This is a genomic window from Paraburkholderia sp. BCC1884, from assembly GCF_900996225.1.
GTDB lineage: Bacteria > Pseudomonadota > Gammaproteobacteria > Burkholderiales > Burkholderiaceae > Paraburkholderia.
On the sequence record NZ_CAAJGL010000068.1, the window covers coordinates 1489279 to 1546502 of the forward strand.

Below are 57224 nucleotides of genomic sequence, written 5' to 3' on the forward strand. Positions count from 1 at the left end.
TGAAGCAGGGCTATGGACGCATCGTCAATATCGCGTCGGTGGCCGGCAAGGAAGGCAATCCGAACGCCTCGCATTACAGCGCTTCCAAGGCAGGGCTGATCGGCTTGACCAAATCGCTCGGCAAGGAACTCGCTACCAAAAACATCCTCGTCAACGCGGTCACGCCCGCCGCCGCCAAAACCGAAATCTTCGATTCGATGTCGCAAGAGCACATCGACTACATGCTCGCGAAGATCCCGATGAACCGTTTCCTCCTGCCGGAAGAAGCCGCCTCGCTGATTCTCTGGCTGTCGTCCGAGGATTGTGCATTCAGCACCGGCTCGGTATTCGATCTGTCCGGCGGTCGCGCGACTTACTGAGTCCGAGCCGCCGTCGCACCGATAGGCATCACCCCAAGGCGTCATCGCAACGCAGGGGTGACGAACTGTACGCAAGACAAAAGACGCAGCGCCCAAAACGCCATGCCGCGACCCGCGAGCTGGCTGAAGGAGACGACATGAATCCGCAAGCGCCGGTTTCGGTGGAGGCGATCAACAGCAAGGTCATGCGCCGGCTATTGCCGTTTCTGCTGCTGATGTACGTGCTGGCGTTTCTCGATCGCGCCAATATCGGTTTCGCGCAAAAGGCGTTGCAGCACGATACCGGGTTGTCGAACGCGGCGTTCGCGTTCGGCGCGGGCGTGTTCTTTATCGGCTATGCGCTATTCGAAGTGCCGAGCAATCTGCTGATGCATCGGGTCGGCGCACGTGCCTGGATGTGCCGGATCATGGTGACATGGGGACTCGTGTCGGCGGCGATGTGCCTCGCGCATACCGCTACCGCATTCTACGTATTGCGCTTTCTGCTCGGCGTCGCCGAGGCCGGCTTCTTTCCCGGCGTGATCTACTACCTGACGAACTGGTTTCCACAAGCCGCGCGTGCACGCGCCATCGGCGTGTTTTATTTCGGCGCGCCGCTGGCCTTCATTGTCGGCAGTCCTTTGTCGGGCTCGCTGCTCGAATTGCATGGGGCGTTGGGGTTCGCCGGATGGCAGTGGCTCTTTCTCGTGGAAGGAACCCTTGCTTCCATCGTGGGTGTCTGGGCCTTCTGGTATCTCGACAATCGTCCCGAGGACGCGCAGTGGCTCAGCCCGCAAGAACGAACCGGTCTGCGTGCCGTGCTCGACGACGATGCGCGTGCCGCTGCCGCGCACGGGCCGCATCGCATTCTCGCCGCTCTGGTAGACCGTCGCGTATTGCTGCTATCGGCGATCTATCTGCTGATCCAGATGAGCGTCTACGGTGTGATTTTCTATCTGCCGCAACAGGTCGCGGCCTTGCTCGGCACGACGGTTGGATTGCGCGTGGGTCTGGTCGCCGCCTTGCCCTGGCTGTGCGCACTGGCCGTCACGTGGTATGTGCCGCGTCGCGCTGACCGAACGGGCGGACATCGACGCTGGGCGGTGGCGCTACTGGTGATCGCCGGGCTCGGCATCGGCGTGTCGGGGCTCGTGCATGCACCCGTCGTCGGCCTGCTGGCGCTGTGTTGCGCGGCGAGCGGCTTCATTGCTGCACAGCCGCTGTTCTGGACTTTCCCCACCCGTCTTTTGACGGGCGCGGCTGCCGCTGGCGGCATCGCGCTCATCAATTCACTCGGCGGGCTGGGCGGCTTCATTGCGCCGAGCTTGCGCACGGCGGCCGAGCACGCGTTTTCGTCGACATCGGCTGGGCTGGTGGTGCTGGGCTTCTCGAGCCTGCTGGCCGCGCTGATGATCGGCACGCTCCTGCGCCGCGACGGCGCGCAAGCGGATGGTTCTTTCCAAACCTTTCTGCACCGCGCCCGTTAGGCGCGTTGCCGGCTACACGTTCGACGCATTCATCACGGAGCCCCTCTCATGGCCATGCCTACTATCCGGCACGTGCGTGCCTTCACCGTCCGCGGCGGCGGTGCGGATTATCACGACCAACCCGGTGGACACTGGATCGACGATCACATCTCCACGCCGATGGCGCGCTATCCCGAGTATCGCGAGAGCCGCCAGTCGTTCGGCATCAACGTGCTCGGCACGCTGGTGGTGGAGATCGAGGCGAGCGACGGCACCGTCGGCTTTGCCGTTACGACGGGTGGCGAAATCGGTGCATTCATCGTCGAGAAACATCTCGCGCGTTTTCTCGAAGGACAACTGGTGACCGACATCGAGAAGATGTGGGATCAGATGTACTACTCGACGCTCTACTACGGTCGCAAAGGGGTGGTGCTGAACACGATCTCGGGCGTCGATCTGGCTTTGTGGGATCTGCTCGCGAAGGTGCGCAAGGAGCCGGTGTACCAGTTATTGGGCGGCCCCGTGCGCGACGAACTCGTGTTTTACGCGACCGGTGCGCGACCCGATCTCGCCAAGGAGATGGGTTTCATCGGCGGCAAATTGCCTTTGCAGCATGGTCCGGCGGAAGGCGAAGCGGGTCTCAGGAAGAACCTGGACAAACTCGCGGAAATGCGCAACCGCGTCGGCGATGACTTCTGGCTGATGTACGACTGCTGGATGAGTCTCGACGTGCCGTATGCCACGCGACTCGCGCAGGCTGCGCACGAATACGGCCTGAAATGGCTCGAAGAGTGTCTGCCGCCCGACGACTACTGGGGTTACGCCGAACTGCGCCGCAACGTGCCGCGCGGCATGATGGTGACCACGGGCGAACACGAGGCGACACGCTGGGGCTTTCGCATGCTGCTGGAGATGCAATGCTGCGATCTGATTCAGCCGGATGTCGGCTGGTGCGGCGGCATCACCGAATTGATCAAGATCTCCGCACTTGCCGATGCCCACAATGTGATGGTGGTGCCGCATGGCTCGTCGGTGTACAGCTATCACTTCGTGGTCACGCGTCACAACTCGCCGTTCGCCGAGTTTCTGATGATGGCGCCCAAAGCCGACGAAGTCGTGCCGATGTTCACGCCGCTGCTGCTCGACGAGCCGGTGCCCGTGAACGGCCGCATGAAGGTGCCGGACACGCCGGGCTTCGGCGTGCGGCTCAATCCGGAATGCGCGCTGGTGCGGCCGTATCCGCGTTGAACTTGCATCGCCACTAACGGGCGATGTACGCGATACTCGATCGCGTGAACGATGACCAAAGGAGATTGACGTGCTGCTCAAGGACAAGGTCGTGATCGTCACCGGGGGCTCACGCGGCATTGGCCGCGCGATAGCCGTTGCGTGTGCGGGCGAAGGCGCGGACGTCGCGATCAACTACTGGGGCGATAACGACGCATCGTATGGACGGCGTTCCGCCGTCGCGGAAGTCGTGAGCGAAATCGAAGCGCTGGGGCGCCGCGTGATCGCGATCGAAGGCAATGTCGCCGCGCGCGAAACGGGACAGCAGTTGGTGCGCCAGACGGTCGAAGCCTTCGGCAAAGTCGACGTGCTCGCCAGCAACGCCGGCATCTGTCCGTTCCATGCGTTTCTCGACATGCCGCCTGAGGTGTTGGAGTCGACCGTCGCGGTCAATCTGAACGGCGCGTTCTATGTCACGCAAGCGGCCGCGCAACAGATGAAAGCGCAGGGTACGGGCGGCGCGATCGTGGCGACGAGCTCGATCAGCGCGTTGGTGGGCGGCGGCATGCAGACGCATTACACGCCGACCAAAGCGGGCGTGCACTCGCTGATGCAATCGTGTGCAGTCGCATTGGGACCGTACGGCATTCGCTGCAATTCGGTGATGCCGGGCACCATCGCGACCGATCTCAACGCCGAAGACCTCGCCGACGAAGCGAAGAAAGCCTACTTCGAAAAGCGTATTCCGCTGGGCCGATTGGGCCGTCCCGAAGATGTCGCCGATTGCGTCGTGTTCCTCGCCTCGGATCGTGCGCGCTACGTGACCGGCGCGGCGTTGCTGGTGGACGGCGGCCTGTTCGTCAACCTGCAATAACGCGCGATGCCGATATCAATGCACCGGAACCGAGGCGCGCAACGTGTCCGGCTCGGTCACGACCGTTTCGTCGCGAGTGAGCTTGCGGGAAAAACCGCGCAACAGATCGATGAAACGCAGGGCGGGTTCCGCGAGGGTTTCTTCCTTGCGCGTGAGGATACCGAAGCCGGCCAGGCTCTTGCCGATTTCGAGCGGCAACGCGACCAGCAACTTGCCGCGCACATGATCGCGCACCACCGACTCCGGCAGCATCGCCACCGCATCGTAGTTTTCGAGCAGTTGCAGCGTGGCGAAGATCGACGCGCATTCGGTCAGATTCACCGGCGTGGCGAGTCCCGCGCGCGCCAGTTCTTCTTCGAACAGCACGCGCGCCGGACTGGTGACGGGTTGCGCGACCCACGGCCAGTCGATCAGTTCGCGCAGCGTGATGCGCGTGCGCTGGGCGAGCGGATGCACCGAACGCACCACCAGCAGCAAAGTCTCGCGGGCGAGCGGCTCGAAACTGAAGTCGTTATGCTGCAGCGGACTGGTAAGACGCCCGAGTGCCAGGTCGACTTCGCGGCGATGCAGCAATTGCACCACCTGGTCGCTGGTTTCGCCGAGTATGCGTACGTTGAGCAGCGGGCTTTCGGTTTTGAGCGCGGCGACCGACATGGCCAGCAGATCCGGCGCGGCGCCCATGATCGCGCCCACGGTCAGTTGCCCATGGCCGCCACGGCGTTTGACGTCGAGGTCGTCGGCGAAACGGGTCAACTCGGCGAGTGCGCGCCGGGCGTAAGCGAGGGTGACGACGCCGAGCGGAGTGGGCGTCATGCCGCGCGCGTTGCGCTCGAACAGCAGAAAGCCAAATGCTTCTTCGATGTCGCCGAGCATGCGGCTCGCGCTCGGCTGGGCCACGTTGATGGCCTCGGCGGCCTGATGGAGATTGCGGGCGTCGTCGAGCGCGACGAGCAGTGCGAGGTGTTTGAACTTGAGCCGGTTGACGAGTGCGACGGCGGCTGAGTGTTGGCTCATGGTTCCCGGTGCGATTCGGTTTGTGGATCGCCCAATCCCGTAATCGGATTGAGATGCTATCGACGCAGGAATTATAGTCGTTCCAGACGCTTCACCACGAAAGCGCCCGGAAAACGATGGGAGACAAGCCGCAATGGAAACAATCGCTTTCCGGATGGTGCTCAACCCCGGCATGCGCGAGGAATACGAGCGACGTCACGCGCAGATCTGGCCCGAACTGGTTGATGCATTGCACAACGCGGGCGTGCGCGACTATCGGATTTTCTTCGATCCGGACTCGCAGCATCTCTTTGCGATCCTCACGCGGACCAGTCAGCACACCATGGACCAACTGCCGCAACTCGACGTGATGCGCAAATGGTGGGACTACATGGCCGACATCATGCAGACCGCTCCCGATCACACGCCGCTCCAGCAAGCGCTGGAACCGGTGTTTCATCTGAACTCGCTGAGCTGATCGCTTTTCACGTTATCTGACTCGAAGCCGGAGGGTGTCGCATGCAGGTTGTCGATTCACATATCCATCTGTGGGATCTGAAAACGCATCGTTATCCGTGGCTTGAAAACCCGGGGGTGTCGTTCGTGGGTGACGCACGCGATCTGAAGCACGATTATCTGCTGGACGATCTGCTGCGCGAAGCCGGCGATATCGAGGTGCTCAAACTGGTGCACGTCGAGGCGAATTACGATCCGGCCGATCCGGTGGGCGAGACGCGCTGGCTGCAAGCCGTCGCCGATCGCAAGGCGTCGCGCGGCATGCCGAACGCGATTGTCGCGGGCGTGGATCTGTCCGCGTCGAATGCGCCCGCTGTGCTGGAAGCGCACGCGGCATTCGCCAACACGCGCGGCATCCGCCAGATTCTGAATGTGCACGAGGACAAACTGTTCGATTACGTCGGCCGTCATTTCATGCGCGAGCCGCAATGGCGAGAACATTTCGCCTTGCTGCGCCGTTACGACATGTCGTTCGATTTGCAGCTCTACCCGTCGCAGATGGAAGAGGCGGCGGCGCTCGCCCGCGCGCATAGCGAGACGCTGCTGATCGTCAATCATGCGGGCATGTTCGTCGACCGCAGCAGCGTGGCCGGTTATCGCGCCTGGCGTGAAGGCATGCGCCTGCTTGCGGGCTGCCGCAATGTCGTCGTCAAGATCAGCGGACTCGCGATGTTCGATCACCGATGGACGGTGGAAAGCCTGCGGCCTTACGTGCTCGAAACGATCGATACGTTCGGTGTCGAACGCGCGATGTTCGCTTCGAACTTTCCGGTCGACCGGCAGTTCGGCTCTTACACGAACTTATGGCATGCGTATGCGGCGATTGTCGACGGGGCCAGCGTCGACGAGAAAGCGGCGCTGTTTCGCGGCAACGCGGAACGCTATTACCGTATCTGACGGATTCTGATTCGGATAAGCAGGAAAAGAAGGAGACACGCAAGTGCAACAACCCACATCCGCTGTGCCGAGGCTCGAACTGCGGCACGCGAGCAAATCGTTCGGCCGGGTCCGTGCGCTGTCCGACGGCGATCTCGCGCTATGGCCCGGCGAAGTGCATGCCTTGCTTGGCGAAAACGGCGCAGGCAAATCCACGCTCGTAAAAATTCTCGCGGGTGTGCATCAGCCGGATAGCGGCGAGTTGCTGGTGGACGGTACGGCGCGCCGCTTCGCCACACCGGCTGAAGCGCGTGACGGCGGACTCGCGGTGATCTATCAGGAACCGACGCTGTTCTTCGATCTGTCGATCGCGGAAAACATCTTCATGGGGCGGCAACCGGTGGACCGGATCGGCCGCATTCAGTACGACGCGATGCGGCGCGAAGTGGACGGCCTGCTGGCCTCGCTCGGTGTCGATCTGCGCGCGGATCAACTGGTGCGCGGTTTGTCGATTGCCGATCAGCAGGTGATCGAAATTGCCAAGGCGCTCTCGCTGAACGCGAACGTGCTCATCATGGACGAACCGACGGCGGCTTTGTCGTTGCCGGAAGTGGAGCGGCTCTTTGCCATCGTGCGCAAGCTGCGTGAACGCGACGTCGCGATTCTGTTCATCACCCACCGGCTCGACGAAGTATTCGCCCTGACACAACGCGTCACGATCATGCGCGACGGCGCCAAAGTGTTCGACGGCATGACCGCCGATCTCACCACCGAGTCGATCGTCGCGAAGATGGTCGGGCGGGATCTGGAAACGTTCTATCCGAAGGCCGATCGGCCGCCGGGCGAAGTGCGCCTCTCGGTGCGCGGACTCACGCGCGTGGGCGTATTCAAGGATATTTCCTTCGACGTGCGCGCCGGCGAGATCGTCGCGCTGGCGGGCCTCGTGGGTGCGGGGCGCAGCGAAGTGGCGCGGGCCATTTTCGGCATCGATCCGCTCGACTCCGGCGAAATCTGGATCGCGGGCGAGCGTCTTGCCGCAGGCCGTCCCGCCGCCGCGGTGCACGCCGGCCTCGCGCTGGTGCCGGAAGATCGACGTCAGCAAGGACTCGCGCTGGAGTTGAGCATCGCGCGCAACGCGTCGATGACGGTGCTCGGACGGCTCGTCAAACATGGCTTGATCTCCACGCGCAGCGAGACGCAACTCGCCAATCAATGGGGCACGCGTCTGCGTCTCAAGGCCGGTGACCCGAACGCGCCGGTGGGCACCTTGTCGGGCGGCAACCAGCAGAAAGTGGTGCTCGGCAAGTGGCTTGCCACCAACCCGAAAGTGCTGATCATCGACGAACCCACGCGCGGTATCGACGTCGGCGCCAAGGCCGAGGTGTATAGCGCGCTCGCCGAACTGGTGCGCGACGGCATGGCCGTGCTGATGATTTCGAGCGAATTGCCGGAAGTGCTGGGCATGGCCGATCGCGTGCTGGTGATGCACGAGGGACGTATCAGCGCCGATATCGCGCGCGCCGAGGCCGACGAAGAGCGCATCATGGGCGCCGCGCTCGGTCAGCCGATTGCTCCTTTGGGACACGCAGCATGATGCGCCATTCTTCGACCCATCCCGCGCCGGTGCAGCCGCCGCTCGCGCAGCGCGCGAATAGCTCGCCCGGCGGCTTCGTCGCCGGCCTGGCGAAGAGCCGCGAGACCACGCTGTTCGTCGTGCTGATTCTGCTGATCGTGGGTACGGGCCTAGCCAGGCCTCAGTTCCTGAATCTGCAGAATCTGCGTGATGTGTTGCTCAACGTGTCGATCATCAGTCTGCTCACGGCGGGCATGACCGTCGTGATCCTGATGCGGCATATCGATCTCTCGGTGGGATCGACGGTCGGCATCAGCGCGTACGCGGTGGGTAGCCTGTATGTCGCGTTCCCGCATATGCCGGTGCTGGTCGCGCTGGCGGCGGGGCTCGTCATCGGGCTCGTGGCGGGCAGCATCAATGCGCTGCTGGTAGCGGTGGGGCGCGTGCCCTCGCTGGTGGCGACGCTCTCTACGCTGTACATCTTTCGCGGCGCCGACTATGCGTGGGTGCATGGCGGGCAGATCAACGCCACCAGCCTGCCGGACGCGTATTCGCATCTGGCCACCGGCACCTTGCTCGGCATCCCGACGCTCGCGCTGATCGCGGTCGTCGTGCTGATCGGCATCGGCGTGTATCTGAAGCAGTTTCGCGGTGGCCGCGAGCATTACGCGATTGGCTCGAATCCCGAGGCGGCGCGTCTCGCGGGCGTGAATGTCGAACGCCGCGTGATGGCCGGTTTTCTGCTCTCCGGCGCGATTGCCGGTTTCGCAGGCGCATTGTGGCTGGCGCGCTTCGGCACCGTCGACGCCAGCACCGCGAAGGGCATCGAATTGCAGGTGGTCGCCGCCGCGGTGGTCGGCAGTGTCGCGATCACAGGCGGCGTGGGCACGATACTCGGCGCGACCCTCGGCGCGCTCGTGCTCGGCGTCATCAGCATCGCGCTGGTGGTGTTGCACCTGTCGCCGTTCTGGGAGCAGGCCATCGAAGGGGCGCTGATCGTCGCCGCGATCACCGCCGATACCTTGCTCGCCCGCTCCGTCGCCAAACGCATGATGAGGAAACGCGATCATGGCTAAACCCGATTCCGCGCTGCTCACGCGCAAACGCGAAACACCGTTGCAATGGGAAGTGTTGCTGGTGATCGTTCTGATTCTGTCGCTCGTGCTCGGACGCGTGTTGTCGCCGGTGTTTCTAACCGGCGCGAACCTGAGCAACGTATTGGCCGATCTGACCGAGATCGCCTTGATGGCCTTGCCGATGACGCTGATCATCGTCGCCGCCGAAATCGATCTGTCGGTGGCCTCGGTGTTGGGCGCGTCCAGCGCGTTGATGGGCGTGCTATGGCATATGGGCTTGCCGATGCCGCTCGTCATCGTGCTGGTGGTGATTGCCGGTGGGTTAGCCGGGCTGCTGAACGGTCTCGTGATCGTGAAGCTCAATCTGCCGTCACTCGCAGTCACGATCGGTACGCTCGCACTGTTTCGCGGTCTGGCGTATGTGCTGCTCGGCGATCAGGCCGTAGCGGATTTCCCGCCGGCTTATACGGCGTTCGGCATGGACACGGTCGGCTCGAGTTTCATTCCGCTGCCGTTCGCCATCGTGATCGTCGGCGCGGTGGTGTTCACCGTGTTGTTGCAGTCCACCGCGTTTGGCCGCAGTCTCTACGCGATCGGCGCGAATCCGACCGCAGCGGCGTTTTCCGGCATCGAGGTCGCGAAGCTGCGGCTACGTCTCTTCGTCATGTCCGGCGCGATGAGCGCGCTGGCGGGTGTGGTCTACACGCTGCGCTTCACCAGCGCGCGGGGCGACAACGGCGAAGGCTTCGAGTTGTCGGTGATCGCCGCAGTGCTGTTCGGCGGCGTGAGTATTTTCGGTGGACGCGGCTCGATGATCGGCGTGCTGTTGTCGCTGCTGATCATCGGCGTGCTGAAAAATGCACTGACGCTCGACGACGTCTCCAGCGAAACGCTCACCATCGTCACCGGCATGCTGTTGCTCGCCTCGGTGCTGATCCCGAATCTGGTGGCCCGCTGGCGGGCGGCGCGCGACCGCCGCTTTATCGCAAAGTCCGCTTCGTCTTCCCTATAACGTGTTTATCTCTGTGTGCATCTGCGTCTGTGTCTGTGAAACGAAAGTCGAATAACCGATAACCCGGACAACACCACGTCCAACAACAAGGCAGGAGACACTTTCATGTTCAAACCTCTACGTCACACCGGCACGGCTGCGCTGTGCGTCGCGTTGATCGCGATCAGTTGCGCGGCCTCCGCCGCAGGGCTGAAAAGCGGCCTGAAAATCGCGTTCGTGCCGAAGCAGATCAACAACCCTTATGAAGTGATCGCCGACAACGGCGGCATGACCGCGATCAAGGAATTCGGCGGCGTCGGCAAGGCGGTCGGGCCGTCGGATGCGGGCGCGTCGTCGCAGGTCCAATACATCAATACCTTGATCACGCAACGGCAGGACGCGATCGTGATCGCCGCGAACGATGCCAATGCGGTGGTGCCGTATCTGAAGAAAGCGATGTCGCAAGGCATCAAGGTCGTGACCTTCGACTCGGACACGGCGCCCGACGGCCGGCAACTGTTCGTCAATCAGGCGAACGCGGAAGGCATCGGCCGTGGCCAGGTGCAACTGGTGGCGAAGCTGATGGGCGGCGAGGGCGAGTTCGCGGTGCTGTCGGCCACGCCCAACGCGACCAATCAGAACACATGGATCAAGTGGATGCAGGAGGAGCTGAAAAAGCCCGAGTATTCGAAGATCAAGCTCGTGAAGATCGCCTATGGTAACGACGACGATCAGAAGTCCTTTACCGAAACGCAAGGCTTGTTGCAGGCGTATCCGAACCTGAAGGCGATCGTTTCGCCGACCACGGTCGGCATTGCGGCGGCCGCGCGTTATATCTCGACTTCGTCGAGCAAGGGCAAGGTTGCGGTGACCGGTCTGGGCACGCCGAACCAGATGCGCGCGTTCGTGAAGAATGGCACCGTCAAGGCATTCCAGTTGTGGGACCCGGGTCAACTTGGCTACCTCGCGGCGTATGCGGCGGCAGCGCTGGCGTCGGGCACGATCACGGGTAAGGAAGGCGAGTCGTTCGACGCCGGCAAGCTCGGCAAGCGCACGATCGGGCCGCAAGGCGAAATCATTCTTGGACCGCCGACCACGTTCGACGCGAGCAACATCGACAACTTCAACTTCTAATCCATGCTGAAGCAGCGGCGCGCGCGCGCGATGAAGTGCGCGCCGCTTCTGCTGCCGGACATCGACGGCGCGAGTCCGATCTAGCGGCGAATCCGGAAGCGCTGCGCATACCCTGCGGATGGCGTGCCGCTGCCCCACAGCTCGCCGTCGATTAGAACCTGTTCCACCTCTGCTTCCGGCACGGCCACGTTCACGCCGGCTGCCGCCTCGCGATACAACTGCGTCTGATTGATCCGGGCCGCGATCTGAGCATAGTCGCCACGCGGGTCGATCATGCCCCAGCGCTCGAACTGCGTGAGAAACCACGCGCCTTCGAACGCGCGCGGGTAGTTGACCGTACCGTTCTCGAAGAATCGCACGGGCAAGCCGTGTGTCGCGTCCGTTTCGATCCTGTTGCCCAGCCGCGCTGCGATAAACGCTTCATCGATATTGATGAAGTCAGGGCGCGCCAGCCAACGGGCGATTTCCTCGCGGTGTCCCGCGCCGTCCAGCCAGCGACATGCTTCGAGCATGGTTTGCACCAAAGCGCGCGCGGTGTTCGGATGCGCCGTCACGAAGTCTTGCCGGCATGCCAGCACTTTCTCGGGATGGTCCGGCCATACGTCGCTCGTCAAGGCCACGGTCTTGCCGACGCCTTGCGCTTCGGCCATCGCGTTCCAGGGTTCGCCCACGCAGAGGCCGTCGAGCTTGTCGTCGGCGAGCGCCGCGACCATTTGCGGCGGCGGAATCACCACGCTCTCGATATCGCGCAACGGATCGACGCCTTGCGACGCGAGCCAGTAATACAGCCACATCGCGTGCGTGCCGGTCGGGAAGGTCTGCGCGAACACCGGCTTGCGACCGAGCGTGGCGAGTGCCTTGGGCAGTGTGCCGTGTTCGGCGAGCGCATCGGCGAGCCGGTTCGACAGCGTGATGGCCTGGCCGTTGCGGTTGAGCACCATCAGCACGGCCATGTCGGTTTGCGGACCGCCCAGGCCAAGCTGTACGCCATAGACGAGCCCGTAGAGCGCGTGCGCCGCGTCGAGATCGCCCGACAGCAGTTTGTCACGCACCGCGGCCCATGAGGGCTGGCGCGACAGTTCGAGCGTCAGACCGTGGGCATGGCCGAATTCGAGCAGCTTCGCGGCGACTAGCGGCGCGGCATCGGAGAGCGCCACGAAGCCGAGCCGCAAGTGGGTCTTTTCGAGCGGTGCCGCGGGAGACGATCCGGCGCTTGAAGTGGAAGAGTTCATGGACGGCGCTTCATTTGAGCGAGTCGGCCGACGCCACGACGGCGCGCGCGACTTCGGCGAGTTTCACGCCCTGGTTCATCGCGCGTTTGCGCAGGCTGGCATAGGCGGCGGGTTCGGTGATTTTCTGCTGATCCATCAGCAGACGCTTGGCGCGATCGATCAGTTTGCGCTCGGCCAGTTCGTTCTCGACCTGAGCGAGGCGTTCGCGCAACTGCGACTCCTGCGCAAAGCGCGCCAGCGCGACTTCGAGGATCGGTGCGAGCCGCCCAGTGGCGAGACCTTCGACGAGATACGCGGTAACGCCCGCGCCGACCGCGTCGCGGATCAACTGCTGGTTGGCGTCGTGGCTGAACATCAGGACCGGGCGCGGCGCAGTGGCGTTCATCACGGCGAGTTGCTCGAGCGTATCGCGCGAGGGCGACTCCGTATCGATGATGATGACGTCCGGCCGCTCGCTTTCGACCACGCGATGCAATGCTTGCGGCGTCGCCGTGCTGGCCAGCATCTCATAGCCGAGGCGGGCGAGGGCGTCGCGCAGATCGCCTATGGGTTTATCGGTGTCGGTGACGAGGAGAACGCGCAGCATGGGGAGTGGGGTGGACGGCTATCGGCAGATATAAAGCAATGGCTATGCCAGACGATGCAACGCGCCGGAGATTCGGGTGGTCATGGACTTCCTGGCAGCCGCCTCGTTTGCGATTGCACCCGCTCGGGGCGCGCGGCAGTCATGCACCGAAGCGGCGCATCGCGCCATTCGCTCAGCGCGCGCCGGACTTCGGCGATGACGGGCGCCCAGTCGCCCAGTTCGCGTTGGCGAAACAGTCGCATGGACGGATACCACGGGCTGTCGGTGCGTTCGGTCATCCAGCGCCAGTCGGTGTAGGCGGGCACGAGCGTCCACACGGGCAGGCCGGCGGCGCCCGCAAGATGCGCCACCGACGAATCCACGGTGATCAGCAGATCGAGCGATGTCAGGATGGCGAGGGTGTCGGAGAAATCGCGAATGAAGGGCCCCAGCGTATGGATATCGAACCGCAGTTCCGACGTTTCGCTTTCGCGTTCGCGCGGTCCTTTCTGAAGCGGATACCAGCTGATTCCCGGCAGTGAGAAGAGACAGGTCAGCCGGTCCAGGCCGATCGAGCGGAAGCCGTCCAGACCGAGCTCCGGACTGCCCGCCCAGACGATGCCGACGCGCCGCTTGCGCAATCCCCCGCGCCTGCTCGACATGGCGTCGATCAGCGTGCGCCAGCGCCGCACCTCGGGCAGCGCGGCGGTGAGGTAGGGCATGGCGATCGGCAGCATGGACGGTTCGAGCCGCATAGACCGCGGGATCGAAAACATATGGGCCCAATAGGTGTACGGACCGTCCGGCATGTCGACGTACACGGCGCTTATGCTTGTCATGCTGGCCGCCAGCACGGCGATGGGTCGATCGACCAGCACATCGACGATCGCGCCTTGACCGTGAAGCCACTCTGCAAAGCGCAGAAACTGTATCTGATCGCCGAGCCCCTGTTCGCCGACCAGCAGGAAACGACATCCCGCAACCGGCTCGCCGTGCCATGCGGGAAAGCCCGGCCAGAACATGAGCGCTCGATGCTCTTCGTGTTCGTAGAACGATTGCTGCAGTTTCCAGCCTTCTTCAAATTCGCCGAGGCAGAGGAGGATGCCCGCAAGGTGATATTGCATTCTCGGATCGTGAGGCAGGGCTCGCGCGGCCTTCTCGCTGTAGGGACGACTTTCCGCGACGCGGCCCAGACGCCTTAGCGACCATGCCGCGTGGTGGCATAGCAGAACGTCGTCGGGGTCGACTGCCAGTCCGCGTCGTGCCGCTTCGAGCGCTGGCTGATAACGTTGGCTGGTATTCAATACGTACGCCATCGCTTTGAATGCAAGCGGGTTGTCGGCGAAGCGGGTTTCGATTTCGTGGAGGGTTGCCTCGAGTGAGGTGCTGCGCCCGGTCCTGAGGATCGCAACGATCCGATCCAGGTCTTCCTGAGACGCTGCCGGCTGGCGTGTCCATGCATGCAGCCAATGTTTCAGCGCAGCGTCTATGTCGCCTTGTTCTGTGTTCAGCAGCGCGAGTATTCGATACGCGTGATGCAGGTTGGGGTCGAGCGAAAGTGCGCATTCATAGTGCGCGATGGCGTCGACGGGACGCCCGCGTTGCCGCAGACAATCAGCCAGATTGCGATGCAGACTCGCGGTGCCGCCCACCAGGTCGAGTGCTTTCAGATAGCAGCTTTCGGCCACTTCGTAGTGACCGCTGAGCGCGGCCATCAGGCCCGCGTGTTCCCACAGATCGGCGCGCCCGGGTGAGACGCGCAGCGCCCGTTGCAAATAGGCAAGCGCCTGATCGAAAGCGTCCAGATGAACGCTGACCAGCCCCATGCGATGCAGTGCGTGCACGTCCTGCGGACGCCTCGCGAGCGCCGCTTGATAATGACGCGCGGCCTCGTGCATCCGCCTGGCGGCAAAGTACCCGTCCGCGCGCACGATGGCGTCGTCCGCCGTGGCGTCGTCGTGCTTTGTCGTCGACATCGTGAGACCTCCGGACTCGCAAGAGAGACGTCCCACGCAACCTGGTTGCCGCCCGGGACGCCTTGCTGCGCTTACTTCAAAACGTACTGGATCTGGGCGTTGGACAGTTTCGTGGAGGCCGCCGATACGGCGTACCACTGTCCTGCCTTCGGCTTGACGATCGTGCAGGTCGCCGCCGTGTTCCTCGCCATGACCGACGTGCAGATGGGGTTGAGCATCGTCGGCGAATCCGCCCGGACGTATAACGTGGACACGTCCGTATCCCTGCCCGGCGCGAGGGTGACGGTCAGACTCGCGGCGTTGGCGGGCACGGTCACGGAGTAGTAGTCCATCGAGCCGTTCGGACCGTCCAGCCTGGAGGGATTGCCGCTGCCGTTGTAGTCGAGCACGGACACCGGTGGCGGCGTCACATTGAACGGTCGTTGCAGCGTGCTGACCGCGCCGCTCGCGTCAGTGAGTTTCAGGGTGATCAGGTAGCGGCCCGGATACTCGTAATTCACATAGGGGTTCACGGACTGCGTGCGGATCATGTCCGCAATGCCGGTGCCGGCGAATTGCCAGGTCCATTGCGCGATCGCCGCACCGCGTGCCGTCGAACGATCGGTGCAGGTCACCTGCATCAGATTCGGCGCTTCGCGGCAGATGAAATCGGCGGCCGTCGGCAGGTTGCCCGTTCTGGCGGCGACGACTGCGGCGTTCGCGTCCAGAATGCCTGGGCCGACAGGCTGATCCGGCTGGCCGGGTGGAAACGGTTGAACACTGCGCTGAAGCAGCGTGCGCATTTCCGCCGTGTTCAGGGTACGAGGCGCAACCGACTGAACGAGTGCCATCACGCCGGAGACCATCGGCGCGGACATCGACGTGCCCGACATGTAGGCATAGCCCTCGCTGCCGGGCACACGGGTTCCGTTGTTGTAGGTCGACCAGATGTTGTCGCCGGGTGCGGCGATATCGACGATGGTTCCGAAGTTCGAATTGACCCATTTCGCGCCGTTCGCACTGATCGCGCCGACGTTGACCACGTTGAAGCAGTTCGCCGGAGAGAAATTCGCAGCGTCGGCGCCGTTGTTGCCCGCCGCCGCCACCACGATGGCGCCCTGGCTGACGGCGGAATTGATGGCGTTCTGCATGGTGTTCTCGCAGGCGCCGAGGCCGCCCAGACTGAGATTGATGATCTTCGCGGGGTGCGGGTTGGCGGGCACGCCCGGCACGCTGCCGCCGGCCGCCCAGACGATGCCGTCGGCAATGTCGGACGTGAGGCCGGTTCCGCATGCATTCAGCACCTTGACCGGCACCGTCTTCGCGCCGGGAGCCAACCCGGCGATGCCGCTGCCATTGTTGGTGAGCGCGCCCATGATCCCCGCGACGTGCGTGCCATGCCAGGTGTCGGCGGTGCACCATGTTTCCGTGGTGATGCCGGGATCGCTGCCGTCGCCGCCGCGGTTGGGGGACGCAAAATTGTAGCCGGGCAGGATGTTGGCGTTCAGGTCGGAGTGGCTGGTGATGCCGCTGTCCACGGCCGCCATGACGACACCGGTTCCCGAGGCTTTATCCCAGGCGCCCTCGGCGCGAATGCCGTAAAACCGGTAGGCGTTGGTCAGATTCGAGGTCAAGCCCCATTGCCTTGTGTACTCCGGGTCGTTGGGCACCATTTGCGCGGACATGACGCGGTCGGGCTCCACGTATTCGACGTTCGGGTCGGCGGCCAGCGCGCGCATGAATGCCTGGGATTCCTTGCCAGTGAGCTTGCGATCCGCGATCACCGCGTCGGCACCCGCGCCGAGGCGGCGTACATGATGCGCCCGCGAAGGAGAGGTGCCGGATAAGCGATTGAGTCTCGACTGAACCGCGGAAGGCGATCTGCTTTCCACGGAGTCGGACTTGTATTTGACGATGAAGCGGTCGTTGGGGGCTTGCGAATCGGGGTCGGTGGAAGCGGTGGGCGACGTTTCGGTGTCGGTTCTGGTGTTTGCGCCGGCGCTGCTTGCTGCGGTTGCGGCTGCGGCTTTGGCGTCGATTGGCGCAACCTCTTCGCTGATCGGCGTGGCGGAAATGTCAGCGCTGCTGCCGCCGCCGCATGCCGCTAGCATGAGCGCCAGGCACGCAATGCCGGCGAGCACGCCGCGTCGAACTTCGGGGCGCCCGGCTCTGAATCTGTTTTGCTGCATGAATGTTCTCGTTCTTCTACGAAGGAATGAATTGCCCCTGCTGAATAGCTGGGTTCTACGACCCCGGCTGCGATCTATCGATGCAGCTGATTTAGCTCGATTGAAAGAATAAAGAGCCTGATTGATATAAACAATCAGGCTCTTCTATTTGTGCGTCAGAGTAGTTACCTCGCGCGTAGGACTATTGGCCTGGCGAGTTGAAGAGAAGCGCGGGTGGTTAATGCCACTCGTGATAACTACGCGGCGAAAACAGCAGGCTTACACCGATCATCACGACGACGCTCGCGGCCAGCATCATCCATGCGCCCACGAATCCGCCGCTCCAGCCGCGGACCATGCCGGCAATCATCGGCGCGAGCGCGGCGACGACGAAGCCGACGCCCTGCGTAAACGCGACCAGCTTTCCCGCCACGCGATGATTGGCCGAATGGTCCATCGCGGTGACCAGCGTCAACGAGAACGTGCCGCCCAATCCCGCGCCGGCCACGCCGATCCACAGCCATGACGCCGTATCGGGGCAGAAGATCAGCCCGAGCAGTCCGGTCAGTTGGGCGCACAGGCCGAGCACCAGCCAGGGCCGCCGATCACGAAACGAAGCTGCGGCGAGCGGCAACAGCAAGGCCGCCGCGGCCTGAAAGGCTGTCATGCCGGCGAGCAGCGAGCCGCTGTCCGCGACACTCACGCCGCGCTGCTGGTAGAACGCCGGCAACCACGCGACCAGACTCGTGTAGCCGCCGTTGACGATGCCGAAGAACAGACCCAGCGTCCATGCGCGCGGCTTGCGCCAGAGCGCGGGAGCGGGGGTGTCGAGTGCGTGGGACTGCGGGGCGTCGGCATGAATGTGTCGCTCTGCCGACGGGCGGCGATTCAGTCCCAGCCAGCATGCCAGCGCGATGACGGCAGGGATGGCCCACACCGCGAGTCCCGCATGCCACGAACCCGCCACGACGCTGACCCACGGACTCAAACTCGCTCCGAGACCGCCGCCGCCCATGATCGAGGCGGAGAAGACGCCCATCGCGAGCGGCACGTGAGCGTGAAAACGCTGCTTCATCACCGCGGGCAGAAGCGCCTGAACGGCCGCTACGCCGACGCCCGCAAGCGCCGCTGTCAGCAGTAATGCGCTACCGCTTGCCGCCGCCCACCGCGCAGCGCAGGCAAGCGCGATCGCCAGTAGGCCGAGCGCCACGCCGCGCGTTTCGCCAAGGGTGCGCGTCAAGGCCGCCGCGCCGAATGCGCCGAGCCCCATGGCGACGACCGGCAGACTGGTCAGCAATGACGCGCCGTAGAAGCTCAGGCCGGTGGCGCTGCGAATGGTCGTCATCAACGGACTGATCGACGTGAGCAGCGGGCGCAGATTAATCCCGATCACGACGATCGCGCCCAGCCAGACGATGTCCCGCCAACTCAGCGGCGCGGTGGTCGTCGTGGCGGGCGGCGGGGTCGAGCGTGCGGTGGAGTGCGAGTTCACGGCGATCCTAAAATGCGCCACGCACGGCAGGAAAAGTGGTGTGAAGCTAATTTTGGTCAACCATAATAAACTGAAATGGTTAACCATTTTTGTGATTCCCGGTATAGGTGACGGCGCGTTCGAATGGCGGCTCGCGCGGGGCGCCGCTAGAATGCCGGGCGATATCGCTTTGTTTCCACTACCGAATCCATGGCCACACGTTCCCGTCCCATCACGTCCGCCGACCCTGCGGCGCCGGTCCTCCCGACCTCCGCCGGCGACTCGCTCAGCGTGGAAGAGCGTATTTACGCGTCGATTACCGCGGCGTTGTTGCAGGGGCGGTTGCGCCCGGGCGCTCAGCTGGTCGAGCGGGACCTTGCCGCCACCTTCGGCTGCACGCGCGGCGCCTTGCGCAAAGTACTGGCGCGGCTCGGCTTCGAGGGCAAGCTGGTGCTGTCGGCGAATCGCGGCGCGTTCGTGCCGTCGCCATCGGAAGAGGACATCCGTCAGGTGTATCGTGCGCGGCAGATCGTCGAGGCGGGCATCGTCGCGGCTTTGTGCGGCAGCCTGAGTGGCGCGCACAAGCGCCGTCTGCGAGCGCATGTGCGCAGCGAGGAAAAGGCGCTGCGAGCCGGCTCGATCGACGAATCGGTGCGTCTGGCGGGCCAGTTTCACGTGCTGTTGACGGAACTGGCCGGCGGCACGGATCTGCTTGGGCTCGTCGGGCAGCTGGTCGCCCGGACCGAGCTCTACAAAGCGTTGTTCGACCCATCGAAGGGTTCGACCTGTTCCGCGGACGAGCACGCACAAATCATCGAATCGCTCGACGCAGGCGATCTGCACGCGGCGTTAGCGACGATGCGCGAGCATCTGTCGGAATTGGAAGAGCGAGTGGTGACACAGGCGCGCAAAAGCGCCGCCGGAGAGGATCTCGGTGCGGTGTTCGGGATGTAGCCGGGAGTAGTGGGGAAAAGCAGCGAAGAAAAGCGGGTGCGACGCCGCAGCGCGCCGCTCAGGCTCGAAATGTCGAGTCAAGCCGGAGAAGGCGCGCGAAAGGCTTCGCGTACAACTGACCTGCAATGGCCCACGCCGGGATCGCGCGAAACGCGCTCAGCGAGCAGCCTGCATTCCGTGTGCCTTAACGGCGACGGAACTGCGAATTGCGAGCACCGCCGCCACCGGTGGCGCGCTCGTCTTTGTGACGGAAATTGATCCGGCCTTTGGTCAGATCATAAACCGACAGTTCCAGCGTCACGCGGTCGCCCGCGAGAATACGGATGTGGTTCTTGCGCATGCGTCCGGACGCGTAAGCGCCAACCACGACGCCGTTGTCGAGCGTCACGCGGTAACGGCTATCCGGAAGTACTTCGTCGACGATACCGTCAAGTTCAAGCAATTCTTCTTTCGCCATGCATAACTCCTGGTCGATGGGATAAGGGGTGTTGCCTCGCCCACGCTGGGCGGAACAACATCAGATTGGGGCAAAAGCGGGCTTTTCGAGCCCGCTTTCCTACGGCATCAGCCTATGCGCTGATAGTACCGCTCAAAGATCGGCGACGGACTGGCCGTCTACACGGCCGTCGATCAATTGCTCGGCGTGGGCCATGCACGCAATGCGCGCCTTGCCCGTGCCGTCGAACGGAAACAGGTATTGCAGACGGAACACACGGCCGTCGGCTGCCGGATTGGCGCCCACGCGGCAAATGCGCACCGACGCGTCGTAGCCTGCGTCCGGATTGCGGCTCGTTTGACCGTCCGCCGGGCGGCGCGGATAAACGAGCGGGTGGATTTCATAACCCTTGTACGTCTTGACAACTGAATTCATGAAGCTCGTGTCCTGTATTACGTGGCCAGCATGTCACGCGTGTTACGCGTGTTACGCGCGGCACGACAAGCCGGGCAGCGCAGCACCTTAGGGCGCGCCGCCATGGAAAAAGGTTGGCACAGGCCCGATGGCAAGGGCTTGAGCGCGGCCCGCGCAAAATCGCGGATTCGATGGAGAAGAAACACGCTGATGTCGCGCGGACATCGGGCGCATAAAAGCTGAACAACTCAGCTGCACAACTCGCGACGGCGAATGCATGCGGCGCATTGCCGGAATGACGGGATCGCTGACAGGCGGCGGTCGAACAGTCGGGGGTGGTGCGGCGATGCCGGTTTGAGACTTTCCGGAGTTGCCTGATGTTGCCTAGCAATGCCAGCGCTGCGAATGCGGGATACAGCTATTCCAATATGATGCACTAAATGGGCCTAATTGGATAGCAAAAAGTTCCGCGCATAGGCAAACCGCCCGTCTGGCGTGGCTTGACGAGCGACGAACACGCCGCGTCGGCATGCGCCGCGGCGGCGCCTGCCGTGATTGGGCAAACGCGTGCTTCAGCGGGAGGTTTCGGCAACGCGCTTTTGCAGCTCGCGCGAGGCGGCGAGCGGAATGCGTGCGTCATCCCAGGCCGAGAGCCATTCCACTTCCTTCGACGTGAAGATCTGTCCGTGGTTGCGCAGCGCGTACTGCAGCGAATCGATGATGTGGTTGCGGATGATTTCCGGCGTGCCTTCGTCGTCGAGCACGGTGCGAAACGCTTCGAGCGTGGCCATCTGTTGCTCCATGAAATAGATACTTCTCTTATCGCACGAAAAAAAACCGCTCGCCACGCGGACAAAAATCGCCGCCCGTCGCCAACGCCGCGGGCATTGCGCATTTTTTCGGGCACGTGGTCGGCGCGACGGTCGCGGCGACGGGGCCGGATGGCTACAATGGCGCGTTGCCGAGCCGCTTCCCGCGAACACTGATTCCTCCATGCGCCCCCCGAACGTGTCCCCTGTCAAAGACTTGTTGCTCAAGCGCTACGCGCCCATCGCCGACGGCATCGCGGCGCTCTTCTATCCGTGCGCCGAAGTGGTGATTCACGACCTGCGCGATCAGACCATCGCGTACCTCGTGAACAATCTGTCGAAGCTCGAAGTGGGCGGCCCGTCGGTGCTCGACGAAGTGCACTACGCGGCGCGCGGCGAGACGATCGGACCGTACGAGAAGCTCAACTGGGATGGTCGCCGCATGCGCTGCGTGAGCAACATCCTGTTCGACGACGACGGCAAACCCGCCGGTATGCTGTGCATCAACTTCAATATCGCGGTGTTCGAGGACGTGCGCTCGACGCTCGATCTGTTCATCAAGGGCGGCAGTCTCACCGAAGCACCCGCCGACGACCTGTTCCGCGACGATTGGCAGGACCGCATCAACACGTATCTGCACACGTGGCTGCGCGAGCGGCAGATCGGTATCAATGCGCTCACGCGGGAACACAAGCGCGAAATCGTCGAGGCGCTGCACGCGCAAGGTGCGTTTCGCGGCCGCAGTTCGGCGAACTTCGTGGCGGCCGTGCTGACCATGGGCCGTGCGACTGTCTACAAGATTCTGAAGCAGATGAAAGAGGGCGCTTGACGAACGGCGCCGCCGTCGCCGTCGCGCAACGAAACGAAACGAACGCTGCAATTTTTAAATCGACTCGAGGGAATGTGAATGGTGCGCTATCGACACTACAAAGGCGGTATTTACGAACTGATTTGCGAGGCTACGCTCGAGTCCGATCCGAGTGTCACGATGATTGTCTACAAGGCCGGCAATGGTACGATCTGGACGCGTCCGGCTTCGGTATTTTTCGAGCTGGTCGACGTGGACGGTGTGAAGGTAACGCGTTTCACACCAATCGACCAGGCGCCGATTCTTGCTTGAGCGACCGCACGTTGCGACACTATAGACAGGGAATCTGAATGCGTTTATTGCTTGCCATCATTCTGCCGTGGTTTCAATTCTTCACGATTGGCCGTCCGTTTGCCGGCATCATCTGCCTGCTTCTTCAGATCACGCTGATCGGCTGGATTCCGGCCGCGATCTGGTCGGTCTACGCGCTGAGCCAGTACACCACCGACAAAAAAATTGCCCGCGCCATGGGCAACGGCCGCTAAGGCTGCGACGCACGCTTCAAGGCACCGGAGGCAACATCACCGTTTCCGGCGCTTCGATCACCAGATCGGTTTCGGCAATCGCCACGCACGGCAGAATATAGCCCGCCTGCTTTTCTTCCCGGCTCAGACCCGGCCATTCGATCGTATAGCGCACCCGACCCGCAGTCATTTTGCACAGGCACGTGCGGCACGTCCCGTTGCGGCACGAGCGCGGCAAACGCAGATTCGCGAAACCGGCGGCTTCGAGGACCGTTAGCGACTCGGGCGCTTCGAAGCTCTGACCCAGCGGTTCGATGCGAACCTGAAAAGTGCTCGGGGTATCGGACATGAATGGCGTAGAGACGGATGGGCGGAAGGGCGATTTTCAACTGCGCACGACAGCGAACAGGCGCCATGTTACCGGAAGCCCTGCGACAGTAAGTCAAGCGTCAATCGGGGTGACGGGTGTTAGTTTTTGAACTCCTTGAACGGAGTCAATTCAGGCTGCTGCGCCTCAGGTACCGATACACCGTGTTGCGTGCGAGTCCCAATTCGCGCGCCGTCGCCGACACGTTGCCGCTGTGTCGCGCGAGCGTCCGGGCGATCAACGTCGCTTGCCAGTCTTCCATCCGGCCCGGCGTCGTCAACGGGGCGGCGATGGGCCATCGGCTCACGCCGCCGCTGGATGCGTCGGCGGGGAAAGCCGGCGAGTCGCGTCGCGATGCGTCGTGGTGGCTGCCGCTGCTCACGCAATCCTGCAGAAAGTCTTCCGGCAAATCCTCCAGCTCGATCTGCGGCGCGCCTTCGGCCATGATGCTCGCGGTGCGCAGCACATTGGCCAGTTGCCGCAGGTTGCCGGGCCAGCGGCATTGTGCAAAACGCGCCAGCACTTCGGCCGAGACACGGCGCGGCAACCGTACATTGTCGGATTGCAAATCCAGCATACGTCCGACGAGTTCGGCAAGATCGCTGCGCTCGCGCAGCGGCGGCAAGGTCACCACTAACCCGTTGATGCGGTAATACAGGTCCTCGCGGAAGGTGCCCGCTTCGATCATCGCGCGCAGATTGCGGTGGGTCGCGCAGACGATGCGCAGATCGACCGGAAGCTCCCGCGTCCCGCCGAGCGGCACGACGGTGCGGTCCTGCAGCACACGCATGAGCCGCACTTGTTGCGCGAGCGGCATGTCGCCGATTTCGTCGAGGAACAGCGTGCCGCCATCTGCCTGCACGATCTTGCCGACGTTGCCGCGTTTTTTCGCGCCGGTAAATGCGCCGTCTTCATAGCCGAACAACTCCGCTTCAATCAGGGTATCGGGCAACGAGGCGCAATTCAGCGCGACGAACGGCGCGCTGCGTCGCGGCGAATCATGGTGGATCGCGCGTGCGAGCCATTCCTTGCCGGTGCCGGTTTTGCCGAGCACCAGCATCGGGATATCGCGGCCGCGCAGTTTGGCGACGCGCTGCAAAATCTGCGCGACCTGTGCGTCGCCGGTATCGAGCGTTTCAAGCGTCGGGAAAAACGCTGCCGGTTCGGCGCAGCGTTGCGTCTGGCGCGCGTTGCCCGCCGTGGCCGGTTGGAATAGATCGTTCGCGGTGTCGGCCGGCGCGATATAGCGCGTCGCCATATATTCGCCGCGCGCGATCACCCGCACGCCGCTCGGCAGGGTCAGCACGATGCTCTCGCCGGGTGCGCGTGCGATCTGCTGCAGGAGCTTCGCGAAGGCGATGCCGAACAGCGCCTCGACCGGCTGCCGTTGCAGTTCCGCGAGCGGCTTGCCGAATTGAAACAGCGCGCTGCGATTGGCGGACAGAAACGTGCCGTCCGGCGCGAACGCAGCCAGCCCCTCGAACAGCGTGCCGATGAATTCCGCGCGGGCGTGGAAGTGGACGCGAACGGCGTCGGCGAATTGATTGGAGAACAGATGATTTTCGATCATCTGCGCCGACATTCGCACGAGCGCGAGCGTATGCTTGTGAAAGCCGCGCGTGTCGCCGCTCACGTCGAGCGCGCCGATGGTGCGCCCGAACGGATCGGCAATCGGCGCGCACGAGCAGGTGAGGATGCGGTTGGCATGCAGGAAGTGTTCATCGGCGTGCACGACGGTGGGTTGTCCGTCGACGAGCGCGGTGCCGATCGCGTTGGTGCCGCGATCCGCCTCGGCCCACGACACGCCCGGACACAAGGCCACGCGATTGGCTTTTTCGACGAAGTCGCTGTCGCCGAGACTGTGCAGGATAACGCCGTGATCGTCGGTGAGCAGCACCATGCTCTGCGTGTCGACGATCTGCGCGTGCAACGTTTCCATCACGGGTAACGCATGCCTATAGAGCGAGTGATTGCGATCGACCAGTTCGCGTAACGCGGGCCGCCGCAGCGGATGAAAGTCCGGCGTTTCCGACGCCCGCAGACCGATCTCGAGCGAGCGCGCGTGAGCTTGCGCGATGACATCAGGTCGGCCGAAACTGGCCGGCGTGGCAGGGCGTTGAGTCAAAGCATGTCTCCGGTGATCGGACGCGGCGAATGCGTGGCTCACCGCTCGATGCCGCAGCGCAACATGCGCACTGACGACCGAATCCCGATAGTACAGGACGCGGCGGGATGCGCACGGCAGGGAAAAGCCGGAGACGGCGAGGTGCACGAGGGGCGGCAAAGGTGCGACGGACGCCTAAAAAAAACGCAGCGGGCACCAATTTCAGGCAAACGAAAAGGAAAACTTGCGCCGCGCGCCAACTCGTCTAAAGTGGATCAAATCACCTCCGCGAGGCGCGAAGCGCATTGGCCTCGCAGCGAAGTGACGAGCCCGCGCCACCAGCATTCGACCAGGGAGGAAAGCGCTGCGGCCGCGACCGATGCAACCGGTGTGCGCACTACCTCGCAATCATGCGCAGCACCTAACTTTCAGGTGAACTCCCATGCAGATCCTTTTCCCGAACGAAACGCCTGAATATTCAGGCCGCGAACTCACCTTGGCTTTCCCGGCGATGGTCGATGGGCAAAGGGTGGAATGCATGATCACGGCAGAAGCCCTGGAAGACCACTATGGCGCCGCGTCGCCGCGTCTGGAAGACATGGTCGGCGCATTCGACGCGCATCGCGCGCGGATCGAAGCCGCCACGCGGCGTCTGCTATCGGAAACGCGGGCGCAATGCCTCGTGCTCAGAAGCGGCTATGTGCGCTTCTACGAGGCAAACTGGCGTAACTGAAACGCAACGCCGCGCCCCGCGCTTATTCGCTGCCGAGATAGAAATAGCGGAACAGGAAAATCGCGGCAATGATCCACACCACCAGCTTCACCTTGCGTGCCTGACCCGTCAGCAGCTTCAGCCCCGCGTACGAGATGAAGCCGAATGCGACGCCATTGGCGATGGAGTAGGTGAAGGGCATCAGCAGCGCGGTGAGCGCGGCCGGCACGACTTCGGTGGCGTCGTCCCACGGCAGGTCGAGCATTTCGCGCAACATCAGGCACGACACGTAGAGCAGTGCCGGCGCCGTTGCGTAGCCGGGCACTACGCCTGCCAGCGGGGCGAAGAACAACGCAGCGAGGAACAGCACGGCCACCGTGATCGCGGTGACACCGGTGCGGCCGCCGGCCTGCACGCCCGACGCGCTTTCGATATATGCCGTGGTCGACGACGTCCCGAGCATCGAGCCCGCGAGAATCGCCGTGCTATCGGCTAGCAGCGCGCGGTTCAGGCGGTGCATCTTGCCTTCCACCAGCAGCCCCGCACGATTGGCCACGCCCATCAGCGTGCCGGTCGCATCGAACAGTTCGACGAGGAAGAACACCAGGATCACGTTCAGTACGCCGCTGGACAACGCGCCGCGAATGTCGAGCTGGAACAGCGTCGGCGTGATCGACGGCGGGGCGGATACGATGCCGTGAAACTGGTTGCCGCCGAAGAAAAAGCTCAGCACCGTCACGCCGACGATCCCGATCAGGATCGCACCGCGCACACGCAGATAGTCCAGCGTGACGATCGTGAAGAAGCCGATCACCGCGAGAATCACGTGCGGGTCGTGCAGATTGCCGAGCGTCACGAGCGTGGCCGGATTGCCGACCACCACGCCGGCTGTCTTCAGCGAAATGATCGCCAGAAAGAGGCCGATGCCGCCGGTGATCGCAATGCGGATGGAATGCGGAATACCGTTGACGATCACCTCGCGCACCCTGAACAGCGTGACGATCAGGAACAGGCAGCCCGAGATGAACACCGCGCCTAGCGCCGCTTGCCACGTAAAACCCATGCCCTTCACGACGGTGTACGCGAAGTACGCATTCAGACCCATGCCGGGCGCGAGCGCAATCGGATAATTCGCGTAGAGACCCATGATCAGCGAGGCCAGCGCGGCCACGATGCAGGTCGCGACGAAGACCGCGTCTTTCGGCATGCCGGCGTCGCCGAGAATCGCCGGATTGACGAAGATGATGTAGGCCATCGTCAGGAAAGTGGTCAGGCCGGCGAGCACTTCGGTGCGCAGATCGGTGCCGGCGGCGTCGAAGCCGAAGTAGCGTTTTATCGAGTCCATGAGGCGGGTCTCTCGTCGTTCAGAAAGCGTTTCTTGTGATTGAGGCAGGGCAATCCGGAGCAACCGGCCGCGGGCCGGCGCTGAGGCTACGGCCGGATTGTAATCATGATTGGTGACGGCACGCCGTTTTGCGTCGACGAATCCTGCAAATTCGGCTTGTTATGCGGATTGCGGCAATGCGCGGATTCGAAGGGGCGAGATGATACCTTGCCGGCGCGGCGCGGCGCGCGGCCAGTGGGCAGAGAATCAGCGGGGAAGGGGGAACAGCGCGGGAAACGATGGAGAAACAACGGCAGGCCCGATCCAGCGTGCCCACGACCCTTGCGGTCATTGGCACGCCCGGCTTGCCGCGTCACGGCGAAACACTTACTGGCTGATCGGTGCGCCCGATTCCTGCGCACGTCGTGCCGCGACGATGCGGCCGGCGCGCTGGGCATTGTCCGGATAGTCGATCCAGTCGAGCGGATCGTAGCCGGCGGCGCGCCAGGCGGCGAGATCGGCCTTGACTTCGGCACGCGTTTTCGGCGCCGAGGAGCCATAAGGCTGCGCAGTTTGCGCAACGGCGGCACTAATGCTGAAGACGGCCAACAGCGCGCCGAATCCGATTTTAGAAACGATGGTCATGATGAGCTCCCATGGAGCGGTTAAAAGCAGGTCTGCATTCTAGATTTCCTGGACCTTCCGAGTAAGACGACTAAACGAAATGCACCATTGCATCTGGAGAACCAAAGAAAGCCGGCGGTTATTCCCGCTCAAGGCGCCGTCGGCTTGATAAAGCGGTCGAGCACGGCGCTCAGCAGATCGATCGGCAGCGGGAATACGATGGTCGAATTCTTGTCGGCGGCGATGGTCGTGAGCGTCTGCAGATAGCGCAGCTGCATGGCCTGCGGCTGTTGCGCCAGCGTCTGCGCCGCTTCCAGAAGATGCTGCGAGGCCTGCAACTCGCCTTCGGCGTGAATCACCTTGGCGCGCCGTTCGCGTTCCGCCTCGGCCTGGCGGGCAATCGCGCGGATCATCGTTTCGTTGATGTCCACATGCTTGATCTCGACGATCGACACCTTGATACCCCACGCGTCCGTTTGCGCATCGAGCACTTTCTGAATGTCGGCGTTCAACTGCTCGCGATCGGCCAGCAGTTCGTCGAGTTCATGTTTGCCGAGTACGGCACGCAACGTCGTTTGCGACAACTGGCTGGTCGCCTCGAAGTAGCGCGCGACCTGAATCACCGCCTTCTCCGGATCGACCACGCGGAAATACACCACTGCGTTGACCTTCACCGAGACGTTGTCGCGCGTGATGACGTCCTGCGGCGGCACGTCGAACACGACGGTGCGCAGATCCATGCGGACGGCTTGCTGCACGATCGGGATGATCAGCACGAGGCCCGGTCCCTTGACCTTCCAGAAGCGCCCGAGCATGAACACGACGCCGCGTTCGTATTCGCGAAAAATCCGTATCGACGACGCGATCAGCGCGGCCGCCAGCAGAATCAGGATGCTGGTGAAGCCGAATGTGAAACCGATCATGAATGTTCTCCTTGTTGTAGCGCCTGCTCGGGCACGACGTTCAGCGTCAGTCCACGGCGCGCGGTGACGCGCACCATGCGACCGGCCGCGACCGGGGCCGTGCTGGACACCCGCCAGCGTTCGCCGTGAACCTGCGCCCAGCCGGCGAGCGGAGCGGGCGCGACGTCGGCGCTTGTCGCGGGATGCGTGGCTTGATCCCTTGCTGTGTGCTCCGGCAACAGACCAGCGTCGAGCACCACCCCGAGACTCCCGATCAAGGCCTCCGAGCCCGTCACGACCGGGCGGCGCCGCGCGCGCAAGGCGAGCCGCGACACGCCCAGCACGAACGCCACGCTGAAGACGACCACGGCGGCGATCAGCGGCAGCGGAATGCCGTAGCCGGGCACGTCGGTATCGATCAGCATCAGCGCGCCGATCACGAACGCGACCACGCCGCCGAAGCCGAGCGAGCCGAAGGTCGGCAGAAACGCCTCGCCGATCAGGAACGCGATACCCAGAAAAATCAGCCCGAGGCCGACGTAGTTGATCGGCAACATCTGCATGGCGAACAAACCGACCAGCAGGCTGATCGCACCGACCACGCCCGGCAGCACGAAGCCCGGATTGGCGAATTCGAAGAACAGGCCGTACATGCCGATCATCAACAGAATCAGCGCGACATTGGGGTCGGTGACGACGGCCAGGAAATGACTGCGCCAGTCCGCTTCGAGTGAGACGAGCGGGGCGTGCGCGGTGGCGAGGGTCGTGGTCCCGCTGCGGGTGGTCACGTTGCGGCCGTCCAGTTGACGCAGCAGGTCGGGCACGTCGCGCGCATTCAGATCGACGACGTGTTGCGCGAGCGCCTCCGCCGCCGACAGGCTGACCGCTTCGCGCACGGCGCGCTCGGCCCAGTCGGCGTTGCGGCCGCGCATTTGCGCCAGGCCGCGAATGTAGGCGGCCGCGTCGTGGACCTGCTTGCGTCGTTCGGTCGACTGGCTGTCGAGCGCAAGCGTGCCCGAGGCGGGCGGCCTGGCAGCGCCCGCAGGCGGTTCGGCGGCCCCCAGTCCCATCTGGATCGGTGTCGCCGCGCCGAGGTTGGTGCCTGGCGCCATCGCCGCGATATGGCTGGCGTACACGATGTAGGTGCCGGCGCTCGCCGCCCGCGCGCCGCTCGGCGCAATAAAGGTGGCCACCGGCACGGGCGAAGCGAGTATCGCCTTGATGATCTGACGCATCGACGTATCGAGGCCGCCCGGCGTATCGAGTTGCAGCACGGCAAGCTGCGCTCGCTCGTCAGCCGCGCGTTGCAGGCTACGTACGATGAAATCGGCGCTGGCCGGACCGATCGCGCCGCTCACCGGAATCAGCACCACGCTGCCTGGTGCGAGCGCCGCCCGCAGCGGCGCCGCGAATTCGCACGATGCGAACCCGACAGCCAACAGCACGCCGAGCGCGATCATGCCGCGCATCAACCGGCCCACGACGCCGTCACGGATAAACGGCGTGGGCGGACCGGACTGCCGGAACGGGAGACGTGGATACGTACTCATCGCTGACGGCTGCCGCGCCGCCTCGACAGGTATCGACCGGCGCGGGCCGCTACTCCAGGAAAGGCTGGCCTGCGCTTTACAGCTTAGTCCGATTCCGCCGCGCGCGTGAAATCCGCCCGCGACGCGGCGGGCCGGTAGTCGGTCGGCCGCATGCCGGTCCATTTGCGAAACGCGCGATGAAACGCGCTCGGTTCCGCGAAGCCCACGGCGGCGGCAATGTCGGCGATCGTACGGTCGGTATCCTGCAACTCGCCGATCGCGATGTCGCGCCGCAAATCATCCTTGATCGACTGGTAGGTATAGCCTTCCTGTTTCAAACGACGCCGCATGGTCGCCTCGGCGACGTTCAGGCGCGCGGCCATCTGATCGGCGGCGGGCCACGCAGTCATGGGCAGCGCGCGCAGCATCTTGCGCACCCGCGCCGCGAGCGAGCCCGCATTGCGGTACTTGACGATGAAACTCGCCGGCGCGTCGCGCAGAAAAGGTTTGACCGACTGGGTCGTCTGGATGACGGGCAAGTCGAGGAAGGCTGGCGACAGATCGACGTACGACTCGGTCTGATCGAAACTCATCTGGTCGCAGAAGATCAGCCGGTATTCGTGCGCGGCGGGCGGCTCGGCGCAGCGAAAGCGCGCTTCGAGCAAGGGAATGCGCCGCCCGACCAGCCAGCACACCAGACCGTAGACGAGGATGAACCACGTCGCATAGGCGAACATGGCCGGCGCCGGCGCGTGTTCGCTTTCGATGAAGCGCAGCCGTACACGCCCGGCGTCGGTATCGATTTGTGCGCCGAGGTCGTCGAGAACGAGACGCATGAAGCCGACCGCGCGAGCGAGCGCTTGCGCGCCGTTGCGGGCGGTCAGCGCCGCGCGGGTCATCGCGACGAAGCTGCCGCTTTTCATGCGGCGGGAGTCCTGGCCGAAGAATTCGTCGTCCAGCGCGCGCGCGATGCCGGCCCACAGCGCGCCGTATTGCGCCGCCGACACCCGGCTTTTGGGCGACGCGAGCAGCGGCGCCGCGATACCCGCGGCTTCGGCGAGCGGTCGCGCGTCGAAGCCGCTCGCCCGCGCCCGCGCCAGGGTTTCTTCCACCATGCTGACGGAAATCGTGCCTTTATCGTTTTTCATGCGGTTCGGGTCCAGCTGGCAAAAGCGCTCAACGTTTTCCTTGTGGTCAATCGGCTAAGGCCATGAAATTGCGGCGTGAACGGCGCTTGCATGGTAACAGTATGGCAAATGCGCTCACCGAGAATGAGCGGGCTGAGCATCGAAGCTGGCCGGCGGCTTGCCTACACTTAGCTTTGATGGATCGCGGGCGGCCTCGTCAGGAGACAGTGGGGCACGCGGGCAAAACAGCCGCGACCGGACACCAGGCACAGCATAGGATCGAGCCCATGGACAGCTTCTACACCGACGAACAGCGGATGATCCGCGACGCCGCGCGCGACTTCGCCACCGAACAACTCGCGCCCCATGCGGCGCAATGGGACCGCGAGGCGCAATTGCCCGCGGAAGTCGTCCGGCAGATGGGCGAACTCGGCTTTCTCGGCATGATCGTGCCGGCCGAGTGGGGCGGCTCCTACACTGACTACGTGGCCTACGCGCTCGCTATCGAAGAAATCGCGGCAGGCTGCGCGTCGTGCGCCACCCTGATGAGCGTGCACAATTCGGTCGGCTGCGGGCCGATCCTCAACTTCGGCAACGCCGCGCAAAAAGACCTCTATCTGCAAGATCTCGCCACCGGCCGTCTGGTCGGCGCGTTTTGCCTGACCGAGCCGCAAGCGGGCTCGGAGGCGAACAACCTGCGCACGCGCGCGGTCTTGCAGGACGGCAAGTGGATTCTGAACGGCAGCAAGCAGTTCGTGACCAACGGCTCGCGTGCCGATCTCGCGATCGTGTTTGCCGTCACCGATCCGGATCTCGGCAAGCGCGGCCTGTCCGCCTTCATCGTGCCGACCGGTACGCCGGGCTTCAACGTCGGCAAGCCTGAGCACAAGATGGGCATTCGCGCGTCCGACACCTGCCCGATTTCGCTCGACGATTGCGCCGTGCCCGAAGCCAATCTGCTCGGCGAACCGGGCGAGGGTTTGCGCATTGCGCTGTCGAATCTGGAGGGCGGGCGCATCGGCATCGCCGCGCAGGCGCTCGGCATTGCACGGGCCGCCTTCGACGCCGCGCGCGGCTACGCCAGCGAACGCGTGCAGTTCGGCAAGGCGCTCAAGGAGCATCAGACCATCGCCAACATGCTCGCGGACATGACCACGCAGCTGAATGCCGCGCGCCTGCTCGTGCATCACGCGGCACGCTTGCGCACGGAAGGCAAGCCGTGTTTGTCCGAGGCTTCGCAGGCGAAACTATTCGCGTCAGAAATGGCCGAAACAGTCTGCTCGAAAGCAATTCAGATTCACGGCGGGTATGGCTATCTCGAGGACTACGCGGTGGAGCGTCACTATCGCGATGCGCGCATCACGCAGATTTACGAAGGAACCAGCGAAGTGCAGCGCATGGTGATCGCGCGCAGTGTTTAAACGCGAACGAGCTTGCGTTTGAGCGCAAAATAGCTTGCCTGGCCAAGGCTGGGCGAAGCAAAAAAACGGAGCGCGGAACGCGCCACATGGAGACGACGATGACTGCAGCGAAAGCCTTTTTCGACGCGCGCGATCTGCTATTGCGCCATCGAACCGACTACGAGCTTGCTTACCGCGAATTCGCGTGGCCGGCGTTGGGCGAGTTCAACTGGGCGCTGGATTACTTCGACGTGATCGCGCGCGGCAACGACAACCCGGCGCTGTGGATCGTCGACGACCCGGCCAGCGACGGCCTGCGGTTGTCGTACGCGCAAATGTCGGAACGCTCGGCGCGCATGGCGAATTTCCTGCGCAGTGTCGGCGTCGGACGAGGCGACCGTTTGCTGCTGATGCTGCCGAACCGCGTCGAACTGTGGGACGTGATGCTCGCGGCGATGAAGCTCGGCGCGATCGTCCTGCCCGCCACCACCCAGCTGTCCGCCGACGACGTGCGCGACCGTGTGCAGATCGGCGGCGCGAAATTCGTGGTGGTCGATAGCGCGGAGCTGGACAAGTTCGATGCGCTCGACGTGCCGCTCACGCGGTTGTCGGCCGGCACGCCGCGCGAAGGCTGGATCGATCTGGCCGCTGCCTACGAAGCATCGCCGGACTTCACGCCGGACGGCGTCACGCACGCCACCGATCCGATGCTGCTGTACTTCACCTCGGGTACCACCTCGAAGCCGAAGCTGGTCGAACATACGCATCAAAGCTATCCGGTCGGGCATCTGTCGACGATGTACTGGATCGGCCTGCAACCCAACGACATCCACTGGAATATCAGCTCGCCGGGCTGGGCCAAGCACGCCTGGAGTTGCTTCTACGCACCGTGGAATGCGCAGGCCTGCGTGTTCGTCTACAACTTCCCGCGCTTCGTGCCGAAAGAGACGCTGAACGTGCTCGTGCGCTTCAACGTGACCACGCTGTGCGCGCCGCCGACCGTCTGGCGCATGCTGGTGCAGGAGCCGCTGACCGAGTACCCGGTGAAGCTGCGCGAGATCGTCGGCGCGGGTGAGCCGCTGAATCCGGAGATCATCGAACGCGTCAGGCATGCATGGAACATCACGATTCGCGACGGTTTCGGCCAGACCGAGACGACTTGCCAGATCGGCAACTCGCCGGGGCAACCGGTGGTCGCCGGTTCGATGGGTCGGCCGCTGCCGGGCTACAAAATCGAGTTGCTCGATGCCGACGATCAGCCCGTTACCGAAGGCGAAATCGCCTTGCCGCTTGCCGACCGTCCGCTCGGTTTGATGACCGGCTACGCGAACAACCCCAAAGCCACCGAGCAGGCCATGCGTAACGGCTTCTACCGCACCTCGGACGTCGCATTGCGCCGCGACGACGGCTACTACATCTACGTCGGCCGAGCCGACGACGTTTTCAAATCGTCCGACTATCGCCTGAGTCCGTTCGAACTCGAAAGCGTGCTGATCGAACACGAGGCAATCGGCGAGGCCGCTGTCGTGCCGAGCGCCGACGCCTTGCGTCTGTCCGTGCCGAAGGCGTTCGTCACCGTGCGTCAGGGCTACGAAGCCGGACCGGAACTCGCGCGCGCCGTATTCGCGTTCTCGCGCGAAAAGCTCGCGCCGTACAAGCGGATTCGCCGTCTGCAATTCAGCGATTTACCCAAGACCATCTCCGGCAAGATTCGCCGCGTCGAGTTGCGGCGCCGCGAAATGGAGCGCACGGCGGAACCCGCGCGACTGCCCGATGAGTATTGGGAAGAGGACTTTCCGGATCTGCGTTGATCCTTTTTATTCCCAGTCAATGCCCGGCCGCGATGCGGCCACTGCACAGGAGTTTCAGCATGAGCTCAACTGCTTCGAACCAGTCCACGGCGACCGTCAAGCTGCTGATCAACGGCGAGTTCGTCGACTCGAAAACGAGCGAATGGCGCGATATCGTCAACCCCGCCACGCAGGAAGTGCTGGCGCGCGTGCCGTTCGCCACGACCGCAGAAGTGAACGAAGCCATCCGCTCCGCGCATGCGGCGTTCAAGACCTGGAAAGACACGCCGATCGGCGCGCGCATGCGCATCATGCTCAGGTACCAGGCACTGGTTCGCGAACACATGCCGCGTATTGCAAAAACCTTGAGCGCCGAGCAGGGCAAGACGATTCCCGATGCCGAAGGCGACATCTTCCGCGGCCTCGAAGTGGTCGAGCACGCGTGTTCGATCGGCACGCTGCAGCAGGGCGAATTTGCGGAGAACGTCGCGGGCGGGGTGGATACCTACACGCTACGTCAACCGATCGGCGTGTGCGCCGGCATCACGCCGTTCAACTTCCCCGCGATGATTCCGCTGTGGATGTTCCCGATGGCGATCGTCTGCGGCAATACCTTCGTGCTGAAGCCGTCCGAACAGGACCCGATGTCGACCATGCAACTGGTTGAACTCGCGCTCGAAGCGGGCGTGCCGAAGGGTGTGCTGAATGTCGTGCACGGCGGCAAGGAAGTGGTCGACGCGCTCTGCACGCACGAGTTGGTGAAGGCAGTGTCCTTCGTCGGCTCGACGGCGGTCGGCACGCATGTGTATCGCCTCGGCAGCGAACACGGCAAGCGCGTGCAATCGATGATGGGCGCGAAGAACCATGCCGTGGTGCTGCCCGACGCGAATCGCGAGCAAACGCTCAATGCCTTGGCCGGTGCAGGATTTGGCGCCGCCGGTCAGCGTTGCATGGCGACCTCGGTGGTCGTGCTGGTGGGCGCTTCGCAGCAATGGCTGCCCGATCTGGTGGCAAAGGCGAAAACGCTCAAGGTCAACGCCGGCAGTGAGCCGAATACGGATATCGGTCCGGTCGTGTCGCGCGCGGCGATGCAACGCATTCTCGGCCTGATCGAGGCGGGCGTGAAGGAAGGCGCGACGCTCGCGCTCGACGGTCGCGGTGTGAAGGTGGCCTGCTACGAGCAGGGCAACTTCATCGGCCCGACGGTGTTTACCGACGTCACTACGGAAATGGAAATTTACCGCACCGAAATCTTCGGGCCGGTGCTGGTGGTGCTGAGCGTCGCGACGCTCGACGAGGCCATCGCGCTCGTCAACCGCAATCCGTTTGGCAACGGCGTGGGTCTTTTCACGCAGAGCGGCGCGGCGGCGCGCAAATTCCAGAGCGAGATCGATATCGGGCAAGTCGGGATCAACATTCCGATTCCGGTGCCGGTGCCGTACTTCAGCTTCACCGGCTCGCGTGGCTCGAAGCTCGGCGACCTCGGCCCGTACGGCAAACAGGTCGTGCAGTTCTATACGCAGACCAAAACGGTCACGGCGCGCTGGTTCGACGACGACACCGTCAACGACGGCGTCAACACCACCATCAGCCTGCGCTGAGCGCGTGATCTGACTACGCGAACACACGGAGACGAGATCATGAAAATAGGCTTTATCGGACTCGGCAACATGGGTGCGCCGATGGCGCTCAACCTGCTCAAAGCGGGTCACGCTGTGAACGTATTCGACCTGAACGCACAAGCCGTGCAGACGCTGGTCGACGCGGGCGCGAAGGCTTCGGCTTCGCCGAAAGCAGCCGTAGCCGACGTGGAATGCGTCATCACGATGCTGCCCGCCGCGGCCCACGTGCGCAGCGTGCTCAGCGCGGACGACGGTGTATTGGCCGGCATTCCGAAGGGTGTGACGATCATCGACTCGAGCACGATCGACCCGGCCAGTGTGAAGGCCTGCGCCGAGCTCGCGGCGCAGCGCGGCAACACCTTTGTCGATGCGCCCGTCTCGGGCGGCACCGGCGGCGCGGCGGCGGGCACGCTGACCTTCATGGTCGGCGGCAGCGCGAGCGCGTATGAACAGGTCAAGCCGGTGCTCTCGGCGATGGGCAAGAACATCGTGCATTGCGGCGACACCGGCACGGGGCAGGTCGCCAAGATCTGCAACAACCTCGTGCTCGGCATCACGATGGCGGGCGTGGCGGAGGCGATGTCGCTGGGTGAAGCGCTCGGCATCGACCCGAAAGTGCTGGGCGGCATCATCAATACGTCGACCGGGCGCTGCTGGAGTTCGGACACGTATAACCCGATGCCCGGCGTGATCGAAACCGCGCCGTCCACGCGCGGCTACACCGGCGGCTTCGGCACGGACCTGATGCTCAAAGACCTGGGTCTCGCCACCGACGCCGCCAAGACCGCGCGTCAACCGGTCTATCTCGGCGCACTCGCGCAACAGCTTTATCAGACGATGAGTACGAAAGGCGCCGGACGTCTCGACTTCTCCGCGGTGATCAAGCTGTACCGGCAGGACGGCAAGGACGGCGGCGCGTCATGATCGGGCTCGACTACGTCCATGAAGGTGCCTTCGCGCTGCAGAGCGCCTCGTCCGCCTCCTCCACCTCGTCGGCTTGGGAGGCCGAGGCGGAACGCGAGATTCTGTTTCGCGTCGTCAACCGGGTGGCGATCCTCACGCTGAACCGGCCGGCCGCGCTCAACGCGCTGTCGCATGCGATGGTGCGTGAGCTTGCCGTGCTGGTCGAACATTGCCGCACCGACGACAGCATCGCTGCGCTCGTGCTGAAAGGCGCGGGCGCCAAGGGATTTTGCGCCGGCGGCGACGTGCGCGAAGTGCACCGGCTGGCGACGAACGGCGATAACCGGTGGCTGGCGTTTTTTGTCGACGAATACCGGCTCGACTATGCGCTGCACACGTTTCCGAAGCCGGTCGTCGCGTTGCTCGACGGTATCGCGATGGGCGGGGGCATGGGGCTCGGCCAGGGCGCGCGGCTGCGCATCGTCACCGAACGCAGCAAGATCGCCATGCCGGAGACGCGCATCGGCTTTTTGCCGGATGTCGGCGCAACCCGTTTCTTGAGCGTGATGCCCGCGGAAGCGGCGTTGTACGTGGGCCTGACCGGCGCGACCTTGTCGGGCGCCGACGCGCTGCGCCTGCAACTCGCCGATCTGTGCGTCCCTGCGGAATGGCTCGCGAGTTTCGAGGAGCGCCTGCAACGCATGTCGCACGAGGGCGATCTGATGGCGTCTTTGCGCGCCGTGTTCGAGCCGCCGTGCAACATCGTTCCGCATGCGGCGCTGGAAGCGTCGACACCGCTGATCCTGCGACACTTCGACCGCCGTTCGGGCGTCGAGCGCATGCTCGCAACCCTGCGCCACGATCTGGAGCGCGAACCCGCGCGCGAGCTCAAGCAATGGTTGCAAACCGCCTATGACGCGCTCGCCAGCCACTCGCCGACGATGCTCTACGTCACCCGCGAAGCGTTGCTGCGAGGCCGTCAGATGACACTCGCGGAATGCTTGCGCATGGAGTTGGGCATCGTCAAACGGGTGATCGAGGAGGGCGACTTCTGTGAAGGCGTGCGCGCGCAGTTGATCGACAAGGACCGCAAGCCACGCTGGGCGCCCGCCACGCTCGCAGAAGTGCGGCCTGAACGGGTGCGGCATTTGCTGGCGTCGCCGTGGAAGAAGGAGGCGCATCCGTTGGCGGGATTGGGCGAACAGGCGGCCTGAACTGACGGCGCGGCGATGATTGCTGCGGAAACGATGCACCGGCCGCGCTCGCAGCCGGTGCATTTTTCTTTGGCAGCGCGCAATCAGGCCTTTCGGGGCCGCGTCTTTCCGGTCGGGAACGAATCATGCTGCTGGAGTTCCGAAGTGGGATTGTCGGACCACTCAACCGTCGGAAGGAAACCATCATGGACAGGAATCGTGTCGCAGGTGCAACGAAACAGGTCAAGGGTTCCGTGAAGGAAGCGCTCGGCAAGGTCACCGGCAACCGGATGACGCAGGTCGAGGGCGCGGCCGAAAAGCTGGCCGGCAAGGTACAGTCGAAAGTAGGCCAGGCCGCGGATGCGGTACGCCATCACATGAAGCGCTAACACTAGTCACCTCCAGGAGAATAACGATGAATTCGAACCAGCTCGAAGGTACCGTGAAAGATGCGGCAGGCAAGGTGCAGGACGCCGTCGGCGGCTTGACGGGCGATGTCGATTTGCAGGCTGAAGGCAAAGTGCGCCAGCTCGCCGGCAAGGCGCAGGCGACGTATGGCGACGGCGTCGAGCAGGTCGCCGAGGCGGCCCGCAACAATCCGCTTGGCGCGTTGCTGATCGCGCTTGGCGTCGGCTTCCTGCTCGGCAAGCTGATGTAAGTCAGAAGCGCGCCACGGCCGCCGATGCGCCAGTCGCGCGGCATCCGACAACCTTGGCGCGCGCGGTCCGCTTTGTTTGTCCGATCCGGTTCTCCGATGCTCCCGGCGCATCCGGAGCGCCGGATCTTATCGTCTGCACGGGGAAGTTCATGCTGGGATTCGACGTTGGCACGGCCAGAAAAGTCTGGACCGCGTTCCTGATCGCACTGCTGTTTTTCGTTATCTATACCGCGTCGTCCACGTTGCTGGTGGTGGTGTTCGCGGTGTTTTTCAGTTACCTCATCTATCCGCTGGTCGAGCTGGTCGAACGTGTGCGTCCGCGACGGGTGCCGCGCGTGGCCTCGATTGCCGTGGTGTTCGTGGTGGTGGTGGCCGTGATCGCCGTGGCCGGATCGTTGTTCGGCGTGCAGTTGCAGGATCAGGCGACGCATCTGTTCGCGCAGTTACCCGCCCTGATGCAATCCGACGTGCCCAATCGCTTTCCGCTGCCGCACTTTCTCGAGCCTTTGCGCGAGCGCATCGTCGATTTCGTGCGCAGCCAGATCGAGACCGGTTCCGACAAGGCCGTGCCGATGGCGCGCAGTGTCGGGCTCGGCGTGGTGCATGCGGCGAGCAATCTGATCTATCTGGTCCTGATTCCGATTCTGAGCTTTCTGCTCATCAAGGAAGGTCCGCAGATGCGCGACTCGTGTCTGGCCTTGCTCACGCCGCGTCATCGCACGCTGTGGGCGCAGATCGTCACGGATCTGAACGTGCTGCTCTCGAAGTATGTGCGCGCGCTGCTGTTTCTCTCGCTCGCCACGCTGGTCTGCTATGGCGTCGTGTTCTCGCTGCTCGGCGTGCCTTACGCGTTTCTGCTCGCGGTCAGCGCGGGCTTGCTGGAGTTCGTGCCGTTCGCCGGGCCGCTGGGCGCGGTGGCGATCACGCTGGTGGTCGCCGTGTTCAGCGGCTATGCGCACTTGCTGTGGCTCGTGATTTTCATCGCCCTGTACCGCCTCTTTCAGGACTACGTGCTGAACCCGTATCTGATGAGTGAGGGTGTGGAGGTCAGTCCGTTCCTGGTGATCGTCGGCTTGCTCGCAGGGGATCAGCTGGGTGGGGTCGCCGGGATTTTCCTGGCGGTGCCGGTGATCGCGATGCTGAAGATCGTGTTGGGCCGCGCCAAGGTGTTCTATGCGGCTTCGCACGACGAAGGCGAGGCTGCGCGTCGCGCTTTGACCGGCAAGACCGACTGAGACACCGTGGCGCGTTACGCGGTCTCGCGCAGTGCCGGCTGACAGCGCTGCGCGAGACCCTCGATCAACTTTCGCCGACGGCGTCAGCGCGCATGACCGCAGGCGCAGGCGTATCGCCTTGCGCACCACGCACTCGCGAAACCCACGCGATGCCCACGAGAGCGATGGCCACCGCGGTCCAGCCGACCCTTCCGTAACCCTCGATCTGACCGCTGGCCGAATTGCTCAGCATCAGCCCGCCGATCCACGCGCCGCAACCCGTGCCCAACGCCTGGAGCGCGCTATTCGCGCTCAGGAATGCGCCGCGCCGGGCGGGTTCGGGAACGGTGGTGAGGAGTGCCTGCATCGGCACCATCCGGCCGGACATCAGCACGAGGAAGAACGGGAAGAACATCACCAGCGCGTAAAACGGCAGGTTGGGCAGATGCGTGACGAACAGGATCGGCAGAAACGAGAGCACGGCCATGATGCGAAAAATGCGGCGCGTGCCAAATCGGTCTGCGAGCCTGCCCACCCGGCGCGAGGTAAAGAACGTCGCCGCACCGCCCGCCATGTACAGCCACGACAACTGCTGCGGCGCCACGCCGTGATTGGCGACCAGCACGGGGGAGATGAACGGAATCACCAGCATGTGCGAAATCATCATCATGAAGGTGAGCGCGAAGGCGTTCAGGTGGCGCGGATTGCTCAGAAGCCGCCACAAGTCGGGCAACACTTCGTTGAGCGGCGGTTGGCGGCGATTCAGGTGCTCCGCGAGCGACGGCACCAGTTTCCAGCCCACCGACCAGACCAGCAGTGACAACACGACCAGCAGGAAGAACGGCGCGGCCCAGGTGAAATGCGCGCCGAGCATCACGCCGGCCGGCACGCCCGCAATCGCGGCGAGCGAGAAGGCGGTCATGATCGTGCCGGTGGCCGCACCGCGCCGCTGAACGGGAATCACGTCGCCGACGATCGCCATGATGACCGATCCGAGTACGCCGCCGGTAATGCCCGCGAAGGCGCGCGCTACGAGCAGCAGCGCGAAACTATCGGCGAGCGCGCAGGCGAGGTTCGACAACGCGAACAGCGCGTACACCGTCAGCAGTAGACGACGCCGGTCGAAGCGGTCGATATAGGTTGCCGCGAACAGCCCCGACAGACCGGAACACCATGAATACGCCGAGACGGCGGTTGCGAACGCGGCCGGCGTGATGCTGAACGCGTGCATGATCTGCGGACCGAGCGGCATCATCACCATGAAGTCCATGATGATGGTGAACTGCGTCAGCGCGAGCAGCCACAGCAAGCGGCGCTCGTGCTTCGAGCTAAGGGAATACATCGGTTAAGACCTCTTTTGTTGTTGTTGGATGCACGTCGCCTGCGTTGCTCGCGGTCCGGCGCGCTTGCGGGTCGGCGGGTCGTCGCCGGTGGCCGATGATCGGCGCCGGCCAGCGTCGAACTCGTGACCCGCAGCGCGCAAGCTCAGTCGTCGAGCGACTCGTGCACGGCTTCGGCGCCCTGTTTCCAGTAGCTGGCCGCGCGAATGCGCGATTTGTCGACGCCGCGTTCCGTGCACAGGTGGTAGCGCACCGCGCGCATTGTCGCCGATTCGCCGGCGGCCCACACGTAGCCTTCGCCGTCTTCCGGCAAATAGATGTCGCGCACTGCTTGCAGCAGCGCCTCACCTCGCACGGCCGCTGCGTTGCGATGACACCAGATGAGATTCAACTCGGCACGCGAGTCGAATTCGATCTGCGCCGAGGCACCGGCGACTTCGATCACCGCGGCGACGCGCGCGCCGGCCGGCAATTCTTCGAGACGGCGGGCAATCGCGGGCAACGCCGTGTCGTCGCCGATCAGCAGATGCCAGTCGAAGCCCGTGGGGATCACGAGCGAGCCGCGCGGACCGCCGATGCCGAGATATTGCCCCACTTCGGCTTGCGCCGCCCACGTCGCCGCGGGACCCGCTTCGTGCATGGCGAATTCGATGTCGAGCTCGCGCGCCTGCTGATCGAAGCGGCGTGGTGTGAAGTCGCGCGCGATCGGTCGCGGCTGGCCGGCGGGAAACACCGGGCCGTCCGGGCCCGCTTGCGGCAGCACCGGTTTGTCCGCGCCCGGTTCGGGGAAGAACACTTTGATGTGATCGTCGAACGAGGCGGACACGAAGTCGTGCAGGTCTTCGCCGGTGAAGGTGACGCGGATCAGATGCGGCGTGAGCGCGTGCACGGCCTTGACCTGCAGCAGCCGGAACTTCAGCGGATGCCGCACGCGGTGGACGGCCAGATCGGTTCGTGGGTCTTGAGTCTGCATCAGCTGTTACTCCTGTTCCGGTTGGTTCGTACCTTCGATTTCGCGGGTGGCGCGCATCAGGATCGCGGCGATGCGGCGCTGTTCGGCGGCCGGCGCGTCGTCACGGCGCAGCAGTGCATGTTTGAGCGCGCGACGCGCTTCGCCCAGCTCGGGCAGCCAGCCGCCTTCGCTGATATCGGCCGGCTCTTCGCCGGCAAAAGCGCGGCGCACCGAATCCATCTTGCGGGCGATGTGGCTCAGCTTGGCGAGCATCAATTCGACGCGGTCGCGATGGGTGGTCAGATACTCGCGGCCCGTTTCCGACAGTTCATAGCGCTTGCGGTTGCCTTCCAGCTGCACGGTGACGTAGCCGAGTTCTTCCAGATACGTGAGGGCCGGATAGACCATGCCGGGGCTCGGCGTGTAAAAGCCGTTCGAGCGCGTTTCGAGGGCCTTGATGAGTTCGTAGCCGTGGCTCGGCTGGGCTTCGATCATCGACATCAGAAGCAATTGCAGGTCGTCGGAGCTGAATTTGCGGCCGCGCGGAAAACCGTCGCCGTCGCCGCCAAAGCCGCCGGGACCGCCCGGGCCGCCGCCGAAGCGCCCGCCGCGGCCGCCGCGGCCGCCGCCCATCGAATGGTCATGGCGGCCGATGGCGTGCCACAGTGCGTGTAGCGAAAAACGGTCGAAACCGCGATGGCCGTGGCCGTGGCCGTGTTCGGAAGCGTGGCGGCGCGAGCCGTGACCGCGCTCGGACGCATCGTCGCGTGCCGCGCCGCGATGCGCTTGATGCCGGCTGAACGCGTGCCAGAGCGCATGCAGCGTCGCGTGCTCATGGCCCGCGGTGAAACCTTCGTCCATCTCGTGCGGACGGGAAAAACGGTGGTGATGACGCATGTTGGATACTCCCGTTGGTGTCTTACGATGTATCTTAAGATATATATCTTAAGATAGTTTGTCAAACCGTTTCTTGCGATGAGGAGACTCGACCTACGCCGTAGCATGCTTATTCGTCATTAAACAAATGACATTCATGCTCTCGTGAAACTCCTTTGATACGCCGAGAATGCTTCCCAGCGCGGCAATGGCCGTATTCAAGGAGTGACGAACATGTTTGCAATCACAGGTGTGACAGGGCAGGTCGGCGGCGCGGCGGCTCGCGCTTTACTGGACGCCGGGCACGCGGTGCGTGCGGTGTTACGCGACGCGGGCAAGGCGGCGCAGTGGGAGAAATTGGGCGCCGAAGTGGCGATCGCCTCGTTCGACGACGCCGACGCGCTCACCGCCGCGTTTCGCGGCACGGCGGGCGTGTTCGTGATGGTGGCGCCGAATTTCGCGCCGCAACCGGGTTATCCGAATGCGCATGCGGCCGTGGCGGTGCTCAAGGAGGCTTTGACGAAGGCGAGGCCGGAACGTGTGGCGGCGTTGTCGTCGATCGGCGGGCAGCATGAGTCGGGGCTCGGTCTGATTACGCAGGTGCACATTCTCGAGGCGGCGCTCGCGGACCTGGCGATGCCGACGGCGATTATGCGTCCGGCGTGGTTCATGGAGAACTCGCTATGGGATATTGCGCCGGCGCGTGACACGGCGGTGATGCCGAGCTTTCTGCAGCCGCTCGACCGGGCTTTTCCGATGGTCGCCACGGCGGATATCGGTAGCGTGATCGCGCGGACGCTGGCGCAGTCGTGGCAGGGGCGTCGTGTGATCGAGATCGAAGGGCCGCAGCGTTATACGCAGCAGGAGATTGCGAGGCTGCTCGGGGAGGTGCTCGGGCGCGAAGTAGCGGCGCAGGCGGTGCCGCGCGAGCAGTGGGAGGCGCTGTTTCAGGCGCAGGGGACGACGTGGCCCGCGCCCCGTATTGAAATGATCGATGGGTTCAATTCGGGGTGGATCGATTTCGAAGGGGGCGGCAATGAGAAGGTGGTGGGGGTGACGGGGTATCGGGCGGTGCTGGAGCGGTTGGTGGGGCAGCCGGCGTAGTGAGGAGGGATGCCGCCTGCTGCGTTGATCAGCAGGCGGCGGCCGCGGGATTTCGACGTAATCTGACCGATGCGGGCGCGTGATCGCTGCTAGCGCCGCCAGGCCATCATCAAAAAATCGACTGCCCCGTGTAAGTCGTCAACCATTCCAGCGCCAGCACGCCCGCCAGCGAATTCCCGTTGCTATCTAGTCCCGGCGACCACACGCAAACCGCCATTTCTCCCGGCAATACCGCGACGATCCCGCCGCCCACGCCGCTCTTCGCCGGCAGCCCGACCCGGTAGACGAAATCCCCCGCCGCGTCGTATGTGCCGCATGTCAGCATCAACGCCGACAGGCGTTTGGCGGAACTGGTGTCGAGTATCCGCTCGCCGGTGGCCGGCACCACGCCGTGATGCGTAAGAAACAGCGCCGCTGTCGCCAGCTCGACGCAACTCATGGAAATCGCGCATTGCCGGCAATAGGCGTCGACCACCACTTCCGGCGGCATTTCCATGTTGCCGAAGCTCGCCATGAAATGGGCCATCGCCTGATTGCGGTGCGCATGCTGCAACTCGGATTGCGCGACGCGCAAGTCGTAGTCGATCGTGTTCTCGCCGGTCAGCCGACGCATGAACTCCACCAGCGCGGTTTCTGCCTGCACGAAACGGCGGCACAGTACATCGGTGACGACCAGCGCCCCTGCGTTGATGAACGGATTGCGCGGTTTGCCGCGCTCGCTTTCGAGCTGGATGAGCGAGTTGAAGGAGGTGCCGGACGGTTCGCGTCCGACGCGGTCCCATAACGCGTCGCCGAGCAGGCGGAAAGCCATCGTGCAGGCAAATAGCTTGGAGATGCTCTGGATTGAGAAACGTGTGTCGGCTTGGCCGGTGCGGAAGACTTCTCCCGATGCCGTGACGATCGCCATGCCGAAACTTTTTGCCGGGACGTTGGCGAGTTCCGGAATGTAATCGGCGACTTTGCCGCTGCCCAGATAGGGCTGCAGATCGCGATTTATCTGCTCGAGGATGGGTGCGTAGTTCATTGGGCTCGGACCGTTGACGCCGCGATTCTACTGGCAAGCAAGCGCGGTTGGCTCGTGCTTCGTATGAGGAAATCGTGTGGGCCGTTGGTGGTCGCCTATGCTAGCCTTGCTGCCTTTGCGCCTATAACCGGGCAAAACGGACGCAATCATGGACACTTTGTCGCCCGACGACATCGAGCAACCGGCCTTCGTCATCGGCGAAAGCAGCGAGCGGCTGGATGAGCCGTGGCAAAGCTATCGCCGCGCGCGGCTCATTCACGTCCGCGCGGGCATTCTCACCGTGCGTACTGGCAGCGCACGGTGGGTCATGCCACCCGGTCACGCAGTGTGGGTCGCTGCCAATGAGCTGCACTGCCTCACCGCCGCCGGCGCAGTCGTGCTCAATTCGCTGTACGTCGACGCGCACGCCCTACCTGCGCCTCCGCTACAAAGCGGCGCGATCAAGGTGGACCGTCTGGTGGAAGCGTTGCTGATTGCCGCGGCCGAAATGCCGCACACCCGCCCACTCGACGAGGCCGCCGCGCGCCTCGTTCAGGTGCTGCTGGATCGTCTGCCGGCCTTGCCCGTCGTGTCACTGGGATTGAACTGGCCGCGCGATCCGCGTATCGCGCGAATCGCCGATGCTTTGAACGCGAATCCGGCAGAGCCGGGCGTGCTCGAAGAGCTCGCCGCGGCTGCGGGCGTGACGGGCCGCACTGCGGCGCGTCTGTTCGTCAAGGAAACGGGGCAGACCTTCGGTCAATGGCGCCAGCAACTTCGTTTGCTGGTCGCGCTCGAACGTCTCGGCCTCGGCACGAGCGTGAGCCAGGTGGCGCTCGAAATCGGCTACAGCGACGTGTCGTCGTTTATCGCGGTGTTCCGCGATGCGTTCGGCGACACACCCGCGCGTTATTTTCGCTGAGCGACTCAGGTAAGCGACTTAGGTAAGCGACTTAGGTAAGCGACTCAGCTAAGCGACTCAGCTAAGCGACTCAGCTAAGCGATTCCGCTGAGCGACATCGCTAGGTGGCACCGCCAAACGCGCTCGCCAAACAACCCGACGCGCATCGCGCACTCAATGCGCTCCGGCTGCACCCGCACCGCCGCCACCCTTGGCCGGCCGCGTAATCCAGATCAGCGGAATGATCAGAATGAAAATCACCGCCGAGACGAAAAAGATGTCGTTCAATCCCATCATCGCGGCCTGCGTGTTCACGGTGAAATCGAACAGCGCATGCGCCGATTGCGTATTCAGATGCAGCAGCGATTGAGTCGACTCGATCTGCTGGTTGAACACGGGGTTGGTGGCGGTGGCCTGCTCGGTGAGCCGCTCGTGGTGAAGCACAGTGCGGTTGTTCCATTCGTTGCCCGCGATCGAAGTGCCCACCGCGCCGCAAAACACCCGCGCGAAATTCGACAGACCCGCCGCGGCCGGAATCTTGTTCGGCGGCTGGCCCGACAGAATGATCGACGTGAGCGGCACGAAGAACAACGCCATCGGAATACCTTGCAGCAGCGTCGGAAGGACCAGGTGCCACGTGTCAATCTCGGTTACGTACCGTGAGCGCATGTAGAACACGATTGCAAAACCGATAAACGCCAGCGTGGCGATCACGCGCGCGTCCGAACGCGGCAGCACGCGGCCCATCACCGGCGCGAGCAGCACGGCGAACACGCCGAGCGGCGCGGTGACGAGACCGGCGTCCACCGAACGATAGTTCAGATACTCCTGCATCCATTGCGGCAACAGCACCAGATTGCCGAAGAACACGCCATACGCGACGGAAATCGCAATCGTCCCGCCCAGGAAATTACGCTGCTGGAAGAGCCGCAAATCGACGATCGGATTTTCTTCCGTCAATTCCCACACGAGGAAGAACGCGAAACTGACGAGCGCAGTAATGCCGAGAATCACGATCACCGGCGACGAAAACCAGTCGAGGTCCTTGCCCTTGTCGAGCATGATCTGCAGCGAGGCGACCCAGGTGATCAGCAAGCCGAGCCCCACCACGTCGATAGGCAGCTTGCGAATCGGCGACTCGCGGGTGCGATAGATCATCCACGTGACGCCGGCGGCGAAAATGCCGACGGGAATGTTGATGTAGAAGATCCACGACCAGCTGTAGCTATCCGTAATCCAGCCGCCGAGCGCCGGCCCCGCGATCGGGCCGACGGTCGCGGTCATGGCCCATAAGGCGAGCGCGGTCGACGATTTCTCCTTGGGATAGGAACCGAGCAGAATCGCCTGCGACAGCGGAATCAGCGGACCGGCCACGGCGCCCTGGAAGATCCGCGCGAGCAGCAGGATCGGCAGCGTCGGCGCAATGCCGCACAGCCACGAAGCGACCACGAACGAGAGGATCGCCCCGACAAAGAGCTTCACCTGGCCAATGCGCTGCGTGAGCCACCCGGTCAGTGGAATCGACACGGCGTTGGCCGCGGCGAACACGGTGATGACCCACGTGCCTTCGTCGACGGAGACCCCGAGGTTGCCCGAAATGGTCGGGATCGCGACGTTCGCGATCGACGTGTCGAGCACGTTCATGAACGTGGCGAGCGCAACGGCGATGGTTGCCAGCACGAGCTGGCCGCCCTGCAACGGCGGCGGCGGCGCGGGCGGCGCCGACGCAGGGGAGGGAGTGGGCTGGCTCAAACGGTTCTCCGGAATCGGGGGCGGCGACCGCGCTGGGGCCGCACGCTATGGGGCGCCGGCCGCGGGTCCGTCGAATGCTCGCAAAAGCATACCTGCATTCGGGTTCGGGCGTCGTCGGCAAATGCAGAACCGGCGGCGCAAACAAATCCGCCAGCGTATGCTCTCAGGCAACTGAGCCCAACCCGGCTACTGAACCCATTCAACCATTCAACCAAGACAAGGAAAACGCATATGGCCTGGGAGCAATTCGAACACGGTTGGCGGCGTGCGCCGGTGGACGCGCCGGCCAAGGGTCTCGTGGTGCTGATGCACGGCGTCGGCAGCAACGCACGCGATCTGATGCCGCTCGCGGACATCTGGAGCGAGAGTCTGCCGGACGTCGCCTTCACCTCGCTCGACGGCACCGATGCCTTCGACGGTGGCTTCGGCGGCCGTCAATGGTTCAGCCTGCGCGATGTCAGCGAGGGCAACCGCGAAGCGCGCGTGGCCGCGGCCTATCCGGCAATGCGCGCCATGCTCGAAACGGAACTGGCGCACTGGCACCTGCCGTTCGGCCGCCTCGCGCTAGTGGGTTTCTCGCAGGGCTCGATCATGTCGATGCATCACGTGGCGACGAGCGTCGAGGGCGCGGCGGGCGTCGTCGCGTACTCGGGGCGGCTCGCTTCGGCGATCGTCGCGCATAACGGCACGCCGCTCACGCTGATCCACGGCGAGGACGACAACGTGATCCCGGTGCAGGAACTGGAATACGCCGCCGACAGCTTCAGCGCGGCTGGCTACACGGTCGACGCCTACGCCTTGCCGGGTATTGGTCATACGATTAACGGGGACGGCGTGGCGCTCGGCCAGGAGGCGCTGGAGCACGCATTGGGCGCTTTGTCGCGTGGTTGACACGACCCCGATTGAAAAGTGACCCTAAAGATTCTGATCTCCTTGCCGTTAATAGCTCATTAGCATGAAAATCACCCCCGCCGCGCGGACCGCGCATCGCCCACTCCGGTGGGCCACGCGGCTCGGGTGACCGGGGGCGCAAATTCCAGACTGCCCGGCAAGGGCGGATAACGACATATCAGAGCCTTTCCATGGCCAAACCGACGCCGTACTACCCGCTTTTCGATCGACTGTTCCGTCATTCCGTGGCGGTGGACCTCGGCACGGCCAACACCCTGATCTTCACCGACGACGGCGGCATCGTGCTGAATCAGCCTTCGGTCGTGTGTTTCGAAAAAGCGAATCACGCCGGCGGCGGCGCGAAACGGGTCGCGGCGGTCGGCACCCAGGCGCGTCAGTTATTGGGCCGCGCGCCGCGCAACCTCGAAGCCGTGCGGCCGATGCGCCACGGCGTCATCGCCAACTTCTCGGCGGCGGAGCACATGATCCGCCAATTCGTCGATATCGCCCGGCCCCGTTCGCTGTTCAGCCGTCGCGCTTCGTTTACCGTGTGCGTGCCGGCCGGGGCAACCCAGGTCGAACGTCGCGCGATCAAGGAAGCGGCGGTGGCGGCCGGCGCGTGGAAGGTGAGCCTGATCGGCGAGTCGCTCGCCTCGGCGGTCGGCGCGGGCTTGCCGGTGTCGGAAGCGACCGGTTCGATGGTGGTCGATATCGGCGGCGGCACCACCGAAGTCGGCGTGATCTCGCTCGGCGGCATGGCATACAGCGGCTCGATTCGCGTCGGCGGCGACAGCTTCGACATGGCGATCGTCGGCTATGTGCGCAATCTGTATGGCGTGCTCATCGGCGAGCAAACCGCCGAGCACGTCAAAAAAAGCATCGGGACGGCCATGCGCGACGTGCCGCTCGAACAGATGAATGCAACCGGCCGTAGCGTCGACGACGGTCTGCCGCGCACGGTCCAGTTGAGCAATCACGACATCGCCGATGCCATCGAAGGGCCGCTGCGCCAAGTGATCAATGCGGTAAAGCGCGGCCTCGAAATGGCGCCGGCCGAGTTGGTGACCGATATCGCGCACAACGGCATCGTGTTGACGGGCGGCGGCGCGCTGCTTGGCAATCTCGCCCGCCGCCTGACCCATGACCTCGGCCTCGAAGTGCGCGTCGCCGACGAACCGCTCACGTGCGCCGTGCGCGGTGCGGGCGCCGCCGTCGCGGCAGGCTTGCTCGACGAGACCGCCTACGAGTAATCCGGCGCATTCCGTCCCGGTTCCTTCAATCGATCGAGCCATCACGCTGATCGGCTGCCTGTGTGACAATACGCCCCGCATCCCAACTTTAGGGATGCGAGTTCGCCTTCTTTCAATTCCATTTCTATTGCTGGCCGGTGCCGCTGAATTCGAGCGTCGCCGCGCTGTCCATGACCCGCTCGTGACTCAATCTGTTTCCGCTTCATCCCCGTCTTTCATCGAACTGCAAAGCGGTTTGCGCATGCCTTATGTGGAGGCCGGCGAGGGCAAGCTACTGCTGTTCGTGCACGGCTCGCTGTGCGACTACCGCTATTGGCAGCCGCAACTCGCGGGTCTGTCGAAGCACTATCGCTGTGTCGCCGTCAGCCTGACGCATTACTGGCCGGTGACCGATACCGGGCCCGGCCTGCCGTTCAGCTGGAGCGATCACGCGAATGAAGTGGCTGAATTCATCGACCGTTTCGGCGCCGGCCCGGCGCACGTGGTGGGTCATTCGCGCGGCGGCTGTGTGGCGTTTCATTTCGCGCGACGTCATCCGCAGCAAGTGCGTACGTTGACGCTCGCGGACCCGGGCGGGCCGTTGCAGATTGCCGGCCGGCCGCCCGCGAGCATGCCGGAGACGATCAATGCGCTACGCGCGAAAGCGGCGCAGCTGATTGAGACAGGCGAGGTGGAAGCGGGTTTGCAACTGTTCGTCGACTCGGTGAGCCGGCCAGGTTTCTGGGCGATGAGCACGCCGGGTTTCCGGCAGATGGCGACCGACAACGCCCACACGCTCGCGCGGCAGTTCCGCGATCCGTTGCCGGCGTATGTGCCGGACGAAACGGCTGAAGTGCGCTGCCCGGTGTTGCTGATCGACGGCGAAAAGAGCCCGCTGATGTTCCGCAGGACGGCGGAGGCGCTGCAATCCTGGTTGCCGGATGCGCGTCGCGAAACGGTGCGCGGTGCGTCGCACGGCATGAATCTCGCGCATCCGTCGGCGTTCAATCGCTATGTCGACGAGTTCATTCGCGCTGCGAGCGCGTGAAGCTTTTCGCCGACACGCGAACTCAAATCTTGCGATGCGCGTCCTTGTCGAGCGCGCGTTCCGCCGCTTCGCCAACGAGGCCGTGGTAGTAAAGATGCACGCCGATCGCGAGCGAGTCGTTGCGGATTTCGTGGAAGGCTTTCCACGCTTTCACCGGATCCTTGAACAGCAGGTAGTGCGCTTCGTCGGCGATCAGGTCGGCCACTTCATGCAGGCCATGACCGCGTAACACGTCGACGAGCATGTCGAGGCTGCGGTGAGTGCGCGCATCGGTGCGCGGGTAGAGCATGTGCAGCACGGCGACGTCTTGCGTCTTCAACGCGGCCGACAAGGCCACCACGATGTCCTGGTGATTCAGTGCGGTGACGATGTTTTCGTCGTTGTGAACATGGTCCGGAAACAGTGTTTCGAGAGAGGCGTTCATCGGGTCTTTCCTGTTCTTTCTTCTGGCTGATTAAAAAAGGCCCGCCATAGCACGGCGGGCCAAGACAGCATGTGTTCGCAGGGGAAGCAAAACACGAGTCCAGTATCGCAGATGAGCGCCCGTCGGCGCAGCCTGGGCGCCGCAAAACATTGTTGCATTAAGCGACCTGACTTTCATTTGGCTGGCAATGTGCACGAGGCGTGCTGAAAATTTGCGCACGCCGTCTACGCGTGTCTTTCGGGGCGATCTCTACGGCAACGAATGTTGCGCCAGCCGAGATGGATTGTTGCGATCAATCGTCGCAATCAATGGCCTCCTGGACCTTAGAATGCGAAGCGGAGCCTGAGTATGCCAATGCGTCCGTCCGACGATATGACGAACGAGCATGCTGGCACGTGTGCGATATGAAAGTAAAAGGAACGTGTAGATGAACTCGAAGACACACGCAACGCTGAGCTTTTCCGACAGCGACCAGACAATCGATCTGCCCATTTATCAGGGCTCGCTGGGACCGGATGTGATCGACATCCGCAAGCTGTACGGCCAGACCGGCAAGTTCACGTATGACCCGGGTTTCATGTCCACGGCGGCCTGTAATTCCGAAATCACGTATATCGACGGTGACAAAGGCGAGCTGCTGTATCGCGGTTATCCGATCGACAATCTGGCGCAGAACGCCGACTTCCTCGAAACCTGCTACCTGCTTCTGAAGGGCGAACTGCCCACGGCCAAGGAAAAGGAAGAGTTCGTCCAGACCGTCACGCAGCACACGATGGTGCACGATCAGATGCATTTCTTCTTCCGCGGTTTCCGTCGCGACGCGCACCCGATGGCGATTCTGGTGGCCGCGGTCGGCGCGCTGTCGGCGTTCTATCACGACTCGCTCGACATCAGCAATCCGCAACACCGTGAAATCTCCGCGATCCGCATGATCGCGAAGCTGCCCACGCTAGTGGCGATGGCGTACAAATACACGGTGGGCCAGCCCTTCGTTTATCCGAAGAACGACCTGTCGTACAGCGCGAATTTCATGCGCATGATGTTTGCCAATCCGGCTGAAGAGTACCAGGTCAACGACGTGCTGGTGCGCGCGCTCGACCGTATCCTGATCCTGCACGCGGACCACGAACAGAATGCGTCGACCTCGACGGTGCGTCTGGCCGGTTCGTCGGGTGCGAATCCGTTTGCGTGTATCGCAGCCGGTATCGCGTGTCTCTGGGGCCCGGCGCACGGCGGCGCGAACGAAGCCGCGCTGAACATGCTGGAAGAAATCGGCTCGGTCGACAACATCCCCGAATTCATCGCCAAGGTGAAGGACAAGAACTCCGGCGTGAAGCTGATGGGTTTCGGTCACCGCGTCTACAAGAACTACGATCCGCGTGCGAAGCTGATGCGCGAAACCTGCCACGAAGTGCTGGAAGAACTGGGTCTGCACGACGACCCGTTGTTCAAGCTCGCGATGGCGCTGGAAAAGATCGCCCTGGAAGACGAATACTTCGTGTCGCGCAAGCTGTACCCGAACGTCGACTTCTACTCGGGCATCGTGCAGCGCGCGCTCGGCATTCCGACCGCCATGTTCACCTGCATCTTCGCGATGGCGCGCACGGTCGGCTGGATTGCGCAGTGGAACGAAATGATCGCCGATCCGGAACAGAAGATCGGCCGCCCGCGTCAGCTGTTCGTGGGTGAGACGCAACGCGAGGCCAAGCCTCTCGCCGGGCGTTAAAGCATCGCGGCCTTCATCGGCCCGATGCTCGCGCGGCGCGCTCACGAGGCGCGCCGCGCCTCTTCTCTGCACGTCCTGTGCCACGGAAAAAAACTGAAACTCCTCTGTGATAAGTTCGTCTGACGCGGACAGACCCTCTACAATCGGAAGCGACCGGGCGGGCCCGGGCAGCAGCCGGATGTGACACTGAACGCACAAGCGAACCCATAGGAGTGACCCTGATGCAGCAGCCAGAAGCCCTCGGCGGCCTTTCGGGCGGAATCGATCACCGCGAACCCGAGCCGGACGGCGCATTTATCCCGACCGAAAACCTCAACGTGGCGAGCGCGGCTCAGCACGTGCTGAAGTCGGGCGACACTTTCATCGTCAACGATCCGCTCGGCGATATCACGGGCCATGACGACGGCCTGTTCGTCAACGACACCCGCGTGCTGTCGCAATTGCGCCTGACCTTCGGCGGCCGCGCGCCGTCGCTGCTGTCGGGCAGCGTCAGCAGCGACAACACCTCGTTCACCGCGCATCTGACCAACCGGCCGTTGCCGCCGCTCGGCGGCGACAGCACGCCGGAAGGCGTGATCCACGTCGAGCGCGTGCGCGTGCTGTCGGGCACGGTGCTCAACGAGGCGATCGAACTCACCAACTACGGCACGAGCGACGCCATCGTGCCGTTGTCCATTTCTTTTTCCAGCGACTTCCGCGACATGTTCGAGGTGCGCGGCCTGAAGCGCGACAAGCAAGGCCGGATCGAACCGGCTCGCGTCGAAAATCGCGAGGTGCTGCTGGGCTACATCGGTCTCGACGATGTGGCGCGCAACGTGCAGATTGCTTTCTCGCCGGAACCGGACAAGCTGTTCGCCGATCGCGCCGACTACACCGTCAAGTTGCCGGCGCAAGCCTGCGTGTCGATTTATCTGTCGGTCGCGGTGAAGGTCGTGCCGCAGGCGGGCAAGCTCGCCGCCGATGTCTCGCAGCCCACTCACGCGCTGAGCGAAGCGCATCTGTCGCAGATCGATGCGGAGCGTCCGCGCGTCGGACGCGCCGCGGTGCGTGCGGCCCTCGTCGACGCCCACCTCGTGATGCGCGAACGCCGCCGCGCCACCGCGCGTGTGCGGTCGAGCAATCCGCTTTTCAATGCGTGGATCGACCGTTCGCTTGCCGACCTCGGTCTGCTGACCACCGACCTCGCAACCGGCCCATATCCCTACGCCGGCATTCCGTGGTTCTCGACTCCCTTCGGCCGCGACGCCGTCATCACGTCGCTGCAAACCTTGTGGTTGCAACCGCAACTGGCCGCGGGCGTGCTGCGCTTTCTCGCTGAACACCAGGCGCGCGAAAACTCGCCGTTTCGCGACGCCGCGCCCGGCAAGATCATGCATGAGATGCGCAAGGGCGAGATGGCCGCCACTGGCGAGGTGCCGTTCGCGTTGTATTACGGCGGCGTCGATACCACGCCGCTCTTCATCGTGCTGGCCGGCGCCTACGCGGCCCGCACCGACGACCTCGCCTTGATCGACGAATTGTGGCCGGCGCTCGAACGCGCGGCGCAGTGGGTCGCGGGCGTGTGCGACAAGAACCGCTACGGCCTGCTCGACTATCAGCGCGAGTCGGATGGCGGACTTGCCAACCAGGGCTGGAAAGACAGTCACGATTCGGTGTTCCATGCCGACGGCCGCTTTCCTGATGGCCCGATCGCGCTCGTCGAAGTGCAGGCCTATGCAAGCGCCGCGTTCGACACGATGGCGCACTTCGCCAAACTGCGCGGCTCGCACGACGCGGCCGCGCAATACAGCGAACGGGCGAAGAAGATCCGCCAGTGCGTCGAAGAAAAGTACTGGATGGAAGAGTCAGGCTTCTACGGCATCGCGCTCGACGGTCACGGCGAACTGTGCCGCGTGATGGCGTCGAACGCGGGCCATCTGCTGGCCTTCGGTTTGCCTTCGCGCGAGCGCGGCGAGTCCGTGGTGCGCGCGCTCGACTCCACGCTGTTCCACACCGGCTGGGGCGTGCGGACGCTGGCAGCGAGCCAGGCGCGCTTCAATCCGATGGCGTATCACAACGGCTCGGTCTGGCCGCACGACAACGCGCTCTGCGCGCGCGGCCTGTCGCACTACGGCGGCAAGGCGGCGGCGGTGCGGCTGTTGCAAGCGCTGTTCCAGGCGGCGGTCAATTTCGACATGCGCCTGCCCGAACTCTTCTGCGGCTTTCCGCGTCGGCGTGGCGAGCCGCCCACCGCCTATCCGGTTGCCTGTCTGCCGCAGGCGTGGGCAGCGGGTTCGCCCTTCATGATGCTCGAAGCCTGTCTCGGCATCAAAATCGACGCCGAGCGCCGCGAAGTGCTGATCGAGCAGCCGATGCTGCCCGAAGGCATCGACTGGCTCGAAGTCGGCGATCTGCGAGTGGGCGATGCGTCGGTTACGATCATGTTCAGGCGGATCGGTGAGAAGGTGGTTGCGTCGGCGGAGCAGGGCGACGTCAGGGTCGTCGCGCTGCTTTGAATTTGAACTATGAGTAAAAGGCCGTCCTGTTGGACGGTCTTTTACGTTAGTTGCTGTTCTGCACAGGTATCGTACGAATCCACCCACGGCAAGGGAGAAGGACATGACAAACGGATCCGGGGCGAACACGGGCGAGCGCGAGCTGCAGTCGCAGGCTCTGCAGGCTTTATCGGAGTATCTGGAGTTGTCGCTCGACGCGGGGGCGAGTCTGATCGTGATGCGCCACGCAAGCGACACGGCCACGCTTTACGTGGGCGACGCATCGGCGCCGCGCGAGGAATTGAAGCGACGCGGCACGATTCCGGCGCCGCTTGCGAACGCCATCCTCGATGCGACGCGAGCGGGCATGAACCAGCTTGAAATCGACGGCAAGACGTATCGGTTCTTTCGCAGCTTTACCCATATGGACGATTTGGCGGCGGTCGTGTTTTCTTCGACCTAGCGGACCTGACGCACCTGGCGGGTTTAAAGCGCTTCCTGGCAAAGCGTCATCATGCGCTGAACCATGGTGCTCGACTCGTTGAGTTCCATCTCGCTGGTGAAGAGCGCGTTCACGCTCGACAACCGCACCGCGACGCCGGCTTCGAGCAGGTCCTGGCGGGCAATCTTCAGCGCGAGCTGGCCGATGCGGACCCGGTCCAGCCAGTTCATTTCCAGGCGATTTTTCTTCAGCCAGCGGCGGCACGATTCGACGACATGGTCCACGCGCCACTCGTTCGTCAAGGCGTAGGAGGCCGCTGCAATCGCGACCAGCAAACATAGCAGGTCGGGACGCGCACTTTCTCGCTCGTTGAATTCCGGTTTGATCATGGCTGTCGGCTTGCCCACTGCAATTTAAGCGAACTCAACACATGTGGCCAAAGGCGGATGATTCAATACGTCCGCAATTCGGCCCTGTTTAAGATTGGTGTTTATACCGGATTCGAAAACGCCTGTCATTTTGACAGTGCTGGCTCGCAGACAAAAACTGTCCCATGCATGCGCTTTAAGTAGTTGATAATTATGTGATTGTAAAAAATGCATGTTGCGATTGTTGCAAACAAAACTGGCCTGCTTCGCGTCGTGGAAAACTTCGTGGGCGCAAACGAAATCTGTCCTGTGAAATGCAATCAATATTGTCCTGACGGCGCAAGGAGCACTCGACAGCTACACGGGTTCCGAAGAGGCGAAGAGTTTCGTCGGGCCAACTTATATAGCAACAAGAAAAAAGAGGACCGCCCAAAATTTGGGCGGTCCTCTTTTTAAACTGCAACTGCGATGATGACGCCTCAGCGTCCCGCTTTCATCCTGCCTGCCATGCTTCGGCAAGAAGCGAGGTTTGTTTCCTCATCTCCATAACGGCAGCAAAAACCTTGTCCCATCTTTTTGACACCCGACAGTTTTGCTAGAACGAACTGACAGCCGAGGTCGTTCCAGGTTGCGAGTTCACGGAGGCCCAACCGACGCCGGTTGCGAGCTTCGTCAAAATTGCCCCGATGAACGCGCGCGCTTCACTGCCGCTCCTTACTCGGGAACCAGACGGAAATAAGTGTTCGATAGCTGCCCACTCGTCATTCGATAGTTCCCAACCGGCAGGCCCTTCGATAAGGTCCCCTTGCGGCAACTTTGCGTTTT

Annotated in this window: 54 protein-coding genes (1 of these 54 running past the window's edge); 31 read left to right on the forward strand and 23 right to left on the reverse strand. The window is 63.5% G+C overall.

Going from position 1 to position 57224, the window contains the following annotated elements; all coding sequences use genetic code 11:
* The 4 genes from FQ705_RS13425 to FQ705_RS13440 form a co-directional block, all read left to right on the forward strand.
* A protein-coding gene (locus FQ705_RS13425; protein WP_144141553.1) for an SDR family NAD(P)-dependent oxidoreductase crosses the window boundary here: on the forward strand, positions 1–359 show its 3' end. Its footprint begins 394 nt before the window's first position; the window shows 359 of its 753 coding nt (coding positions 395–753); its start codon lies beyond the left edge, outside the window; the stop codon is at positions 357–359.
* Between the two features lie 137 nt (positions 360–496).
* The gene (locus FQ705_RS13430; protein WP_144141555.1) at positions 497–1825 is read left to right on the forward strand and encodes an MFS transporter; all 1329 of its coding nucleotides are present in this window, start codon (positions 497–499) and stop codon (positions 1823–1825) included.
* A gap of 48 nt (positions 1826–1873) precedes the next feature.
* Positions 1874–3052, forward strand: a complete 1179-nt coding sequence (gene rhmD, locus FQ705_RS13435; protein WP_144141558.1) for an L-rhamnonate dehydratase — start codon at positions 1874–1876, stop codon at positions 3050–3052.
* A 70-nt stretch (positions 3053–3122) separates the two neighbouring features.
* Entirely contained in the window at positions 3123–3905 is a 783-nt protein-coding gene (locus tag FQ705_RS13440) for an SDR family NAD(P)-dependent oxidoreductase (protein ID WP_144141561.1), read from the forward strand.
* Between the two features lie 15 nt (positions 3906–3920).
* Here the strand turns inward: FQ705_RS13440 and FQ705_RS13445 are convergent, their stop codons facing one another.
* The gene (locus FQ705_RS13445) at positions 3921–4919 is read right to left on the reverse strand and encodes a LysR family transcriptional regulator (RefSeq protein ID WP_144141564.1); all 999 of its coding nucleotides are present in this window, start codon (positions 4917–4919) and stop codon (positions 3921–3923) included.
* Between the two features lie 133 nt (positions 4920–5052).
* On the opposite strand from FQ705_RS13445, the gene rhaM reads away from it, so the two are divergent.
* The 6 genes from rhaM (at position 5053) to rhaS (ending at position 11064) form a co-directional block, all read left to right on the forward strand.
* Complete coding sequence (gene rhaM, locus FQ705_RS13450; protein WP_144141567.1) at positions 5053–5376, forward strand: L-rhamnose mutarotase; 324 nt, start codon at positions 5053–5055, stop codon at positions 5374–5376.
* 41 nt (positions 5377–5417) lie between these two features.
* Entirely contained in the window at positions 5418–6311 is an 894-nt protein-coding gene (locus FQ705_RS13455; RefSeq protein WP_144141569.1) for an amidohydrolase family protein, read from the forward strand.
* Between the two features lie 43 nt (positions 6312–6354).
* On the forward strand, positions 6355–7884 hold the full coding sequence (locus tag FQ705_RS13460) for a sugar ABC transporter ATP-binding protein (protein WP_144141572.1): 1530 nt from the start codon (positions 6355–6357) through the stop codon (positions 7882–7884).
* A complete protein-coding gene (locus tag FQ705_RS13465; RefSeq protein WP_144141575.1) occupies positions 7881–8939 on the forward strand; it encodes an ABC transporter permease in 1059 nt (352 codons plus the stop codon). Before FQ705_RS13460 ends, FQ705_RS13465 begins: the two co-directional genes overlap by 4 nt.
* Positions 8932–9951 carry an ABC transporter permease gene (locus FQ705_RS13470; RefSeq protein WP_144141578.1) on the forward strand — a complete coding sequence of 340 codons (1020 nt, stop codon included), beginning with the start codon at positions 8932–8934 and terminating at the stop codon, positions 9949–9951. The genes FQ705_RS13465 and FQ705_RS13470 overlap by 8 nt, the downstream gene beginning before the upstream one ends.
* A gap of 105 nt (positions 9952–10056) precedes the next feature.
* Positions 10057–11064 carry a rhamnose ABC transporter substrate-binding protein gene (rhaS, locus tag FQ705_RS13475; protein ID WP_144141581.1) on the forward strand — a complete coding sequence of 336 codons (1008 nt, stop codon included), beginning with the start codon at positions 10057–10059 and terminating at the stop codon, positions 11062–11064.
* 80 nt (positions 11065–11144) lie between these two features.
* Here rhaS and FQ705_RS13480 read toward each other — a convergent pair whose 3' ends face one another.
* The 5 genes from FQ705_RS13480 to FQ705_RS13500 form a co-directional block, all read right to left on the reverse strand.
* On the reverse strand, positions 11145–12296 hold the full coding sequence (locus FQ705_RS13480; protein ID WP_144141584.1) for a CmpA/NrtA family ABC transporter substrate-binding protein: 1152 nt from the start codon (positions 12294–12296) through the stop codon (positions 11145–11147).
* A 10-nt stretch (positions 12297–12306) separates the two neighbouring features.
* Positions 12307–12882: an ANTAR domain-containing response regulator gene (locus FQ705_RS13485; RefSeq protein WP_144141586.1), complete on the reverse strand. Its 576-nt coding sequence runs from the start codon at positions 12880–12882 to the stop codon at positions 12307–12309.
* An 80-nt stretch (positions 12883–12962) separates the two neighbouring features.
* A complete protein-coding gene (locus FQ705_RS13490) occupies positions 12963–14837 on the reverse strand; it encodes a tetratricopeptide repeat protein (protein WP_144141589.1) in 1875 nt (624 codons plus the stop codon).
* 71 nt (positions 14838–14908) lie between these two features.
* A complete protein-coding gene (locus FQ705_RS13495) occupies positions 14909–17005 on the reverse strand; it encodes a S8 family serine peptidase (RefSeq protein ID WP_144141593.1) in 2097 nt (698 codons plus the stop codon).
* A gap of 217 nt (positions 17006–17222) precedes the next feature.
* Positions 17223–18476: a cyanate transporter gene (locus FQ705_RS13500; RefSeq protein WP_260854473.1), complete on the reverse strand. Its 1254-nt coding sequence runs from the start codon at positions 18474–18476 to the stop codon at positions 17223–17225.
* Between the two features lie 189 nt (positions 18477–18665).
* On the opposite strand from FQ705_RS13500, the gene FQ705_RS13505 reads away from it, so the two are divergent.
* On the forward strand, positions 18666–19409 hold the full coding sequence (locus tag FQ705_RS13505; RefSeq protein WP_260854474.1) for a GntR family transcriptional regulator: 744 nt from the start codon (positions 18666–18668) through the stop codon (positions 19407–19409).
* Positions 19410–19593: 184 nt separating this feature from the next.
* Here the strand turns inward: FQ705_RS13505 and infA are convergent, their stop codons facing one another.
* From infA to FQ705_RS13520, 3 genes are all read right to left on the reverse strand, one after another.
* Positions 19594–19866: a translation initiation factor IF-1 gene (gene infA / locus FQ705_RS13510; protein WP_007177610.1), complete on the reverse strand. Its 273-nt coding sequence runs from the start codon at positions 19864–19866 to the stop codon at positions 19594–19596.
* A gap of 132 nt (positions 19867–19998) precedes the next feature.
* A complete protein-coding gene (locus FQ705_RS13515; RefSeq protein WP_035557986.1) occupies positions 19999–20280 on the reverse strand; it encodes a hypothetical protein in 282 nt (93 codons plus the stop codon).
* 551 nt (positions 20281–20831) lie between these two features.
* Positions 20832–21050 carry a hypothetical protein gene (locus tag FQ705_RS13520; RefSeq protein WP_144141598.1) on the reverse strand — a complete coding sequence of 73 codons (219 nt, stop codon included), beginning with the start codon at positions 21048–21050 and terminating at the stop codon, positions 20832–20834.
* 202 nt (positions 21051–21252) lie between these two features.
* On the opposite strand from FQ705_RS13520, the gene FQ705_RS13525 reads away from it, so the two are divergent.
* The 3 genes from FQ705_RS13525 (at position 21253) to FQ705_RS13535 (ending at position 22421) form a co-directional block, all read left to right on the forward strand.
* Positions 21253–21897, forward strand: coding sequence for a transcriptional regulator (locus FQ705_RS13525; RefSeq protein ID WP_144141601.1), 645 nt, complete (start codon positions 21253–21255; stop codon positions 21895–21897).
* Positions 21898–21975: 78 nt separating this feature from the next.
* Positions 21976–22188, forward strand: a complete 213-nt coding sequence (locus FQ705_RS13530) for a DUF1653 domain-containing protein (RefSeq protein WP_144141603.1) — start codon at positions 21976–21978, stop codon at positions 22186–22188.
* Between the two features lie 38 nt (positions 22189–22226).
* Positions 22227–22421, forward strand: a complete 195-nt coding sequence (locus FQ705_RS13535) for a YqaE/Pmp3 family membrane protein (protein WP_144141605.1) — start codon at positions 22227–22229, stop codon at positions 22419–22421.
* 16 nt (positions 22422–22437) lie between these two features.
* On the opposite strand, the gene FQ705_RS13540 is transcribed toward FQ705_RS13535, so the two are convergent.
* Both FQ705_RS13540 and FQ705_RS13545 read right to left on the reverse strand, forming a co-directional pair.
* Positions 22438–22749, reverse strand: coding sequence for a 2Fe-2S iron-sulfur cluster-binding protein (locus FQ705_RS13540; RefSeq protein WP_144141607.1), 312 nt, complete (start codon positions 22747–22749; stop codon positions 22438–22440).
* Positions 22750–22894: 145 nt separating this feature from the next.
* Positions 22895–24892 carry a sigma-54-dependent Fis family transcriptional regulator gene (locus tag FQ705_RS13545; protein WP_144141609.1) on the reverse strand — a complete coding sequence of 666 codons (1998 nt, stop codon included), beginning with the start codon at positions 24890–24892 and terminating at the stop codon, positions 22895–22897.
* Positions 24893–25313: 421 nt separating this feature from the next.
* Between FQ705_RS13545 and FQ705_RS13550 the strand changes: the two genes are divergently transcribed.
* Entirely contained in the window at positions 25314–25604 is a 291-nt protein-coding gene (locus tag FQ705_RS13550; RefSeq protein WP_144141611.1) for a DUF1488 domain-containing protein, read from the forward strand.
* 22 nt (positions 25605–25626) lie between these two features.
* Here FQ705_RS13550 and FQ705_RS13555 read toward each other — a convergent pair whose 3' ends face one another.
* From FQ705_RS13555 to FQ705_RS13575, 5 genes are all read right to left on the reverse strand, one after another.
* Positions 25627–26928 (reverse strand): NCS2 family permease, encoded by a 1302-nt coding sequence (locus tag FQ705_RS13555; RefSeq protein WP_144141613.1) that lies wholly within the window; start codon positions 26926–26928, stop codon positions 25627–25629.
* Positions 26929–27294: 366 nt separating this feature from the next.
* Positions 27295–27552, reverse strand: coding sequence for a DUF4148 domain-containing protein (locus tag FQ705_RS13560; RefSeq protein ID WP_144141615.1), 258 nt, complete (start codon positions 27550–27552; stop codon positions 27295–27297).
* 128 nt (positions 27553–27680) lie between these two features.
* Positions 27681–28454, reverse strand: coding sequence for a slipin family protein (locus FQ705_RS13565; RefSeq protein WP_144141617.1), 774 nt, complete (start codon positions 28452–28454; stop codon positions 27681–27683).
* The gene (locus FQ705_RS13570; protein WP_144141619.1) at positions 28451–29983 is read right to left on the reverse strand and encodes an NfeD family protein; all 1533 of its coding nucleotides are present in this window, start codon (positions 29981–29983) and stop codon (positions 28451–28453) included. The genes FQ705_RS13565 and FQ705_RS13570 overlap by 4 nt, the downstream gene beginning before the upstream one ends.
* Positions 29984–30066: 83 nt before the next feature.
* Positions 30067–31110, reverse strand: coding sequence for an AraC family transcriptional regulator (locus FQ705_RS13575; protein ID WP_144141621.1), 1044 nt, complete (start codon positions 31108–31110; stop codon positions 30067–30069).
* Positions 31111–31376: 266 nt separating this feature from the next.
* On the opposite strand from FQ705_RS13575, the gene FQ705_RS13580 reads away from it, so the two are divergent.
* The 8 genes from FQ705_RS13580 to FQ705_RS13615 all read left to right on the forward strand — a co-directional run bounded on the left by FQ705_RS13580 (position 31377) and on the right by FQ705_RS13615 (position 39890).
* A complete protein-coding gene (locus tag FQ705_RS13580; RefSeq protein WP_144141624.1) occupies positions 31377–32510 on the forward strand; it encodes an acyl-CoA dehydrogenase in 1134 nt (377 codons plus the stop codon).
* Positions 32511–32608: 98 nt separating this feature from the next.
* Complete coding sequence (locus tag FQ705_RS13585; RefSeq protein WP_144141627.1) at positions 32609–34300, forward strand: AMP-binding protein; 1692 nt, start codon at positions 32609–32611, stop codon at positions 34298–34300.
* Between the two features lie 59 nt (positions 34301–34359).
* On the forward strand, positions 34360–35880 hold the full coding sequence (locus tag FQ705_RS13590) for a CoA-acylating methylmalonate-semialdehyde dehydrogenase (RefSeq protein WP_144141630.1): 1521 nt from the start codon (positions 34360–34362) through the stop codon (positions 35878–35880).
* 39 nt (positions 35881–35919) lie between these two features.
* Entirely contained in the window at positions 35920–36825 is a 906-nt protein-coding gene (mmsB, locus tag FQ705_RS13595; RefSeq protein ID WP_144141632.1) for a 3-hydroxyisobutyrate dehydrogenase, read from the forward strand.
* The gene (locus FQ705_RS13600; protein WP_260854475.1) at positions 36822–38018 is read left to right on the forward strand and encodes an enoyl-CoA hydratase/isomerase family protein; all 1197 of its coding nucleotides are present in this window, start codon (positions 36822–36824) and stop codon (positions 38016–38018) included. The genes mmsB and FQ705_RS13600 overlap by 4 nt, the downstream gene beginning before the upstream one ends.
* Positions 38019–38203: 185 nt before the next feature.
* Positions 38204–38386 carry a CsbD family protein gene (locus FQ705_RS13605; RefSeq protein WP_144141635.1) on the forward strand — a complete coding sequence of 61 codons (183 nt, stop codon included), beginning with the start codon at positions 38204–38206 and terminating at the stop codon, positions 38384–38386.
* 26 nt (positions 38387–38412) lie between these two features.
* On the forward strand, positions 38413–38655 hold the full coding sequence (locus tag FQ705_RS13610) for a CsbD family protein (protein ID WP_144141638.1): 243 nt from the start codon (positions 38413–38415) through the stop codon (positions 38653–38655).
* Positions 38656–38804: 149 nt separating this feature from the next.
* Entirely contained in the window at positions 38805–39890 is a 1086-nt protein-coding gene (locus FQ705_RS13615; protein WP_144141641.1) for an AI-2E family transporter, read from the forward strand.
* Positions 39891–39954: 64 nt separating this feature from the next.
* On the opposite strand, the gene FQ705_RS13620 is transcribed toward FQ705_RS13615, so the two are convergent.
* The 3 genes from FQ705_RS13620 to FQ705_RS13630 all read right to left on the reverse strand — a co-directional run bounded on the left by FQ705_RS13620 (position 39955) and on the right by FQ705_RS13630 (position 43058).
* A complete protein-coding gene (locus tag FQ705_RS13620; RefSeq protein WP_144141644.1) occupies positions 39955–41211 on the reverse strand; it encodes an MFS transporter in 1257 nt (418 codons plus the stop codon).
* A 143-nt stretch (positions 41212–41354) separates the two neighbouring features.
* Complete coding sequence (locus FQ705_RS13625; protein ID WP_144141647.1) at positions 41355–42182, reverse strand: siderophore-interacting protein; 828 nt, start codon at positions 42180–42182, stop codon at positions 41355–41357.
* Positions 42183–42188: 6 nt separating this feature from the next.
* Positions 42189–43058 (reverse strand): PadR family transcriptional regulator, encoded by an 870-nt coding sequence (locus FQ705_RS13630; RefSeq protein WP_144141650.1) that lies wholly within the window; start codon positions 43056–43058, stop codon positions 42189–42191.
* Positions 43059–43271: 213 nt separating this feature from the next.
* Between FQ705_RS13630 and FQ705_RS13635 the strand changes: the two genes are divergently transcribed.
* Positions 43272–44141: an NmrA family NAD(P)-binding protein gene (locus FQ705_RS13635; protein ID WP_144141652.1), complete on the forward strand. Its 870-nt coding sequence runs from the start codon at positions 43272–43274 to the stop codon at positions 44139–44141.
* Between the two features lie 109 nt (positions 44142–44250).
* On the opposite strand, the gene FQ705_RS13640 is transcribed toward FQ705_RS13635, so the two are convergent.
* The gene (locus tag FQ705_RS13640; protein ID WP_144141655.1) at positions 44251–45165 is read right to left on the reverse strand and encodes a glutaminase; all 915 of its coding nucleotides are present in this window, start codon (positions 45163–45165) and stop codon (positions 44251–44253) included.
* Positions 45166–45313: 148 nt separating this feature from the next.
* Here FQ705_RS13640 and FQ705_RS13645 point away from each other — a divergent pair, with 148 nt between their 5' ends.
* Positions 45314–46066 carry an AraC family transcriptional regulator gene (locus FQ705_RS13645; protein ID WP_144141658.1) on the forward strand — a complete coding sequence of 251 codons (753 nt, stop codon included), beginning with the start codon at positions 45314–45316 and terminating at the stop codon, positions 46064–46066.
* A 153-nt stretch (positions 46067–46219) separates the two neighbouring features.
* Here FQ705_RS13645 and FQ705_RS13650 read toward each other — a convergent pair whose 3' ends face one another.
* Positions 46220–47797, reverse strand: a complete 1578-nt coding sequence (locus FQ705_RS13650) for a DHA2 family efflux MFS transporter permease subunit (protein ID WP_144141661.1) — start codon at positions 47795–47797, stop codon at positions 46220–46222.
* 231 nt (positions 47798–48028) lie between these two features.
* Between FQ705_RS13650 and FQ705_RS13655 the strand changes: the two genes are divergently transcribed.
* From FQ705_RS13655 to FQ705_RS13665, 3 genes are all read left to right on the forward strand, one after another.
* Positions 48029–48688 (forward strand): alpha/beta hydrolase, encoded by a 660-nt coding sequence (locus tag FQ705_RS13655; protein WP_144141664.1) that lies wholly within the window; start codon positions 48029–48031, stop codon positions 48686–48688.
* 191 nt (positions 48689–48879) lie between these two features.
* Positions 48880–49938: a rod shape-determining protein gene (locus FQ705_RS13660; RefSeq protein ID WP_144141666.1), complete on the forward strand. Its 1059-nt coding sequence runs from the start codon at positions 48880–48882 to the stop codon at positions 49936–49938.
* Positions 49939–50179: 241 nt separating this feature from the next.
* The gene (locus FQ705_RS13665) at positions 50180–50965 is read left to right on the forward strand and encodes an alpha/beta fold hydrolase (protein WP_144142404.1); all 786 of its coding nucleotides are present in this window, start codon (positions 50180–50182) and stop codon (positions 50963–50965) included.
* Positions 50966–50987: 22 nt separating this feature from the next.
* Here the strand turns inward: FQ705_RS13665 and FQ705_RS13670 are convergent, their stop codons facing one another.
* Complete coding sequence (locus FQ705_RS13670) at positions 50988–51389, reverse strand: hypothetical protein (RefSeq protein WP_144141669.1); 402 nt, start codon at positions 51387–51389, stop codon at positions 50988–50990.
* A gap of 427 nt (positions 51390–51816) precedes the next feature.
* Between FQ705_RS13670 and gltA the strand changes: the two genes are divergently transcribed.
* From gltA to FQ705_RS13685, 3 genes are all read left to right on the forward strand, one after another.
* Positions 51817–53115: a citrate synthase gene (gene gltA, locus FQ705_RS13675; protein WP_144141672.1), complete on the forward strand. Its 1299-nt coding sequence runs from the start codon at positions 51817–51819 to the stop codon at positions 53113–53115.
* 221 nt (positions 53116–53336) lie between these two features.
* Complete coding sequence (locus FQ705_RS13680; protein WP_144141675.1) at positions 53337–55610, forward strand: amylo-alpha-1,6-glucosidase; 2274 nt, start codon at positions 53337–53339, stop codon at positions 55608–55610.
* Positions 55611–55713: 103 nt separating this feature from the next.
* A complete protein-coding gene (locus FQ705_RS13685; RefSeq protein ID WP_144141678.1) occupies positions 55714–56052 on the forward strand; it encodes a hypothetical protein in 339 nt (112 codons plus the stop codon).
* A gap of 23 nt (positions 56053–56075) precedes the next feature.
* Here the strand turns inward: FQ705_RS13685 and FQ705_RS13690 are convergent, their stop codons facing one another.
* Positions 56076–56420, reverse strand: coding sequence for a hypothetical protein (locus tag FQ705_RS13690; protein ID WP_144141680.1), 345 nt, complete (start codon positions 56418–56420; stop codon positions 56076–56078).
* Between the last annotated feature and the right edge of the window lie 804 nt (positions 56421–57224).

Coding starts and splice junctions, on each gene's coding strand:
- FQ705_RS13635 (WP_144141652.1), top strand. CDS start 43,272: ATGTTTGCAATCACAGGTGTGACAGGGCAGGTCGGCGGCGCGGCGGCT.
- FQ705_RS13515 (WP_035557986.1), bottom strand. CDS start 20,280: ATGAATTCAGTTGTCAAGACGTACAAGGGTTATGAAATCCACCCGCTC.
- FQ705_RS13485 (WP_144141586.1), bottom strand. CDS start 12,882: ATGCTGCGCGTTCTCCTCGTCACCGACACCGATAAACCCATAGGCGAT.
- FQ705_RS13455 (WP_144141569.1), top strand. CDS start 5,418: ATGCAGGTTGTCGATTCACATATCCATCTGTGGGATCTGAAAACGCAT.
- FQ705_RS13600 (WP_260854475.1), top strand. CDS start 36,822: ATGATCGGGCTCGACTACGTCCATGAAGGTGCCTTCGCGCTGCAGAGC.
- FQ705_RS13465 (WP_144141575.1), top strand. CDS start 7,881: ATGATGCGCCATTCTTCGACCCATCCCGCGCCGGTGCAGCCGCCGCTC.
- FQ705_RS13625 (WP_144141647.1), bottom strand. CDS start 42,182: ATGCAGACTCAAGACCCACGAACCGATCTGGCCGTCCACCGCGTGCGG.
- FQ705_RS13430 (WP_144141555.1), top strand. CDS start 497: ATGAATCCGCAAGCGCCGGTTTCGGTGGAGGCGATCAACAGCAAGGTC.
- FQ705_RS13520 (WP_144141598.1), bottom strand. CDS start 21,050: ATGGCCACGCTCGAAGCGTTTCGCACCGTGCTCGACGACGAAGGCACG.
- FQ705_RS13570 (WP_144141619.1), bottom strand. CDS start 29,983: ATGAGTACGTATCCACGTCTCCCGTTCCGGCAGTCCGGTCCGCCCACG.
- FQ705_RS13630 (WP_144141650.1), bottom strand. CDS start 43,058: ATGCGTCATCACCACCGTTTTTCCCGTCCGCACGAGATGGACGAAGGT.
- FQ705_RS13525 (WP_144141601.1), top strand. CDS start 21,253: ATGCGCCCCCCGAACGTGTCCCCTGTCAAAGACTTGTTGCTCAAGCGC.
- FQ705_RS13620 (WP_144141644.1), bottom strand. CDS start 41,211: ATGTATTCCCTTAGCTCGAAGCACGAGCGCCGCTTGCTGTGGCTGCTC.
- FQ705_RS13495 (WP_144141593.1), bottom strand. CDS start 17,005: ATGCAGCAAAACAGATTCAGAGCCGGGCGCCCCGAAGTTCGACGCGGC.
- FQ705_RS13605 (WP_144141635.1), top strand. CDS start 38,204: ATGGACAGGAATCGTGTCGCAGGTGCAACGAAACAGGTCAAGGGTTCC.
- FQ705_RS13585 (WP_144141627.1), top strand. CDS start 32,609: ATGACTGCAGCGAAAGCCTTTTTCGACGCGCGCGATCTGCTATTGCGC.
- FQ705_RS13575 (WP_144141621.1), bottom strand. CDS start 31,110: ATGAAAAACGATAAAGGCACGATTTCCGTCAGCATGGTGGAAGAAACC.
- FQ705_RS13470 (WP_144141578.1), top strand. CDS start 8,932: ATGGCTAAACCCGATTCCGCGCTGCTCACGCGCAAACGCGAAACACCG.
- rhmD (WP_144141558.1), top strand. CDS start 1,874: ATGGCCATGCCTACTATCCGGCACGTGCGTGCCTTCACCGTCCGCGGC.
- FQ705_RS13540 (WP_144141607.1), bottom strand. CDS start 22,749: ATGTCCGATACCCCGAGCACTTTTCAGGTTCGCATCGAACCGCTGGGT.
- FQ705_RS13670 (WP_144141669.1), bottom strand. CDS start 51,389: ATGAACGCCTCTCTCGAAACACTGTTTCCGGACCATGTTCACAACGAC.
- FQ705_RS13640 (WP_144141655.1), bottom strand. CDS start 45,165: ATGAACTACGCACCCATCCTCGAGCAGATAAATCGCGATCTGCAGCCC.
- gltA (WP_144141672.1), top strand. CDS start 51,817: ATGAACTCGAAGACACACGCAACGCTGAGCTTTTCCGACAGCGACCAG.
- FQ705_RS13535 (WP_144141605.1), top strand. CDS start 22,227: ATGCGTTTATTGCTTGCCATCATTCTGCCGTGGTTTCAATTCTTCACG.
- infA (WP_007177610.1), bottom strand. CDS start 19,866: ATGGCGAAAGAAGAATTGCTTGAACTTGACGGTATCGTCGACGAAGTA.
- FQ705_RS13580 (WP_144141624.1), top strand. CDS start 31,377: ATGGACAGCTTCTACACCGACGAACAGCGGATGATCCGCGACGCCGCG.
- FQ705_RS13690 (WP_144141680.1), bottom strand. CDS start 56,420: ATGATCAAACCGGAATTCAACGAGCGAGAAAGTGCGCGTCCCGACCTG.
- FQ705_RS13645 (WP_144141658.1), top strand. CDS start 45,314: ATGGACACTTTGTCGCCCGACGACATCGAGCAACCGGCCTTCGTCATC.
- FQ705_RS13445 (WP_144141564.1), bottom strand. CDS start 4,919: ATGAGCCAACACTCAGCCGCCGTCGCACTCGTCAACCGGCTCAAGTTC.
- FQ705_RS13560 (WP_144141615.1), bottom strand. CDS start 27,552: ATGACCATCGTTTCTAAAATCGGATTCGGCGCGCTGTTGGCCGTCTTC.
- FQ705_RS13555 (WP_144141613.1), bottom strand. CDS start 26,928: ATGGACTCGATAAAACGCTACTTCGGCTTCGACGCCGCCGGCACCGAT.
- FQ705_RS13505 (WP_260854474.1), top strand. CDS start 18,666: ATGGCCACACGTTCCCGTCCCATCACGTCCGCCGACCCTGCGGCGCCG.
- FQ705_RS13610 (WP_144141638.1), top strand. CDS start 38,413: ATGAATTCGAACCAGCTCGAAGGTACCGTGAAAGATGCGGCAGGCAAG.
- FQ705_RS13615 (WP_144141641.1), top strand. CDS start 38,805: ATGCTGGGATTCGACGTTGGCACGGCCAGAAAAGTCTGGACCGCGTTC.
- FQ705_RS13685 (WP_144141678.1), top strand. CDS start 55,714: ATGACAAACGGATCCGGGGCGAACACGGGCGAGCGCGAGCTGCAGTCG.
- FQ705_RS13680 (WP_144141675.1), top strand. CDS start 53,337: ATGCAGCAGCCAGAAGCCCTCGGCGGCCTTTCGGGCGGAATCGATCAC.
- FQ705_RS13480 (WP_144141584.1), bottom strand. CDS start 12,296: ATGAACTCTTCCACTTCAAGCGCCGGATCGTCTCCCGCGGCACCGCTC.
- rhaS (WP_144141581.1), top strand. CDS start 10,057: ATGTTCAAACCTCTACGTCACACCGGCACGGCTGCGCTGTGCGTCGCG.
- FQ705_RS13665 (WP_144142404.1), top strand. CDS start 50,180: ATGCCTTATGTGGAGGCCGGCGAGGGCAAGCTACTGCTGTTCGTGCAC.
- rhaM (WP_144141567.1), top strand. CDS start 5,053: ATGGAAACAATCGCTTTCCGGATGGTGCTCAACCCCGGCATGCGCGAG.
- FQ705_RS13660 (WP_144141666.1), top strand. CDS start 48,880: ATGGCCAAACCGACGCCGTACTACCCGCTTTTCGATCGACTGTTCCGT.
- FQ705_RS13565 (WP_144141617.1), bottom strand. CDS start 28,454: ATGATCGGTTTCACATTCGGCTTCACCAGCATCCTGATTCTGCTGGCG.
- FQ705_RS13550 (WP_144141611.1), top strand. CDS start 25,314: ATGCAGATCCTTTTCCCGAACGAAACGCCTGAATATTCAGGCCGCGAA.
- FQ705_RS13530 (WP_144141603.1), top strand. CDS start 21,976: ATGGTGCGCTATCGACACTACAAAGGCGGTATTTACGAACTGATTTGC.
- mmsB (WP_144141632.1), top strand. CDS start 35,920: ATGAAAATAGGCTTTATCGGACTCGGCAACATGGGTGCGCCGATGGCG.
- FQ705_RS13655 (WP_144141664.1), top strand. CDS start 48,029: ATGGCCTGGGAGCAATTCGAACACGGTTGGCGGCGTGCGCCGGTGGAC.
- FQ705_RS13590 (WP_144141630.1), top strand. CDS start 34,360: ATGAGCTCAACTGCTTCGAACCAGTCCACGGCGACCGTCAAGCTGCTG.
- FQ705_RS13490 (WP_144141589.1), bottom strand. CDS start 14,837: ATGTCGACGACAAAGCACGACGACGCCACGGCGGACGACGCCATCGTG.